46 protein-coding genes (1 of these 46 running past the window's edge) are annotated in these 57671 nt (G+C 60.5%); 21 read left to right on the top strand and 25 right to left on the bottom strand.

The annotated features are described in order from the left end of the window. Positions 1 to 1080: the 5' portion of a tetratricopeptide repeat protein gene (locus tag HYT87_00275; protein MBI2058182.1), read on the bottom strand. 621 nt of this gene lie to the left of the window's left edge; the window shows 1080 of its 1701 coding nt (coding positions 1-1080); it begins with the start codon at positions 1078 to 1080; its stop codon lies off the left edge, out of view. A gap of 282 nt (positions 1081 to 1362) precedes the next feature. Between HYT87_00275 and HYT87_00270 the strand changes: the two genes are divergently transcribed. Together HYT87_00270 and HYT87_00265 are read left to right on the top strand one after the other, a co-directional pair. Continuing rightward, positions 1363 to 1554, top strand: a complete 192-nt coding sequence (locus tag HYT87_00270) for a hypothetical protein (protein ID MBI2058181.1) — start codon at positions 1363 to 1365, stop codon at positions 1552 to 1554. A gap of 370 nt (positions 1555 to 1924) precedes the next feature. Beyond that, positions 1925 to 3244 carry a M23 family metallopeptidase gene (locus tag HYT87_00265; GenBank protein MBI2058180.1) on the top strand — a complete coding sequence of 440 codons (1320 nt, stop codon included), beginning with the start codon at positions 1925 to 1927 and terminating at the stop codon, positions 3242 to 3244. A gap of 120 nt (positions 3245 to 3364) precedes the next feature. On the opposite strand, the gene HYT87_00260 is transcribed toward HYT87_00265, so the two are convergent. Beyond that, the gene (locus tag HYT87_00260) at positions 3365 to 4564 is read right to left on the bottom strand and encodes a sodium:calcium antiporter (protein ID MBI2058179.1); all 1200 of its coding nucleotides are present in this window, start codon (positions 4562 to 4564) and stop codon (positions 3365 to 3367) included. A 39-nt stretch (positions 4565 to 4603) separates the two neighbouring features. Here HYT87_00260 and mtgA point away from each other — a divergent pair, with 39 nt between their 5' ends. Then, a complete protein-coding gene (gene mtgA / locus HYT87_00255; protein ID MBI2058178.1) occupies positions 4604 to 5566 on the top strand; it encodes a monofunctional biosynthetic peptidoglycan transglycosylase in 963 nt (320 codons plus the stop codon). Here the strand turns inward: mtgA and tgt are convergent. The 12 genes from tgt to HYT87_00195 all read right to left on the bottom strand — a co-directional run bounded on the left by tgt (position 5555) and on the right by HYT87_00195 (position 20843). Next, the gene (tgt, locus tag HYT87_00250; protein ID MBI2058177.1) at positions 5555 to 6775 is read right to left on the bottom strand and encodes a tRNA guanosine(34) transglycosylase Tgt; all 1221 of its coding nucleotides are present in this window, start codon (positions 6773 to 6775) and stop codon (positions 5555 to 5557) included. The two genes, mtgA and tgt, sit on opposite strands and share 12 nt — an antisense overlap. 48 nt (positions 6776 to 6823) lie before the next feature. After that, positions 6824 to 8230, bottom strand: a complete 1407-nt coding sequence (locus tag HYT87_00245) for an Nramp family divalent metal transporter (GenBank protein MBI2058176.1) — start codon at positions 8228 to 8230, stop codon at positions 6824 to 6826. Positions 8231 to 8383: 153 nt separating this feature from the next. Beyond that, entirely contained in the window at positions 8384 to 8704 is a 321-nt protein-coding gene (locus HYT87_00240; protein MBI2058175.1) for a hypothetical protein, read from the bottom strand. Between the two features lie 4 nt (positions 8705 to 8708). Further along, the gene (locus HYT87_00235) at positions 8709 to 10256 is read right to left on the bottom strand and encodes a 2-isopropylmalate synthase (protein MBI2058174.1); all 1548 of its coding nucleotides are present in this window, start codon (positions 10254 to 10256) and stop codon (positions 8709 to 8711) included. A gap of 82 nt (positions 10257 to 10338) precedes the next feature. Beyond that, a complete protein-coding gene (gene pssA, locus HYT87_00230) occupies positions 10339 to 11133 on the bottom strand; it encodes a CDP-diacylglycerol--serine O-phosphatidyltransferase (GenBank protein ID MBI2058173.1) in 795 nt (264 codons plus the stop codon). A 779-nt stretch (positions 11134 to 11912) separates the two neighbouring features. After that, entirely contained in the window at positions 11913 to 14837 is a 2925-nt protein-coding gene (locus HYT87_00225) for a hypothetical protein (GenBank protein ID MBI2058172.1), read from the bottom strand. Between the two features lie 7 nt (positions 14838 to 14844). Then, entirely contained in the window at positions 14845 to 15309 is a 465-nt protein-coding gene (locus tag HYT87_00220) for a hypothetical protein (protein MBI2058171.1), read from the bottom strand. A 1097-nt stretch (positions 15310 to 16406) separates the two neighbouring features. Then, positions 16407 to 17138: a phosphatidylserine decarboxylase family protein gene (locus tag HYT87_00215; GenBank protein MBI2058170.1), complete on the bottom strand. Its 732-nt coding sequence runs from the start codon at positions 17136 to 17138 to the stop codon at positions 16407 to 16409. A gap of 89 nt (positions 17139 to 17227) precedes the next feature. Next, complete coding sequence (gene ilvC / locus HYT87_00210; protein MBI2058169.1) at positions 17228 to 18244, bottom strand: ketol-acid reductoisomerase; 1017 nt, start codon at positions 18242 to 18244, stop codon at positions 17228 to 17230. Between the two features lie 23 nt (positions 18245 to 18267). Further along, on the bottom strand, positions 18268 to 18783 hold the full coding sequence (ilvN, locus tag HYT87_00205; GenBank protein ID MBI2058168.1) for an acetolactate synthase small subunit: 516 nt from the start codon (positions 18781 to 18783) through the stop codon (positions 18268 to 18270). A 12-nt stretch (positions 18784 to 18795) separates the two neighbouring features. Further along, positions 18796 to 20505, bottom strand: coding sequence for a biosynthetic-type acetolactate synthase large subunit (gene ilvB, locus HYT87_00200; protein MBI2058167.1), 1710 nt, complete (start codon positions 20503 to 20505; stop codon positions 18796 to 18798). A gap of 110 nt (positions 20506 to 20615) precedes the next feature. Continuing rightward, positions 20616 to 20843, bottom strand: coding sequence for a YdcH family protein (locus HYT87_00195; GenBank protein ID MBI2058166.1), 228 nt, complete (start codon positions 20841 to 20843; stop codon positions 20616 to 20618). A 75-nt stretch (positions 20844 to 20918) separates the two neighbouring features. Between HYT87_00195 and HYT87_00190 the strand changes: the two genes are divergently transcribed. Together HYT87_00190 and HYT87_00185 are read left to right on the top strand one after the other, a co-directional pair. Beyond that, entirely contained in the window at positions 20919 to 21599 is a 681-nt protein-coding gene (locus HYT87_00190; protein MBI2058165.1) for a MotA/TolQ/ExbB proton channel family protein, read from the top strand. A gap of 110 nt (positions 21600 to 21709) precedes the next feature. Then, positions 21710 to 22624 carry a hypothetical protein gene (locus HYT87_00185; GenBank protein ID MBI2058164.1) on the top strand — a complete coding sequence of 305 codons (915 nt, stop codon included), beginning with the start codon at positions 21710 to 21712 and terminating at the stop codon, positions 22622 to 22624. 15 nt (positions 22625 to 22639) lie between these two features. On the opposite strand, the gene HYT87_00180 is transcribed toward HYT87_00185, so the two are convergent. Both HYT87_00180 and HYT87_00175 read right to left on the bottom strand, forming a co-directional pair. Beyond that, positions 22640 to 22930 (bottom strand): heavy-metal-associated domain-containing protein, encoded by a 291-nt coding sequence (locus HYT87_00180; protein ID MBI2058163.1) that lies wholly within the window; start codon positions 22928 to 22930, stop codon positions 22640 to 22642. 26 nt (positions 22931 to 22956) lie between these two features. Next, entirely contained in the window at positions 22957 to 23316 is a 360-nt protein-coding gene (locus tag HYT87_00175) for a hypothetical protein (protein MBI2058162.1), read from the bottom strand. Between the two features lie 171 nt (positions 23317 to 23487). Between HYT87_00175 and HYT87_00170 the strand changes: the two genes are divergently transcribed. After that, entirely contained in the window at positions 23488 to 25278 is a 1791-nt protein-coding gene (locus tag HYT87_00170) for an EAL domain-containing protein (protein ID MBI2058161.1), read from the top strand. A gap of 72 nt (positions 25279 to 25350) precedes the next feature. Here the strand turns inward: HYT87_00170 and HYT87_00165 are convergent, their stop codons facing one another. Next, the gene (locus HYT87_00165; protein MBI2058160.1) at positions 25351 to 27726 is read right to left on the bottom strand and encodes a heavy metal translocating P-type ATPase; all 2376 of its coding nucleotides are present in this window, start codon (positions 27724 to 27726) and stop codon (positions 25351 to 25353) included. Positions 27727 to 27929: 203 nt separating this feature from the next. After that, on the bottom strand, positions 27930 to 28220 hold the full coding sequence (locus HYT87_00160; GenBank protein ID MBI2058159.1) for a hypothetical protein: 291 nt from the start codon (positions 28218 to 28220) through the stop codon (positions 27930 to 27932). A 183-nt stretch (positions 28221 to 28403) separates the two neighbouring features. Between HYT87_00160 and HYT87_00155 the strand changes: the two genes are divergently transcribed. Next, on the top strand, positions 28404 to 29363 hold the full coding sequence (locus HYT87_00155) for a hypothetical protein (GenBank protein MBI2058158.1): 960 nt from the start codon (positions 28404 to 28406) through the stop codon (positions 29361 to 29363). 534 nt (positions 29364 to 29897) lie between these two features. Beyond that, positions 29898 to 30269, top strand: a complete 372-nt coding sequence (locus tag HYT87_00150) for a hypothetical protein (protein MBI2058157.1) — start codon at positions 29898 to 29900, stop codon at positions 30267 to 30269. A 204-nt stretch (positions 30270 to 30473) separates the two neighbouring features. Here HYT87_00150 and HYT87_00145 read toward each other — a convergent pair whose 3' ends face one another. Beyond that, on the bottom strand, positions 30474 to 30719 hold the full coding sequence (locus HYT87_00145; protein ID MBI2058156.1) for a hypothetical protein: 246 nt from the start codon (positions 30717 to 30719) through the stop codon (positions 30474 to 30476). Continuing rightward, positions 30716 to 32122 (bottom strand): amidohydrolase family protein, encoded by a 1407-nt coding sequence (locus tag HYT87_00140; protein ID MBI2058155.1) that lies wholly within the window; start codon positions 32120 to 32122, stop codon positions 30716 to 30718. Before HYT87_00140 ends, HYT87_00145 begins: the two co-directional genes overlap by 4 nt. Positions 32123 to 32163: 41 nt before the next feature. Here HYT87_00140 and HYT87_00135 point away from each other — a divergent pair, with 41 nt between their 5' ends. The 6 genes from HYT87_00135 to HYT87_00110 all read left to right on the top strand — a co-directional run bounded on the left by HYT87_00135 (position 32164) and on the right by HYT87_00110 (position 38048). Continuing rightward, positions 32164 to 33429, top strand: a complete 1266-nt coding sequence (locus tag HYT87_00135) for a hypothetical protein (GenBank protein MBI2058154.1) — start codon at positions 32164 to 32166, stop codon at positions 33427 to 33429. A gap of 134 nt (positions 33430 to 33563) precedes the next feature. Continuing rightward, positions 33564 to 34364, top strand: a complete 801-nt coding sequence (locus tag HYT87_00130; GenBank protein MBI2058153.1) for a hypothetical protein — start codon at positions 33564 to 33566, stop codon at positions 34362 to 34364. Positions 34365 to 34401: 37 nt separating this feature from the next. Then, complete coding sequence (locus HYT87_00125; protein MBI2058152.1) at positions 34402 to 35409, top strand: membrane dipeptidase; 1008 nt, start codon at positions 34402 to 34404, stop codon at positions 35407 to 35409. Continuing rightward, a complete protein-coding gene (locus HYT87_00120; GenBank protein ID MBI2058151.1) occupies positions 35406 to 35900 on the top strand; it encodes a hypothetical protein in 495 nt (164 codons plus the stop codon). Before HYT87_00125 ends, HYT87_00120 begins: the two co-directional genes overlap by 4 nt. Positions 35901 to 35956: 56 nt before the next feature. Then, positions 35957 to 36847 carry a GGDEF domain-containing protein gene (locus HYT87_00115; protein MBI2058150.1) on the top strand — a complete coding sequence of 297 codons (891 nt, stop codon included), beginning with the start codon at positions 35957 to 35959 and terminating at the stop codon, positions 36845 to 36847. A gap of 112 nt (positions 36848 to 36959) precedes the next feature. Beyond that, on the top strand, positions 36960 to 38048 hold the full coding sequence (locus HYT87_00110) for an acyltransferase (protein ID MBI2058149.1): 1089 nt from the start codon (positions 36960 to 36962) through the stop codon (positions 38046 to 38048). Between the two features lie 43 nt (positions 38049 to 38091). Here HYT87_00110 and HYT87_00105 read toward each other — a convergent pair whose 3' ends face one another. After that, positions 38092 to 43422: a sigma 54-interacting transcriptional regulator gene (locus HYT87_00105; protein MBI2058148.1), complete on the bottom strand. Its 5331-nt coding sequence runs from the start codon at positions 43420 to 43422 to the stop codon at positions 38092 to 38094. 177 nt (positions 43423 to 43599) lie between these two features. On the opposite strand from HYT87_00105, the gene HYT87_00100 reads away from it, so the two are divergent. The 7 genes from HYT87_00100 (at position 43600) to HYT87_00070 (ending at position 52498) form a co-directional block, all read left to right on the top strand. Continuing rightward, complete coding sequence (locus HYT87_00100) at positions 43600 to 45015, top strand: response regulator (GenBank protein MBI2058147.1); 1416 nt, start codon at positions 43600 to 43602, stop codon at positions 45013 to 45015. 394 nt (positions 45016 to 45409) lie between these two features. Beyond that, positions 45410 to 45586, top strand: a complete 177-nt coding sequence (locus HYT87_00095; protein ID MBI2058146.1) for a hypothetical protein — start codon at positions 45410 to 45412, stop codon at positions 45584 to 45586. Between the two features lie 18 nt (positions 45587 to 45604). Beyond that, positions 45605 to 47302: a hypothetical protein gene (locus tag HYT87_00090; GenBank protein ID MBI2058145.1), complete on the top strand. Its 1698-nt coding sequence runs from the start codon at positions 45605 to 45607 to the stop codon at positions 47300 to 47302. Positions 47303 to 47305: 3 nt separating this feature from the next. Then, a complete protein-coding gene (locus HYT87_00085) occupies positions 47306 to 48691 on the top strand; it encodes a hypothetical protein (GenBank protein ID MBI2058144.1) in 1386 nt (461 codons plus the stop codon). A gap of 21 nt (positions 48692 to 48712) precedes the next feature. Continuing rightward, on the top strand, positions 48713 to 50458 hold the full coding sequence (locus tag HYT87_00080) for a hypothetical protein (protein ID MBI2058143.1): 1746 nt from the start codon (positions 48713 to 48715) through the stop codon (positions 50456 to 50458). A gap of 30 nt (positions 50459 to 50488) precedes the next feature. Beyond that, positions 50489 to 51061, top strand: a complete 573-nt coding sequence (locus HYT87_00075; GenBank protein ID MBI2058142.1) for an FHA domain-containing protein — start codon at positions 50489 to 50491, stop codon at positions 51059 to 51061. A gap of 24 nt (positions 51062 to 51085) precedes the next feature. Further along, positions 51086 to 52498, top strand: a complete 1413-nt coding sequence (locus HYT87_00070) for a glycosyltransferase (protein MBI2058141.1) — start codon at positions 51086 to 51088, stop codon at positions 52496 to 52498. A gap of 425 nt (positions 52499 to 52923) precedes the next feature. On the opposite strand, the gene HYT87_00065 is transcribed toward HYT87_00070, so the two are convergent. From HYT87_00065 to HYT87_00050, 4 genes are all read right to left on the bottom strand, one after another. Beyond that, positions 52924 to 55143, bottom strand: coding sequence for an SLC26A/SulP transporter family protein (locus HYT87_00065; GenBank protein MBI2058140.1), 2220 nt, complete (start codon positions 55141 to 55143; stop codon positions 52924 to 52926). 135 nt (positions 55144 to 55278) lie between these two features. Continuing rightward, entirely contained in the window at positions 55279 to 56040 is a 762-nt protein-coding gene (locus HYT87_00060) for a flagellar motor protein MotB (GenBank protein ID MBI2058139.1), read from the bottom strand. A gap of 24 nt (positions 56041 to 56064) precedes the next feature. Further along, entirely contained in the window at positions 56065 to 56889 is an 825-nt protein-coding gene (locus tag HYT87_00055; GenBank protein MBI2058138.1) for a MotA/TolQ/ExbB proton channel family protein, read from the bottom strand. Between the two features lie 44 nt (positions 56890 to 56933). Further along, positions 56934 to 57671, bottom strand: a 738-nt coding sequence (locus tag HYT87_00050) for a hypothetical protein (protein MBI2058137.1), incomplete at its 5' end; no start/stop codon positions are given.

Raw genomic sequence — 57671 nt, 5'->3', positions numbered from 1 at the left:
CACCTGCTGAAGTGCTGCGGAGAGTTCCTTTCCCTCGCCCAATGCCTTGAGGAGGCGACCCAGCCCCTTGCCCTCGGTGCGCGTCATCAAAAATTCCACGGCCACCTGAACTTGGGCGAACGCGAGGGCCACTTCCTCCCGCGTATCCAATTTCACGAGGGAGGGGTGCATCCGGGAATACGGGATCAGCGTGTTGTTCTGGACGGCGGTGGCGAGCAGGGTTTCGCTCGAAGGTTGCAATCGCGAGCGGAACGCATCCGGCCCGATGGCGCCCGGATTCTTCGATCCACGCTCGCGATCGAACAGGTCTTCGAGATACGAGGCGATGCCTTCGTGCAGCCAGACGGGCGCATTGTTGCGGGTGAGGTGATAGACGAGGAAATGCACGTACTCGTGCACGGCGGTGTTGAGGTATCGGTAGCCACGGAGGAGCAGCCGGGGACTCAGCACCATGAGCTTGTTGAATTTGCATACGCCAACCGCTCCCGAGACTTCGAGATCCTTTTCGGTCAGCGTGGTGGCGTGGCGGAAGGCGTCGTAGTCCGAGAACACCTCGACTCGGATCGGCGCGTCGGGACTGAAGCCGAGAAGTTTTTCAAAGAAGCGATAGGCGTCTTCCAACTCGGCGAAAAGATCGCCCACGAGAACGACGTCCACCCCCGGTTTGTATCGTGCCTCAAAGTGTCCGAATCGGGTCTGGGGCGATTCTCGAAAGGCCTCCTCCGTCTTGCGGATGACCTCGGCGAGGGAGAATCCTCCGTCCTTGATCTGCTCCGGGTCGCGCGCCTGATCGAGAAGGGAACGAGCCTGCCGGTAGTCGCCGGAATAGAACGCGAGGATGGACCTTAGACTTCGGAGTGAGGCCTGATGTTCCGGCGTCGCGGAAGCATCCAGAGTCTTGAGGGTGGACGATGCGGCCGCGACGTCCCAGGCATCGATCTGGGCCTCGAACTGCTGGACGAGTTCGTCCATGGTGGGAGCGGCTCCCGCTTCGCGATTCGAACCCGCGATGAGTAGAACCGCGGCGAGGAATGTAGCCTTGATCATGGCGTTCATGGGAAGCGCGATATTCGAAGACACGACCGCATTTTCGGCTGGTTTGGCGCATTGGTCAAATTCGCCGTCATTCATGAGGGGAGTACTTGACCGGGCGATCCATAGGGAGCGATGAACCTCGATGGGTCGTCTCCTCCAGATGACCCCCTGATTCCATGACCACATGATCACATATCCCGGACTTTCCTGACCCCCAAAACACCCTGATCAGTCGCACCTGTGAATTGTGATATACGTCGCTTGACAGATCACGCGTGATATGCAAATATGTCCGCATGGACATCCTAGATAAGAAAGGGGGCTCACATGTGGTCATGGGATAACATGGGTCTGATGTTCAGCGCCATGTTTGCCTACACCACTCTGTTGGTTGGGTATTTCTGGTGGGATTCAAGCCGGAAAAGGCGGATCCTTCCCAAGTGGTTCGTGCAGCGTTTTCGGTCTCGCAAAACCGTTCGAGAAGAAAGCAACGGCGAAAGCGAATCCCTGGCTGCCTGAGAGGGCAGTTGGAGCGATCGTCAGGCGGAGGGGAGAGGGGTTCGTGGAGATGGTTCTGGGTAGCCGCAGCCTTTAGGCTGCGTCCAGTGCGCGGGCTAAAGCCCCCGGCCATCTAGCAACGTGACACACTCAACGTAGACGGTCTGCCCGATCGAGGCAATCGCTGAGACCTAATCCCTTCACCACTGCGGTAAGTTCGTACGCGAATCCAATTCGTAAGAGCCCCTTGGGCATCGCTCTTTCCCTCCTTCGCTTGCATTCGTGCCGGAAACGGGTGCGCCACAAGTAGCCGCGAGGAGTGGACATCCCATGTGGCCAAAAAGGCATTTTTTACTTGACAGGTAAATACCTCGCAAGTCACAATATCATGGTGACGGAGAATCCGGCTGGGTTTCCTGAGAAAAAGACTGCCAAATTCGGGCAAGTCCGCACAAGCACCGTTCTGAAGCTTTTCATCGTCTTTCTTGCCGTCACTCTTTCCTATCTTTTCACGCAGAAGAAGTCGGAAACCCGCGCGGTCATGAGTCCGGCCACCAAAGGGCTGTCTACGAGAATCGATGTGGCGGGAATTCCCACAGCCACGGTAACCGGTCGAGTCAAGCCCGGCTCCACACTTTTCCAGGCGCTGGTGGACAAGGGTCTTCCCCGGCAGGAAGCGAACAATGTCGTCGGTGAGATCAACAAGAGCTACGACGTGCGCCGCGTAAAAGCCGGCGATGAATTCCGGCTGGTGCAGACGCAGGACAAGAGTCTCATCGCGTTCGATTATCTCGCGGATCCATTGAATGTCTTCTATGTCGAACGGCATGAGGACGGGTTGGTTTCGGGCAAGCGGGAGTTCCGGTTGGAATCCGTGGAATCTCTCATCTATGGAGAGGTGGACCAAACGGTTTACCAGACGATCCTGGCCATGGGCGAAAGCGCGCAGTTGGCAAGCCTCTTCGTGAATGTTTTCGCGTGGGACTTCGACTTCAGCACGGGCACGAGAAAGGGAGACCGATTCTCCGTGCTCGTCGAGAAGAAATACAAAGACGGCCGGTTCTTCGGCTACGGCAAGATTCTGAGCGGCAAGTATGAGAGCAGTTTCGGCACCCACACGGCCGTCTACTACCAGTCACCGGAGGGCATCGAGGGTTATTACTCGCCCGAAGGTCGCTCCATGAGGAAGGCGTTCCTTCGATCCCCGCTCCGGTACGACTACATCACGTCCGGATTTACGAGTTGGCGGTTCCATCCGGTACTGCGCCGCGGCCGGCCCCACTATGCCATCGACTACGGCGCGAGGCCGGGCACGCCCGTGTGGAGCGTGGCCGACGGCCAGGTGATCTACTCCGGGTGGAAGGGCCCCGCCGGGCGGACGGTGATCGTCCGTCACGCCAATCAATATGTGACATCGTACAGCCATCTTTCCCGGATGGCGCGGGGCATCCGAGTGGGAGCGCGCGTGAGACAGCAGCAGGTTATCGGTTACGTCGGATCGAGCGGCCTCACCACCGGGCCCCATCTGCATTACATGCTGAAAATTGCCGGGCGATACGTGAATCCGCAGCGCGTCAAGTTTCCGCCCGGAATCCCCGTCGCCCAGAAGTATCGCAGGGAGTTCGACCGGCAAAAGGAAGTTTATCTCGCGAGACTCGAGGACGCCCCGAAGGTCGCGACGATCGCCCGCCCCCCGGTTCCCTTCCAGTAGTTCCAGTAGGGGAGGGTCTTCAGACCCTCCCGGCAAAAGGGAGCATCTAAAGATGCTCCCCTACGCACAGGGCGTTCTTGGAAAACCCCATGTGGTCCCGGCGTTGGACGGCCCGCTATTCTACTTCAACCTCCACGTTTCACGCGCGTGGCTCCACATCGCCCGGATCCCCGCCCGGTTTTCCGATTTCGCGATGATCATGTTCATGCTGAAGAGCAAGTACGCGCCCGCGTAGATGTATCGGCCGGTCTCGCTGGTGAAGGGGAGGTGGCTGAGGAAAATGACCGCAACGAGGACGGCCTCCCATAACCCGAACGAGAGATCGGCGAGGATCGTCATCGCGAAGAAGGATTGGGCGGAGGTGACGGTCAGCTCGGCGATCTGCCGGTCGTCGAGGTGGAGGGCCGAGGGGGCGCCGATCGAGGCGCTGTACGCGATGGGGAGCATGCCGACGAGGAGCGTCCACTGATTGATCTTGGAGGAGATGAGGGCGCCGAGGCCGAGCTGAGGCTTGCCGCGCGCCGCGAAGAGGATCGCGACGATGAACTCCGGACTCTCGCTGGCCAAGGGAGCCAGCCATTGAACGAGGATGAATTCATCGATGCCCGCATGGCGGCCCATCTCCAGAAGTCCCTCTGCAAACGGCTCGGCGGAAAAGAGGATGACGAGGGCGGCAAACACGAATCCACCGTACGTAAAGAGTCTCCGCAATCCGCGCGGGAGCTGGGCGAGCATGGCGGCTGGACCGATAAGATCGGGCTCCTCGTGCTCCGCCTTCATGGCGAGGCGGACGTAGGCCGCGAACATCGCGATGAACACCGCGGAGTCCCACAGGGAGAGTGTGCGTTTGAGGGGGAGGATGAACGAGTAGACCGTGGCGGCAAGGAGAAAGAACATCTCCAGCCGATAGCCGGGCTCGACCCTGACGGCGCGGCGCCGGGTCTTGAGGCAGAAGAAGATCACGACAGACGTCCACCCGAGCCCGATCAGGAGTTGATTCCCGCCGCTCATGTTCGCTAGAGTGTAGGGCACGTATTGCGGGTTCTTTCCCGCCTGCCACGCAAAATAAATGTCCACCGCATATTCCGGAAGAACGGCCACCAGGGCGAGGAGGATCACTGCCACCGATCGGGGCAGGTCCAGCTCGGCCAGTTCGGTGCACCACGAAAGCATGAACGCCGCGCAAACAATGGCGGCTCCGGGAAAGAGGGCGTTCCACGGCGTGGGGAGGTGTATGCCCGCGAAGCGTACGCCCAACCATGCGACACTCACGGCTCCCAGGAAGAGCATGAGCAGGATGGTCGATCGATTGTTTTTCACCGCGGCCCTTCATATCACAGCTTGCGTGACCTTTCACGAATGATGCGGCGTTTTTGGGTTCGCCTCGGCTTGGCTGTTGCGCTCGTCGTTCTCGCGCTGGCAGCCGATACGTTCAGGCGCGCGCCGAGCCTGTCCGGTTTCAATTCGACGAACCCGAAAAGAACGCATTGGATGGCGGTGCGCGAGAAGCAGGCCCGGAAGGCCGGACGGACATGGAGGGTGACGCAATCCTGGGTTCCCTTGCGGCAGGTGTCGCGACCGGCGCGGCACGCCGTGCTCGCCGCGGAGGATGCCGCGTTCTACAGCCACGAGGGATTCGATTTTCACGAAATAAAGGAAGCGATGGAAAGGGATTGGAAAAAGAAGAAATGGGCGCGCGGGGCGAGCACGATCTCCCAACAACTGGCCAAGAATCTCTGGCTCAGCCCGCGGAAGTCCATCTGGCGCAAGGCCGAGGAGGCGATTCTCACTATTCGACTGGAGCGGTCGCTCACGAAAGATCGGATCCTGGAGTTGTACCTGAACGTGGCGGAGTGGGGGCCGGGAGTATTCGGGATAGAGGCCGCGTCGAAGCGCTACCTTGGGAAATCCAGTTCGGACCTGTCAGCGGAAGACGGCGCGCTGCTCGCCGCCATGCTGCCGAATCCCTTCCGGTTGCAGCCGGACAAAAATCCGCGGGGAGTGTCGAAGCGGCAGGAGATTATCCTCCAGCGGATGCGCCGCCTCCGCTGGCTGCCGGCGCCCAAACCATCGGAGGAGATGCCCGCGGTTGAAGAACCCGTTGCCGTGGAGCCGCCGGTGGTCGATACCGAAGCGGAGGAGGAGATCGATGCGGAGGTCGAGGAGGCGGAGGAGGTCCCGCCTGAAATTCCTGAGCTTGGAGTGCCAGGGAATGGGACTGAGGGCGCTGAGCCGCCGCAATCGGAAGCGAGTCCGCCGGAGCCGCCAACCTCTCCCGACCCAAAGGAAGAGGCCACCCAAGCTGAGGACTCAGCCCCCTGAGGGGTCGTAGGCGGCCAGAAAACGGGTGCGGAAGGCGGGCCATGCCCCTTGGCGGATGGCTTCCCTCGATTCGCGCAGGAGCGAAAAGTAGAAATGGAGGTTGTGGATTGTGCCGAGGCGGGCGGCGAGAATTTCCTTTGCGGCATGGAGGTGCCGGAGGTAGCTGCGCGAGAAGTGCCGGCAGGCGTAGCAGCCACACCCCGGGTCGATGGGGCTGGAATCCTCCCGGTATCGTTGGTGCATGATTTTCACGGGTCCGGTGTGGCCGTAGAGGATGCCGGTCCGGGCGTGCCGCGTCGGAATAATGCAATCGAAGATATCGATGCCACGATGAATCGATTCGATGATGTCTTCCGGGGCGCCGACGCCCATGAGGTAGCGTGGAGAGGGGATCGGGAGATGGGGGAGCGTCGCTTCCACCGTCTCCAGCATGGCCGTTTTGGGCTCGCCGACGGAGAGCCCGCCGAGCGCGTAGCCGTCAAACCCGATTTCAACCAGTGATTCGGCGGATGCCCGTCTGAGATCGGCGTCGATCCCGCCCTGAACGATTCCGAATAGCGCCTGATCGGTCTGCCGGGCGGCCCCCTCCACTCCGTTCCGGAGACGGCGAGTGGAATCGTCATGGGATCCCCGCGCCGACTTGCATCGGCGCGCCCATTCGGTGGTGCGCCGAACCGCCTCCCGCAGTTGTTCCGGGGAGCAGGGATAGGGCGGGCATTCATCGAGCACCATCATGACATCCGAGCCGAGCGCCTCCTGAACGCGCACGGCCAATTCCGGAGTGAAGGTGTGCCGGCTGCCATCGATGTGGGATTGGAATTCAACACCGTCGTCGCGCACTTTCTTCAAATTCGCGAGGCTGAAGACCTGATACCCGCCGCTGTCGGTAATGATGGCTCCAGACCAGTTCATGAAGGCGTGCAGGCCGCCATGTTTTCGGATCGTTTCCTGCCCGGGGCGGAGGTAGAGGTGGTACGTGTTCGAGAGGATCGCCTGTCCACCGAGGTCCTGGACCTCTTCGGGCGTCATCGCCTTGATCGTGCCTTGCGAGGCCACCGGGCAGAACACCGGCGTCTCCACGGTCCCGTGAGGCGTTTCCATCCGTCCCGTCCTCGCCCCCCCCCCACGGGGGTCAGGCCATGGTCCATGCCGCGCCGTCCCTGGCGCGGCAACATTGCATGGCCCCGTACCCTCCTGGGCACGGGGCATGGTAGTTGATAATTCAGCGGGCCGATCGAGTTCGAACCGGATCACGGCCTAGAAGAACTTCACCTTCAAATAGATGACCATCAGAGCCCCATACGCGGCCCACGCCACGCAAAGGGCGATCAGGCTTCCGTTCCCCGGCCGGATGTCTTCCAACATTTGATCCTTAAGGAATCGATGGTTGAGGAAGACGAGCCCCCCGGTGTACGTGACCGTCCCCACGAAGCCGATGAGGGCGCTGAGGAGAATCAATCGCCCGGGCTGGTCGAACAGCATCGTAATGCCGGTGATCAGGGTGAGGAGGGTGATCATCGTGTAGTACAGTTTCTGGGGTCCGAGGTTTTCCGCTTTCTTCCAGATCACGCTGAGCACATCCACGTGGATCCGGGCGACGGAATCGGCCGTGGCCAGCCACGTATCAGCCAGGAAGGCGCCGGCAACAAAGAGAAACAGGACGCGTCCGACCACCCCCCAGGAGGCTTCGAAGAATTCAGCCTGGACCACGGCAAGCTGGTATCCGTCCGGCAGGATGCCCTTGGGGTGCAGGAGGGCGTAGGCGAGGAGGCACGTCAGGACCGTGGTGATGAGGTTGCCGATGATTCCGACGAGGCTGTCGACGATTACGTAGTAGCTCCAACGGTCGGCGTTCTCGATCAGGTGGGAGTCCATGTCCGGAACTTGGCCTCCGCCGAGCGAAAGCGATTTTGCCCCAGCCCGCAACCCGAGAAGCTGAGTGCCATGTGCGGCCATGCCGACCTTCTTCTCCTTGATCCAGTAGGAATAGAACGTGGTCCAGAATCCCCCGAGGCCTGCGAACGTGATGGCCGTCAGCAACTTCTCCGCATCCGCAGGATCCCATGGGCGGGCGAGCGGTGAGGGGATGAAAAGCCCTTTGAAGACGTCGAGCCAGACCTTCACCACATCCGGGTGCATGCAGGCAATGACCATCCCGATCAGCGTGCCTATGGCCACGATTTTCATGACCCACTCGATGAGCCGATAGACAACCTTTGCGAAGAGGAGACCGGAGAAGAAAACAAGGATCGAGAATTCGCCCCAGAAGAGCGTTCGTCCTTTCGCGGACCATCCGGGTGGGAATTGGGTCAATTCGGCAATGGCGGTGCCGCCCGCGGAGGCGAAGGCCCCGAACCACAGGAAGGAAAGGATGAAGAGGACGTAGAGGATCAGGCCGAAGGTTCGGTTCATGCGGAGGAACCCACGGAAGAGACCCTCGCCGGTCATGACGGTATACCGCCCGATTTCGAAGTTCAGCGGAAGTTGAAGGAGGCAGGCGGGGATCAGGAGGAAGAGGAAACCGAGGCCGTACTTGGTTACGATGTAGGGCCACCAGACGAGTTCGCCGCTACCCTGGGCGAGTGCCATCCAGACGAGACCGGGACCGATGAGGTATCTCAGCCCTGGAAAGTCCGGAAGACGCGCCTTGCCAAGAGGGGTCACCCCACCACCTCCAACAGCCGCCGGAGGCGGCTCAGGATCTCGGACGCACAGCGTCCGGTTGCAGGTGGTGGGGTCATCTTGAGTTTCCTGCGCCCATGGTAGTGCCCGAGGGACGATTTTCAAGCACGAACTGATTGCGCCCGTTGGCGGTCGTCAGTTCTTGGAGAAGCCGAGAGGAAGTTTCTGCGTGAGTTCCTTGATCAGGAAGCGGACGGCCACCTTGCCCTTCGGAGTTTCGAGCTCGGCGTCGTAACGGCGCCCTCCGAAATTGCCGACCACGTCGTGTTCGTTGTTCGTGCGAATCCAGCCGCTGAAGGCCTGAAGGTCGAGGATCCTTTCCTTCTCGTCATTGAAGAACATCGTAGCGGCATGTTGCACGAGGGAGAGCCGTTCCTCACTGGAGAGGCGGGCATCCGCCATGAGGAAGCAGAATCCCCATCGGATTCCGTTCGCTTCAAAGGTTTCGGGAATCATGTGGTCATACCCCTTTGAGGAGTTCCCTGCGCTGTTGGACTCTCTTCTTGTGGTACTCCAGTTTGTTGAGGGCATGCACGTAGGCCTTGGCGCTGGCCAGGACGACATCCGTGTGCGTTCCGCGTCCCGTGACTTCGAATCCCTCGTCCTTGATCTTGACGATGACGTCGCCTTGCGCGTCCGTTCCGCCCGTCACGGCTTTCGTCTGAAACTCGGTCAGTTCCGACTTTGTTCCGGTCAGTTCGGCGATGGCCTTGAATGCCGCGTCGATCTGTCCGTCCCCGGTGGATTGGCGCTCGACCCGTTTCCCGCCGATTTCGAGTTCCACGGCTGCGGTCGGCGTGGAATCCGTGCCGCTGGACACATGGAGGGAGACCAGCGCATACGTCTCGCCGATGTCGAACACCCGGTCGTGCAGGAGGGCCTCGATGTCCTCATCGAAGACCTCCTTCTTCTTGTCGGCCAGCTCCTTGAATTCTTTGAATGCCCGCGCGAATTGTTCCTCGGTCATTTCGTATCCCAGTTCGGCCAGCCGCACCTTGAGCGCGTGCCGTCCGGAGTGCTTGCCGAGGACCAGCGAGTTGGAGGATAGGCCGATCGATTGGGGCGTCATGATTTCGTAGGTGAGCGGCTTCTTGAGGACGCCGTCCTGGTGGATGCCGGCCTCGTGCGCGAAGGCATTGCGGCCCACCACGGCCTTGTTGGGCTGGACGCCGATGCCCGTGATCTGGGTGAGCAGGCGGCTCGTGGGAAAGATCTGGGTCGTGTCGATGTTCGTATCGAGCCCGTAGATGTCCTTCCGGTTCGTCAGCGTCATGACGATTTCTTCCATGGCGGCGTTGCCGGCGCGTTCGCCGATGCCGTTGATGGTGCATTCCACCTGCCGGGCCCCGAGCGACACGGCCGTGAGGGAGTTGGCCACGCCGAGGCCCTGATCGTTGTGGCAGTGCACGGAGATGACGACTTTCCCGATGCCTTTTACGCCCTTTTGGAGTTTCTTAACGAGTGAGAAGTATTCCTCCGGCACCGTGTAGCCCACGGTATCGGGGATGTTGATCGTGGTCGCGCCCGCGGCGATGACCGCGGAGAAGATTTCGCAGAGGAAATCGGGGTCACTTCGCGTGGCGTCCTCGGCGGAGAACTCGACGTCGTCCGTGTGCTTTCGGGCGAGCTTCACGGCCCGGATGGCCGATTCCAGCACTTCGCGCTCCGATTTCTTGAGCTTGTACTTCATGTGGATCTCGCTCGTGGCGATGAAGGTGTGGATGCGGCGCCGCGGTGCGCCCTTCAGAGCTTCGGCGGCCCGTTCGATGTCCGCATCGTTCGTGCGGGCGAGGCCGCAAATGACGGGTCCCCTCACCTTCTGCGCGATTTCGCGGACCGATTCGAAGTCTCCATCCGACGAAATGGGAAAACCGGCCTCGATAATGTCCACCTTGAGCTTGGCGAGCTGTTTGGCCATCCGGAGTTTCTCGGTAATATTCATGGAGAAGCCTGGAGACTGCTCGCCGTCCCGGAGGGTGGTGTCGAAGATCAGAACCTTATTTGTCATTGGAGAATAGCTGTCAGGTGTCAGCTATCAGCCTTCAGCCCGCAGGAGCTGATTGCTGAGTGCTGATCGCTGAACGCTGTCCTCAAAACACATCGCCGGCGTCCTCGATCTCTTTGAGGTCTTCTTCCTGCGGTTCGCGCAGGCCCTTGACTTTGCGGATGATCGCGCCGACCGGTCCGGTGCAGACGTAGGTCAACATGCCGACGAAGAACGTCGGTTCGGGTTGCCACACCACGAACGTGATGGCGAGGACGAAGAGGGCCAGCCAGCGAATGGGTTTTTTCTGGATGAATTCCACTTCCTTGAAGCTCGGGTAGCGGATGGTGCTGACCATCAAGAGGGCGAGGAGGTAGGCCATCGCCAGGAAGACGAACTTCCGGCTGTCGAGTACCTCTTTCCCAAGGAAATTGTAGAGCAGGTAAGTCGAAGCGACCATGGCTGCCGCGCCGGGGATGGGCAGACCGGTGAACCACTTATGCTCCACCGAATCGAACTGGACGTTGAACCGCGCGAGGCGCAACGCGCCACAGGCCATGAAAAGGAACGCCGCCAGCCAGCCCAACCGTCCCCAGGGACCGAGCGCCCAGTGGTAAATCAGGAACGCCGGGGCGACACCGAAGGCGACGAGGTCGGCCAGGGAGTCGTATTCGACGCCGAATCGACTCGTGGTGTGCGTGAGGCGCGCCACCTTGCCGTCCGACGCGTCGAAGAAGGCCGACACGAGAATGGCGATGGCCGCGTTGAGATGATTTCCCTGGAACGTGGCCACGATCGAGTAGAAGCCTGAGAACAGGCTGAAGGTAGTCAACAGATTGGGCAGGAGGTAAATGCCCTTCCTCAACCCGTCCAGACGAACAATTCTTGCCGGTTCAACCATAAATGTCATTGTAAGCCACTTGGCGGAACTTTTGCAAAATGGCGAATCACGCCACCCCGCTCCGCTTCGCCTCGGGGACGGCGATCTGATTCGCCATGTGGATTCGCGCCGCCGGCCAGCGGCTACCGGCGCTCAGCACCCACAACGATCCGTCCCGACCCTCGCCAAGACCGCCATGGCCAGTGCAGAGTCGGAGGAGGGGGGGGCAGCACTGTCGAAATCATTGGAACCCACAAAGCACGCATCCGGAGAGCGGACGACCAAGGTTAAGGTGGGGCGGTCGGGACTTTGACCCGCGATGGAAATATCGAAATCAACGAACAAATCTTCAAAACGCAAGCGTGACATGTACTGGCGAAACTCTGAAATATCCTCCGTGCTGAACTTACCTTCACGTTTCTGGGTGACCCCCCCGGACCGGCGTTCCATGATGTAACCACCCTGAGAACGGATCTCAACCCGGGTGAGACAACCCGAGATGCACCCGCCAGCTTCAATGACTAGAAAGGGCGTCACCCCCGGCACAAACGAGGAAGAACAAGGAGAGAGCTTGGAATTCCCGCCTCCTTTCGGCGAAGGAGGTAGAGGGCTATCGCCGACGGCATCGTCTGCCCGAGCGGTACTCGCATAGGCAATGTCAGAGGGATTGGTCTGGACTGATTCCACCGCCGCGTTTGTGTTCCGAGGTGAGGCGTTGGCACACGAGGCGCATAGGTCGCCGGCCAGGACGGCGGCCAGACACACGGATGCAAGATGTGGAGAGATCGTTGATGCTGCCATCACTCTTCCCAAGGCAGCGGGGGAAGCTGGAGCGCGGCCCTGCACTCTGGCGTCGCGTACATGGCCTTCCTGCAATCAACATCTTTATACATGGCATCACACGACGGCTGAACCTCATTCATGCATGAATGGCAGAGCGAATCACCACGACACAGCAAGTCGATATCTGGTTCGGGCTCGGGGTCAAAGATACAAAGTCCACACGATATGCAGCCAATGCCCGTAAGGAGGCAAAAAGTGCAGGGTACGCTGCAGTCTTTCGGCGGAGGGGGAGGTCCAGGGGGTGGTACCGGGTCTGTTTCCTGGACCGGAAGCACAGTGCAGGTTACGTCGACCGGACACTGACCGTCTGTCACACCGACGCAGACCGTGTGGTTCGTCGTTCCATTCACCTCTGGAGTAACCCAATCTGTCGCGCATGTGTTGCCGTTGATGGTGCCCCCCGTCGCCGACCAAGTGCATGTGACGGGGTCTCCGTCTGGATCACGCACCACTTGACCGTCTGTGCCCTGAGCCACCAGGAGCAGGCAACACCATTTTTCGGGTGGTGTTCCGAAACCAGGGGCCGCGAAGAATACATCGGGACACCGGTTGGCTGCGGGGGGTGGCGGTGGGGGGGGTGGAGGAGGGGGAGGCGGCGGCGGGGGAGGCGGGCAGGCTCCACAATCTTGCGAACAGCTCAGGCAGCTTTCGTGGGAATCACAGATATTGTTAGGGCAGCAAGAGCCACAGTCAGCCGAACACACGAGGCAATCCTCTCCAGCCTCCGCAGAGCATGAAGCATCGCCACAGTACAGGGGCCTTACTATGAGGAATTGCGCCGGTGAGTCCGCATCCGAAACCCGAGTTGTCCCAGGCTGGTTCGGATCAAACGTACGAACCCGGAAAACCAGCTTTTCCGCGGTCTTTGGTTCCGTAGCAAAAACTCCGCTAAACCAATCGGTAAAACATTTTCGATAGACTTCCTCTGGCATCTCATACGTTCTGTGCCGATGGGCGACTCCGAAAGTGGAAAACGTATCAATCGTCTCGCTGTAGCAGATACCTCTGGAAGGAGTTTCGAATTCGACGGTCGCCCTCGGATTGCTCCCGCTGTACACCACGAACGAAGTTTCCTTGTCCAGCACGCTTGCCAAATCAATGGGAGAGCCGACAGGGAGTGTCTCAGGAATTACCACTGCAATGCGGTCCTCCAACTTGACGTGGTGCTTGGCAAACGCCGCCTTGACCTCGTTGTTAAGCGTTATCTCCTGTCCACCAATGGATTTTATGTAGATGCGAAAGGAGGCCTCCTTGGCCAGCAAGGCGGGGAGGATGACGGAGAAGCTTGGCGGTGCTTTTGGATTGACGACGACGAGATTCGCTGAGTCGAGCGCGAATCTTTCCACGCGTCGTCTAGCTGCCTCGAACGTTCCCAGGAATCCCAAGTACTTAGTGGTGAGCCGAAGTCGCAGATCCCACATGGCCCCGGAAAACACTGTACCAAATGCGTGTGCCTCGGTGGAGACTTCGCCTTCCTTCGCGAAATTATTGGCTGTACGGAAGTACAGGGGTTGCAACCATTCCCCGATACTAGGATCATTCGTCATGCTCGCTGGTAGGAAGTCGGAGAACCCTTCATGAAAAGCCAAATGAATTGTGGCCCACGGTGCGAGGATGCCTTTTGTAAACAGAATCCCGTGGGAGAATTCATGAAACAAGACATCGGGATTTCTCGTGATATCCCCGTTGATGTGAACGGCTTGAGGTGGGATCGTTGCCGTCTGGGTAGCGATGAGGACAGCAGGGCCCGATCCCATTTCCAAGCGAATATCTCGGAGGCCGGTTCCCTTGGCGCGGACGCCGCCTAGTCGCACCGGTACAGCCTCCGCGTTGAGATCATTGAACGCATTGACACATACGGTCACTTGATTTGCTTCAACTTTTGGAAGTTGAATTTGATAGCCGTGCTCGGTAAAAAGCCGGGTTGAGAACTCATCTGCTTGCCAGTAGGCCGAAGCCGCGTCGATGCGCCTGTCCTCAGGATCCAGAACCGCAGCCCCGGGACTAGCGCTTTGAAAGATGTTGAAGAAAAATTGACGGTCAGCACGGCAGACCGGATTGCCCGATAGGAATGTTCCCTTCGAATCTGTCACGCAACCGTCCCGCACATTCGCGAAAGTGCCGAACAGGCAACCTGCGGGATCGCTTGACATGTGATTCAAATCCCTTGCCGCATACACGCTCAACCCGCGTGGCCGGGGGTCAGTGAAGAAAGTAGCCCAGTCGTCTGTAATCGGCGCGTCCGTGAACACGTTGCCTCGTCCGGCGACAGCGGACTGGTTCACGGCGTTGTCGAAACTGTCTTCGATCTCACCTGTCAGGGCATTTACAAGCAACGTCTTGCTGAGGGCCGACGGTTGACCGTTCGCGGGAGGGAGAATGGAGGAAGGCTCGTCGCCTTGAAGGACCACCAGCCAAACGAGAGTGGGGATCTCTCCCGGAAGAATGGCGAGCTCTTCGAAACTGCCTTGCGGAGCCTCGCTCTGGGGTATCCCCACCGCATTGAGGGCCACAGCCTGAGCCAAATCACGAGGCACGCTCGGAGCAAGGGGAATTGCCTCTGCTTCCGGGAAGAAACTCCCCAGCACTGCTACTGGCTCGTCGTTAACGGCTACTTCCACTCGAATTCCGGCACCAATGACGGGGACACCGTTTGTCGCTTGTTCAAACGAAAACACTTTGGACTCCTCCCCCTCAACAAAACCATCCAACTGAAGAGATTCCATCCTATCCTCAAAGCCGAACAGCGGGGCGGATTCTTCCAAGATTGCGTTTACGCCGTCCAGCGTTTGTTGTTCTTCTTGAAGAAATATGGAGAAGCGGGATCCCATGTCAGCGGGATTTCCGGCGATGTCACGGAGAAACACGTAGACGGCGTGCACACCGCGTTCATACGGCTCGGGGGGGGACGAACGTAAATTCTCCATCGGACATGGCAAGACCCTTCAGTAGGTCCGCTCCATCCAACGTCAGCATCATGGACGACTGGTCGATGCCGGAAAGCGGGTCTGAAACGTTCACGGCTATGGGTAGGAACCGGTCGCTGGTGATCAAGTTGTTTTCCGGAAGGAGAGAGATGGCGGGTGGTACCGTATCGACTTTTACACTCGCAGAAACAGTAGAAAGGCTGTCCACCGTTTTGGCTTTCATCTCCCCGTTGCCCAGGATGTCTTCCCGGACGAAGACGGCGGAGACGACGGTTTCGTAATTCCCGTCTGTCATGACGGCGCCCGCATCGTCCGTTGCGTCCCACTCAGTCTGTGCTTTCAGTCTCACGAAGTGACACCCGCCTTCGTCCGTTCCATCGCTCTCGATGCCGCTCTGGCTCTCGTCTTTCTCCTGCTGTAGACCCACGACTGAGACACAATCAGAAAGAGGCGGCTGGACGGGGACCCGTGCCTGGAAAGTCCGCAGGGCGGCGCCGTTTTGCGACAGGGCTACCGTCCAATCCAGGAAAAACTTCTTCTCATCGGCTTTTGGAGAATGGTGATCCAGGGCATTCAGGCCATCGGTGGTTCTGAGCGCAAAGGCAAAGGATAAGTTGGTGCGGTCTTTTACTCCATCATTGTTCGGGGAGACCGCCGGCTCGGAAGCATCGAACGAGAGAAGAACTGCTTTTTGTTTGGGTCCCGAGGCAATGAAGCCGACCTGCTCGACCTCAACAGGCGGCTTGTCCCCACTGGCCTCAGAATCGGCCCCGCTTGATGCGTCGGCGGGCTGATCGGAGTTCGCTGAATCAGGCGGTTCGTCGGGTTTGCCCGAGGTGGACGAGCCAGAGCCGCCGCCGGCATTCGGAGGTCTGTTCCCCCCACCCTGTTCGTTGCCTTTATCATCCTTCTGCTTGTCTTTCTCTTGCCCGGGTGGAGGGTCCTTACCTTTGTCTGATGGAGGAGCCTTGGCCGGCCGAGAGCGTGAACGGAGATGCCTTCTCGGAGAGGAGGCACTCCGTTGAATTGTAAATCGTCCAGATTTCCTTCTCTTGTATCCCTCATGAGAGATCAGGGCGGTCAGATTCTCAGTAGATTTCGACCAAAGGGCCGTCCATGCGCCGGGATTTTCTTGTGTGAACTGCTGGTACTCGCGTGCCCGTTGCGGGTTGGGGGCTTCGGAAGTGAAGACAGTTGCTGGGGCGGCCTCTGAATTGGACTTATTCCTGTGCTTGCCCCCGCATCCATCGAGAAACGGAATAATCAGCGGGAGGGCAATAGCGAGCGCTGGAAGTAGCGAACGGGTCGCCTTCGCGGCTTCTCCCCTTGATACATCGGGCCTTCTGGCGTTGCCCATCAACCAACCTCACCTATCCCACACCCTTCCATGGGTTGATGGTGATCCCTCCTACTGATTTTTCCGAACTCTACATGCTGCGTGTTCTCCCGTCCAGCCCGAAATGACGTAAGTGGCTGGAATAATTGGAATGTGGCGTCACTGATGCGTTGCGTCACGGCCTCCGCCTACCGCCGGGAGGCCCCCTCCACTCCGTTCCGGGGACGACGAGATGAAGGGTCATTGGGTTCTTGCGTCGCCACAACGGTCGTACCGGCCGCTACTTTCTGGCCGACGGAGACGCAGGGTTCGAAATCGTCCGGCAGGTAGAGGTCCACGCGGGAGCCGAATCGGATGAGGCCGATGCGGTCGGCCGTCCGGGGCTGCTGGCCGGGGCGGACATCGCAGATGATTCGCCGCGCGAGGATGCCCGCGATCTGGACCAGCATGAATTCACTGCCGTCATCGCATCGGACGTGGATCGCGTTCTGCTCGTTGTCCTTCGAGGCGATCTCCTTGCTGGCCACGTGGAATCGCCCTTCGGAATATCGCACGTTCTTCACTTGGCCCGCGCGCGGCATCCGGTTCACATGCACGTTCATCGGCGACATGAAGATGCTGACGCGCGTGCAATTCCGCTTGAGAAAGAGCGGCTCGTGTATGGGCTGGATCAGGACGACCCGCCCATCCGCCGGGGAGACCAGGAGGGCGTCGCCTTCGGGGGGAATGCGGCGAGGATCGCGGAAGAACCAGATCGAGAAGAGGGCCGGGGCGAAGGCCAGGGCACCCCAAGGGGTCCACACCATGAGAATTCCGCCGAGCGCCACGAACGGGAGGATGAACGGCCATCCTTCCTTCGCGAGGGGAAGGCGGCGGGTCGGCAGGTGAACGGAGGCGACGACGCTGCTGTCTGATGCCATCAATGACACTTGGCTACGGGTGGCGTAGATCCTTCGCTTCGCTCAGGATGACCGCCCATGAGAGGAAGGACGTGGACCGACATGGCCGGTCAATTCTTCGTCTTGTCCACCTTCTTGCTCCGTTCGATCCACGGCATCATCTTACGGAGCGAGGCGCCGACCTGTTCAGCGGGGTGGGCCTCACCCTTCTTGAGAAGGGCGTTGTAAACGGGCCGGCCGGCGCGATTCTCGAGGATCCACTCCCGCGCGAACGAGGCGGACTGAATCTCGCCGAGGATTTTCTTCATTTCGGCTTTCGTCTCCTCGGTGACGATGCGGGGACCGCGCGTGACGTCGCCATACTTGGCCGTGGTGGAGACCGAATAACGCATGTTAGAGATCCCGCCTTCGTAGATGAGGTCCACAATCAGTTTCACCTCGTGGATGCACTCGAAGTAGGCCATTTCGGGAGGGTAGCCGGCCTCGACCAGCGTGTCGTATCCCGCCTGCATGAGGGCGGTGAGTCCGCCGCAGAGGACCACCTGTTCTCCAAAGAGGTCGGTTTCGGTCTCGTCGCGAAACGTGGTTTCGATTGCGCCGGCTCTCGTGCCCCCGATCGCTTTCGCGTACGCGAGGGCGACATTCTTCGTATCCTTCGACGGATCCTGATGAATGGCGACCAGCACCGGCACGCCGTTCCCGCTTTGGAATTCATGACGGACGAGGTGGCCCGGCCCTTTCGGCGCCACCATGAAGACGTTGATGTTCTCCGGCGGCGTAATCTGTCCGAAGTGGATGTTGAAGCCGTGGCCGAAAGCGAGGTAGTCGCCCGCTTCGAGGTTCGGGGCGATGTCTTCCGTGTAAATTGCCGCGCTCCGCTCATCGGGCGTGAGCATCATGACGATTTCCGCCTCCTTCGCCGCCTGCTTGTTGTCGGTAACGCGAAGGCCTGCTTTCTCGGCCTTCACACGGGAAGGGCTTCCGGCGGCGAGGCCGACGCGCACGTCGATCCCGCTGTCCTTCAGATTCAACGCGTGCGCATGGCCTTGGCTCCCATAGCCGATGATGGCCACTTTCTTGTTCTTCAGAAATTTCAGTTGAGCATCTTTTTCGTAGTGGATTTTCACGTCAATTCGGTCCTTTCAGATTATCACGCGGCTTCTTCGACGGGCTTGCGCGCCGCTTTGGTCTTCTGGGATCGCTGCATGGCCACCTTCCCGGTCCGGACGATTTCACGAATCCCCAGGTTCTTGAACAGCTCGATGACGGCGCGGAGCTTGTTTTCGTCGCCCGTGATCTCGATCATCAGACTGTCCGGAGACACGTCCACCACCTTCGCGCGGAAGATTTCCACCAACCGAAGGGCCTCCGCCCTCCGGTCGCCCTCCGCCGCCACTTTGATGAGGACCAGCTCCCGCTCCACGTGGTCCGTCTCCGTCACGTCCGAGACCTTAATGACGTTGATGAGCTTGTTAAGCTGCTTCAGGATCTGCTCGATGATCTTGTCGTCCCCGCTCGTCACAATGGTCATGTGGGACACGGTGGGGTCCAGCGTTTCGGCCACGGTCAGGCATTCGATGTTGTATCCCCGCGCGGCGAACATGTTGGCCACGCGGGCGAGGACGCCGAATTCATTCTCGACCAGCGCGGAAATGGTATGTTTCATCGTCGTTTCCTGTCAGGAGAGAGGCGATTCCGGAAGGATCATCTTATTCACCGCGCCGCCGGCCGGCACCATCGGAAAAACGTCCTCCTCCGGATCCACTTTCACGTCCAGGAGCACGGGTCCGCTCACCTTGAGCATTTCGCGGATCCCGGCCTCCATGTCCTCCGGTTTCTCCACCCGCAGTCCGCGGGCGCCGTAGGCGTCCGCCAGTTTCACCCAATCCGGCTGCATGAATTGAGAGGCAGAGTACCGCCGTTTGTAGAAAAACCGCTGCCATTGGGTGACCATCCCGTGCGCGCCATTGTTGATGAGCATGACCTTGATCGGGAGCTTGTGCTCCACGGCCACCACCAGCTCCTGGATGTTCATCTGCAGGCTGCCGTCGCCGGAAATGCAGACGACCAGTTTGTCCGGCTTGGCGAACTGCGCGCCGATGGCGGCCGGAAGGCCGAAGCCCATCGTGCCGAGTCCGCCGGAGGTGAGGAAATGTCTCGGATGGTTCACTCGGTAGTATTGCATCGCCCACATCTGGTGCTGGCCCACGTCCGTCGCCACCACCGCATCACCTTTCGTGACTTCCCAGAGCTTCTGGATGGCGAACTGGGGCTTCACCTTTCCGTTGGTGGATGCCTTGAAACAGAGAGGATTCTGCTTCTCCCACTGGGCGATCTGGTTCCACCACGGCTTGATGCGTTTCTTGAACGCCTCGATGACCTTCGGATCGGTCTTGGCCAGCTCTTCGTACATCTGTTCGATCACGCGCCCGATTTGGCCCACGATAGGGATCTGGGTGGGGACATTCTTGCTGATGGAGGTGGGGTCCACGTCGATGTGAATTTTCACGCTCTTGAGCGAAAATTCGTCCGTCTTGCCGGTCACGCGGTCGTCAAATCGCGGCCCGATGGCAAAGAGGCAGTCGCAATCCGAGATCGCCATGTTGCAATTGTAGTAGCCGTGCATGCCCAGCGGGCCGACGTAACAGGGGCCGGAGGCGGGATAGGCGCCGAGGCCCATGAGCGTCACGGTGACCGGAATGTTCAGCTTCTCCGCAAAACGGATCACGGCGTCCGACGCATCGGCGCTGATCGCCCCCCCCCCGACGTAGAGGAGCGGGCGGCTGGAGCCGAGGATCGCTTTCAGCGCCTGTCTCACCTGGCCGATATGGCCCTCGATGGTCGGCTTGTATCCACGGAGTCCCACGGTTTCGGGCCAGACGAATTCGGCATCCGCCCTCGATACGTCCTTGGGGATGTCCACCACCACGGGACCGGGCCGGCCCGTCCGGGCAATGTAAAACGCCTCGCGCACGATCCGGGGGAAATCCTTCACGTTCTTGATGAGATAGTTGTGCTTGGTGCAGGACCGGGTGATGCCGAGCGTGTCGGCCTCCTGGAAGGCGTCGTTCCCGATCATGTAGGTGTTCACCTGACCGGTGAAACAGACGAGTGGCACGGAGTCCATGTAGGCGTCGGCGATTCCGGTCACGGCGTTGGTGGCGCCGGGGCCCGACGTGACGAGGGCCACACCGACTTTGCCGGACGCCTTGGCGTAGCCTTCAGCCATGTGAACGGCGCCTTGCTCGTGCCGGGTCAGGATGTGCCGCAGGCCTTCGCAGTCGTAAAGGCTGTCGTAGATGTCGAGCGTGACTCCGCCGGGGAGGCCGAACAGGATGTCCACCCCCTCACGTTTGAGACACTCCAGGAAAATGTCCGCACCTTTCATGTCGACTCCGTGAGCTCGTGCTACGCAGCGCAGCATCTGAGCAAAATGATAAACGGGCACTCGGGGCGATCCCGTGCCCCCTTGATCTCAGCGCCTGATGCGAGTCCTTGCTAGCGGTAACGCGAGAGAATCGCCTCGATCTTATCCTTCTTAAGCAGTTTCTCCCGTTTCAAGGTCTTGACCTCAATTTCCTCCAAGGAAGTGAGGTAGGGTCGCTGGGCATACTGATCGAGCTTTCCGTCCAGCACCCGGTGTTCATCGAGCAACTGCCTAAGCTCCGGATTTTGGGCGGCGACGTCCTCTACGTTCCGGCTCCCAAGCACCGTGTTGTGCTCCACAAGGTACGGATCGTAGGTGAAAAGGGAAGGGTTGTCAATGCGTTGGACCGATGATAGATTGCGCGCACACTCAACATGTTGGGATTTATTGCTTCAGGCAGTCTGATCGTCAAGCTCGTCCTCCTCGTGCTGGTCCTGCTCTCCGTGGCGTCGTGGGCGATCATCGTGATGAAGCATCGGCAGTTCAACGAAATCAGCCGGGCGAACGCCGAATTCTGGAAGGCCATCGAACATGTCTCCGAGATCGATGCGCAGTATCGTGCGACGAGCAAACTCAAGACCTCGAATATCGCCGCGCTTTTGAAGGACGCGTGCACCTTCCTTGACCAGGAGAAATTCTTCGAACAAAAACATCCTCATCCCGAGGCCGAGTTTACCTACAAGGACCGGATGGAGGAGGAGGTGAACCGCCAGTCGCGTGAGTTTGTGGACCAGGAAGTGCGGCGCCTGGAAGAGAATCTGATTTATCTGGCCACGATCGGGAGCACGGCGCCGTTCATCGGGCTCTTTGGCACCGTTTGGGGGATCATGAATTCCTTCCGGGGCATCGCGCAGATGGGTTCCGCCAGCCTCGCCGCGGTGGCGCCCGGTATCGCAGAGTCGCTTGTCGCGACCGCCGTCGGACTGTTCGCCGCGATCCCGGCCGCCGCCAGCTACAACTTCTTCATTGCCCGAATCCGGCTGATCTCCGGCATGCTCCAGAAATACGCCCGCCAGTTGGACATGTCCGTGAAGCAGAAAAGCTGGACGGTGTGACGACAAGCGATCAGCACTCAGCCGTCAGCTTTCAGCCGTTTCAGCGCCCATTGTTCCTCGCATTGCCCACCCGAAGCTGACCGCTGAAAGCTGATTGCTGACCGCTACTCGTGATTCTCGTCGGCATCGACGAAAACGGATACGGACCGAAACTCGGTCCGCTGGTCGCCACCGCGGTCGCCGTGGAGGTTCCCGATCTGAAATCCGCCCGTCTCACTGGAAATGAATTGCTCGTGCGCGACAGCAAGAAAGTGTTCCACCGCCGGCCGGCGGCCTACGCGCGTGGCGAATCCGCGGCGCTCGAAATTCTGGCTGCGGCCGGCCATCGGCCGACATCCCTGCGCGGGCTCGTGGATCGGTTCGCCCTGCTGAAGTTTGAAGCCCTGTGCGAACGGGCCGGGCCGGAAGTAGCGGGCATGCTCGGAGACTGCGCAGAGGGCATGAAACTCTCACTCTGGTCGTCAAGGGGGGCTTTGCAAAGCAAGGGACTCGAAGAATTGAATCGCTGGAGAGTCCGGGGAATTGCCATCGCGATCCTTCCGCCTCGAACGTTCAACGAACTGATCCCGGCGCGGGGGAGCAAGGCCTACTGCGATTTCTCCCTCTTTATGGATTTGGTGATCTACGGACCACCGGGGGACAAGTACGTTTTCGGAAAAGTGGGGGGCACACGGAGATACACCCCGTTCCTGACGAAGTACCGGGCGGAGCGGTTGGCCCTGATTCCTCCGTGGGAATCGATGAAGGAGAAGCCGGAGGAATCCTCATACCGGTTTTCCGACGGCAGGGAATTTCGCTTCGTTCGAGATGCGGACGCCGGATATGCACCGGTCGCGATGGCCTCGATCGTTGGGAAGTACGTCCGAGAGCTGTTCATGCTGGCGGAGAACCGGCATTTCGGTTTGGAAGGGGGCATTCCTGTGGCATCGGGATACCCCGGGGATCCCCGGACGAAGGATCTCACCCGTCTGATCCGGTCGCGCTATGCCGCGGCTGCCGATTCGGATTGGATCCGGCAGCGGTGATGGGGAATCGACCGCCTATTTCTTGACTTTCGCTTCGTAGCCCGCTTTCGTCACGGCATCCGCCAGTTTCTCAGGCGAGGTCTTGTCGTCCAAGAAGACCACGCTCGCGGATTTTCCTTTGATATCAACGTTCGAGGTCTTGACTCCATCCACTTTCTTCAGCGCATCCTGCACGTGCTTCACGCAGGAGTCGCACGTCATTCCGGCGACTTCCAGTGTGCACGATTTTTCCGCGGCGAACGCGCCCTGGGCCGCCCCCGCGAAGACCGCGGCGATCAAAGCGAAAATGATGAGTCCCTGTTTCATATTCTTGCTCCTTTCTTTGAGTAAAATCAGCTCACCCACGTCAGCCAGTATGGGGCGGTGATCAATACGGCCACCACCAGCGTCAGAATGGACAGAAGGGTCTTGTTAACTGGATTTCGAGGCGTACATACGCCCTTATCACAATCCGCATCGGGCGGCGGCGTGGACCTGAAAACGTACCAATAGCCCAAACCCAGAAAGCCGAGCGAAATCGCGGTGAAGACCGGCCTCCACGCCTGGAACCATTCGAACACCCCGCCGAAGGCCGCTGTCACGATTCCTCCCGCGGCGATGACGAGCGTTGGCCCGAGGCAGCAGAGCGACGCCGCCACAGCCGCGCCGATCGAAGCGGCCAGTCCCGCCCCAAACCATTTTCCCTTCGCCATTCTGCTCACTGTAGCTCTGTGGGGCCCAAAGGCAAACCGTTACCAGCCATGGATGGTGCGGTCCTTGCCGCGGCCAGGGCCGCCCAAGGAAGGGCGGCGAAAGCACGGCAAGGGCAGAGTGAAATTCGATTGTATTCGACGGGTTCCCACTTTAGAATGCGGTTTGATTCCATGCAGGTTCAACGGAGCAGGAGGGCATCCCGAAAGCATGCCAGGCCATGGCCGGCGGCAACTCGTCGCAAGGCCCCTGCAACCGATCACCAACACCCTGCCCCGCCGCGCCCGAACGGCGAATACTTCCGCCAGGCGCTTTCGCATGCTCCCATCATACTTTTTGCGGTGGACCGCAAAGGTGTTTTCACACTTTCAGAGGGAAAGGGCCTCAGTGCCCTCGGGCTGGAGGCTGGGGAGGTAGTGGGGCACTCCGCCTACGAGGTTTACAAGGGCGATCCGAAAATTCAGGAGAACATCAAGAGGGCGCTTGCCGGCGAAGATTTTGAAGAGTCCGTGGAGGTCGGCGGCGGACCGGGCGCTGGACGCATTTTCGAAACCCGGTACATGCCGATCCGAAACGGATCGGGCGAGGTGACAGGCATGCTGGGGGTGGCTTCGGACGTCACCGCCCGGCGCCAGGCCGAAACGGAACTGCTCCACGTGGCGTACCACGATTCCCTGACGGGTCTCCCGAACCGGATGCTGTTCGAAGACCGATTGGAAGTAGCGCTGTCGCAGGCCGCCCGGAGCAAATTCATGCTTGCGCTCCTCTGTTTCGATCTGGACCGGTTCAAGAACATCAACGCCACGCTCGGCCATTCGGCGGGAGACAAGGTGCTCACCACCGTAGCCAGCCGCCTTCGAAAACAGATTTCCGAAGGTGACACGCTCGCCCGCCTCGGGGGCGACGAGTATGTTCTGCTGCTCCCCCAGGTTCCGGGAGCTCAATTTGTGGCTCAGTTGTCCGAGCGCGTGCTGAAATCGCTTCACCCGCCCATCAAGTTCCGCCGGCAGGAACTCCACATCACGACCAGCATCGGGATCGCCCTCTACCCGTCGGATGGGAAGAACGCACAGACACTTTTGAAGAATGCGGACACGGCTTTGCATCGGGCGAAGGAGCGTGGACGCAATATGTACCAGTTCTACGCCTCTTCGATGAATGTGGCGGCGTTTGAGCGGCTCCTCCTGGAAAATCAGCTCCGAAGGGCCTTGGAGCGAAACGAGTTTGCCGTGCACTACCAGCCGATGGTGGATCTTTCAACCGGCAGAATCGTGGGGGTCGAGGCGCTGGCCCGCTGGGAACATCCGGACTTGGGGCTCGTGTTCCCCATCGATTTCATTCCTGTGGCCGAGCAGACGGGGTTGATCATCCCCATCGGCGAGTGGGTTCTCCGAACCGCCTGCGCGCAGGTGCGCAAATGGCATGAGGCCGGCTGGCGTGATCTTCGTGTGTCGGTGAATCTGTCGGCCCGCCAGTTCCAGGATGTGAATGTCTCTGAACTCCTCTCCCGCACCCTCAAAGACACCGGCCTGCCCGCATCGAGCCTGGAAGTGGAAATCACGGAGAGCACCGCCATGCACAGGGTGCAGGACACCATCGTGCTTCTCAAGGAATTGAAGAAGACCGGCCTCCGAATCGCCATCGACGATTTCGGAACGGGCTATTCGTCGCTGGAGTATCTCAAGGATTTTCCGGCGGATGCCCTGAAACTGGACAAATCGTTTGTGGCGGACCTGGTGCGCGATGCCAGCGATGCGGCGATCGCGGCAACCGTGCTCTCGCTCACGCACAATCTGGGAATGAAAATGGTGGCCGAGGGCGTGGAAACGAAGGAACAGTTTGAATTCCTCCGCGCCAAAGGCTGCGAACTGGCCCAGGGCTATCTCTTCAGCCGCCCGCTCCCCGCCTCCGAACTCCAGTCCCTCCTCGCCCGCTCCCGCAAGAAGGGCCTCCTTCCGAAGTAGGCAGGCTTCAGCCTACTCGTTCAGGAATACTCGGTGACAGTATACTCTATTACGATGAAATAGAGTATACTGTCACCGAATATGCAGGCTTACCTTGCGGAGGCGGAGGGCGTTGGTGATCACGGAGACGGAGCTGAGGCTCATGGCAGCGCTGGCGATCATGGGAGATAGGAGCAGGCCGAAGACCGGGTAGAGGACGCCTGCGGCGAGTGGGACGCCGAGCGCGTTATAGGCGAACGCCCAGAACAGATTCTGCCGGATGTTTTTCATTGTAGCCCGGCTCAGTCGCCGGGCGCGCATGATCCCCCTCAGGTCTCCTTTGACGAGGGTCACCCCGGCGCTCTGAATCGCCACGTCCGTCCCCGTTCCCATGGCGATCCCCACGTGGGCCTGGGCCAGCGCCGGGGCATCGTTTATGCCATCGCCCGCCATGGCGACGACGCGCCCTTCCTCCTGCAACCGGTTCACGATCTGTCTCTTCGCCTCCGGCAGCACCTCGGCCTCCACGTGCGTGAGCCCCAGTTGAGCGGCCACGGTCTGGGCGGTGGACTGGGTGTCACCGGTCAGCATGACCACCTCGATGCCTTCTTCGCGTAGGGACCGGATCGCCTCGGGGGTCGATGCCTTGATGGGGTCCGCGACGCCCAGGAGTCCCGACGCCCGGCCGTCCACGGCGACAAACATGACCGTCTGGCCGGTCGCCCGCAATTTGTCGGCTTCCGACGACCACGGCGTAAGATCGATGCGGAGGTCTTCAAAGAGTCGCGCGTTTCCAAGCGCCACATGGCGGCCTCCAACCGTCCCGCTGACTCCCTTGCCGATGAAGGAGATGAAACCGGTGACCTCGCCGAGGGGAATCTTCCGAACTTCCGCGCCTGCGATGATCGCCGCGGCCAAAGGATGTTCGCTTCCGCGTTCGAGGCCGGCCGAGAGGCGAAGGAGTTCCGCCTCATCGAGCCCGGCGCGGGGGGAAATGGACATCAGCCGCGGTTTCCCCTCGGTGAGCGTGCCGGTCTTGTCCACAACGAGCGTGTCCACTTTTTCCAGGATCTCGAGGGCTTCGGCATTCTTGAAAAGCACGCCGGTGCCGGCGCCGCGCCCCGTGCCCACCATAATGGACATCGGTGTGGCGAGGCCCAGGGCGCAGGGGCAGGCAATGATCAAAACGGCGACGGCGTTGACGAGCGCGTAGGCGAGACGAGGTTCCGGGCCGATCATCGCCCACACGGCGAACGTGAGGGCGGAGGCGGCGACCACGGCCGGCACGAAATAGGAGGAAACCTGGTCCGCCAATTTCTGAATCGGCGCGCGGCTTCTCTGGGCGTCGGATACCATTCGCACGATTTGAGCGAGCAAGGTCTCCCTTCCCACGCGTTCGGCCGTCATCACGAACGATCCCGTTCCATTGATCGTGGCGCCGGTGACGCGATCGCCCGCTTTCTTTTCGACGGGAATCGGTTCGCCCGTCACCATCGATTCGTCCACCGAGCTGGTCCCTTCGACAACGGTCCCGTCCACGGGGACTTTTTCTCCGGGACGGACACGGAGTCGATCACCCCGCTGGATCTGTTCCAACGGGACGTCCTCTTCCCGGCCGTCCTCGCGAACGATCCGCGCGGTTTTGGGAGCGAGGGCCAACAGGGATCGAATGGCCTGACCGGTTCGGCTGCGGGCGCGGAGTTCCAGCACCTGGCCGAGGAGGACGAGCGTGACGATGACGGCCGCCGATTCGAAGTACACCGGCGTTTCCCCCATGTGGCCGCGGAAACTTACGGGAAGGGCCGAGGGGTAGGCGGAGGCGGCGACGCTGTACACGTAGGCGACGCCCGTGCCGGTGGCGATGAGCGTGAACATGTTGGGGCTTCGGCGGCGGATGGATGCCCAGCCGCGCGCGAAGAACGGCGCTCCACCCCACAGGACGACTGGTGTTGCCAGTCCCATCTGAATCCAAGCCAGGATTGAAGGAGCAACTCCATGCTGAACGGGTTGGCCGGGAATGAGGTCGGACATCGATAGGAGGAAAAGGGGAAGCGTGAAAGCCAGGCCGATCCAGAACCTCAGGGTCATGGTTTGAAGTTCGGGATTGGCTTCCTCTTCCGCCGCGATTTCCACCGGTTCAAGGGCCATCCCGCAGAGCGGGCACGATCCCGGCCCCTTCTGACGGACCTCCGGGTGCATGGGGCAGGTGTATTCCGTGGGGCGAGAGGCGTGAGGCGCGAGGCGAGAGACGGGGGGAGGGAGGTGTGACGCGGGGGATGGGGAATCCGGAGTGCGCTCAGTCGATGGCGCCGCAGAAATATATTTTTCGGGGTTGGAGCGGAATTGGTCGAGGCAGCGGGGGTTGCAGAAATAGTAGGTCGCCCCTTTGTGAACGTGCGACCCCGCCGCTGTAGCGGGCTCCACGATCATGCCGCAAACAGGGTCGGCAAGGGATTCGGGGTCAGACATTGAATTCTCTAGAATCCTTCTGCCGAAGAAGAAAACGGGCACGGCCTGAACGGCTCGTGCCCGCGCAATTCTTTCGTCGTGCGAACGACGATGTCGATCTTAGTGCGTCTAGCAGAATGCGTAGGGGAGGGTCTTCAGACCCTCCCGACAAGAGGGAGCATCTGAAGATGCTCCCCTACGAATCGGCATTCTGTTAGAGGCTCTTACTTCTTCTTGCCTTTCCCCTTCGAAGCGTGCGCCTGCATGTCTGCTGCCTGCTTCTGGAGAGTGTCCCGCTCCTGGGTAAGCGCGGTCACTTGATTCTGGAGCGAGTTGACTTGCTCGGTGAGTTGAGCCGCCTTGTTGCTCAAGTCGGTCTTTTCCTGCGCGAGCGTCTGCTTTTCCTGCTCGAGTCCCGAGATCTTCTGCTGAAGCTGCTTGGATTGGCACGCGGGCGTTGCCACGGCCAGCCCGGCCAGCAAAGTTGCCGCGCCGAGCGTTTTCAATATCTTCATCGATTCCTCCTTTTTGCGCGGTTGGTACCACAAACGATGGCGCATTTCAACAATCCGACCTCGGAAACGGGGACCTTCCACCTTTTCGCTCTCCGTTCGACCGGCTGCGTGGCAGAAACAAGAAAGTAGAATCTCCCGTTTTCAGCGCTTGACGGTGGGACCTTTGTGCGGCACTTTAGGGGCATGGGAAAACTACGTTCAATTCTTGTGGCGGCGGGAGCGAGTGCGCTTCTGACCTCCTGCTTCGACGTATTCGAAACGATATCCTTCGACACGAGCTGGCGGTCGAAATACTCGATGTACCTCCAGACCGATGTGTCCAGCTTGGTCGATCCGTTCGAGGCGGCCCTCCAGAGCGTTTCCATCGCCCCCGTGCGAGGGCAAAAAGGGCGACTGTACAACCTGGCCCACGATGGAACCTGGATGGCGGCGGGGGTGGCGCCGGGAGGGGGATTTCAGGTGTCGGCGGAGCCGGGGCGGACGGGCCGATCCTACAAGCTGAAACTTGCAAGAAGTTGGACGCCCGACCAGGTGGTGCACTGGACCGCCGGTCAGGATCTGCAGGTGTTGTCCGCCCAATCCTCCAAACCTGGAATGTACAAGTTGACATTGGAATTGCCGGGTCCGGCTCGCTCCGCCCGGATGTTGAAAAACGGGACGATGCCGTTCGGGCCGAAGCAGATCAAAGGCGGCAGGGTCTACTGGCTGCTCACGCCTCCCCAATTGGTCGGCATGACGTCCATGGACATCGAAGCCGAATTCACGGCGACGATGCTTGGCCCCACGCCTGCAGGTTCTGTCCCCGCGAAGGCCGCTTCGGGAGCTTCGGCTGGATGCGAGAATTCGCCGGAGACTCTCGGGCGCGTGGTCAAACTCGTGACCGAGGTGGGGCGCATCCAGACAGACTTGAACTCCACGATGGGCGAGAAGCAGTCGAAATATTCGTCTCTCCTCTCCGAAGTGACGACGCTGAGCGAGCGATGCGCGCAGGGCGCGTTGGGTCCGGCGCTGGGCGACTTGAAAAACTGGCTGGCCGGCCAGGCTCCCCCCCCCTCGGCGGTGAAACCGAAGGAGGAACCCAAGAAGCCGGCTCCGAGGGAGGAGGATGAGGAGGAGTTCGAGGAGGACGAGGAAGAGGAGTAGCCGTTGCGACGATCCCTTCCCGAACAGCCGCTTTTTCCTGGGAGACTGTTGGGATGGCCTCCGTTCGTCCTTCGACGGCGCTCAGGATAAACGGAGGGGTATTGGGTCTGGAGATTACTGATTTTCCGCGGCAAGGTCCCGGCAGACTCGCTCAAGTTCCGAGGCTAGGCCTCAATGGCGGCTATCGAGGCTTAGCCTCAATGAGGCGGTCGCGGTCCGAATGCTCACGCCCCGTTGGGCACGAGGGAAATTCAGTAACTCCAGACACACTCCCAGTTGATTTTCCGTTGCATTTCCTCTGACCGAAGCCGCCCCCGCATTCAGTGACGGGGTGATTTCCCCCCCTAATGGTAGGGAAAGTGCCCATTGCGGGCGAAAGGCGCCCATGGAACATTTCCCCTGCTTGGAATGATGGCGTATTGGGTCTCTGAAATGAGGAGGGGATAAGCGGCGCGAGACGAGTCGAAGCCCAAATCGCTTGCGTTTTTTTTGAAATTCTTGCGCGGAGTAACTAACGACCATGGGAGTGAGGGCGTGAAAGTAAGAATTCGAAGTGCTGCGGTTTTCTCCGGGGGGCGGCTGATCCGCCGAATCCGCGCTGTCGCCATGGCCCCGGCGCGATCCCATTTGAGGGTGCGGAAGAGCGGCGTCCGGAGAGAAAGAGCATGCAGCCGATGCCACATGCCCGTTTCACCCTTCCATTTCGGCTACACCTGCGCCTACTGCGGGAGGTTCTTTCCGGGCCTGAACCGGATCGATCTCCTGATCGCTTTCTTCGTGCTTGCTTTTACGGTCTGGATGCTTGCGTCGGTGAGGGACCCAGGTCCCGCCATGGGTTCGATGGGAATACTCAGCCCCGGCCCCGGCCAGATGGAGCGGGCCTCCGATCCGCCTCAAGCGGACTGAGGATGCGCAAGGCTGAGGCGGGTCAATTATGCCCGCATTGCCAATGCAGTCTCGTCCTTCGACACGCTCAGGACGAGCGGCAAGTTGTCCGCTCGTGGTGAGCCAGTCGAACCATGAGGGGAGACACAGGGGTCATGAAAAGAGACAGGACATAGGGGTCAGACATTGCTATCTTGACACTCTTTTCGAAGAGACCGGCCGGGGCTACATCCGCTCGAATTGGCGGAGAGCGTAGGCGAAGTTGAAAATGTCGATCAGCCGGTTGCCGCGCCCGACAGGGTAGGGCCCGTACGCCAGCTCCATTCGCCACCGAAGATACCCTCCGGGAGGAATCGGGAGAAACGGGAACCGTCGGAACCAATCGCGTCGCCGAATTCTCCACGCGAAGACCGCAAGCCAAAATATCAGCGCCGGAATCTGCCGCCATTTCCAGAGGCGAGTGACGCTCATGGCCGGGGGGAAGGGACACCCCGTGCGATTTCCCGACCGGCCGCCAGCACCGCGGCGATGCGGTGGACCGCTTCAATGTCTTGAGTGGGATCGCCCTCGACCAGCAGAAGGTCGGCGCGTTTTCCCGGCTCAATTGTGCCCCGATCCGTGAGGCCCATCGCACGCGCATTGTTCCGTGTGGCGGCGGTCAGCACTTCCGAGGGCGTGTATCCCGCCCGCACGAGGTAATCCATCTCCCGATGAATCGCGGCGCCGGCCGGCCACCCCATATTGGCCGAATCACTCCCGACCAGGAGTGTCACGCCGTGTTCGCGCAGCATCGCGGCATTGCGGAACCGTTGTTCGCGATTGGCGTGCACGGCCGCGAGCCATGGCCGGATCTCCTTCAGTTCCCATTCCTTCGGCCGGTTTCGGAGCGCCTCAAGAACTTCCGGCTCGACCATTTGAATCATCAGGGGCCATGTGTCCGGTCCTTCGTACGCGAGAAGATCGATGGAATGGAACACTCCGATGGTGGGAGCGACCGCCACGCCGGCCTGGCGAATCCGCTCCGCCGTGTCCGGCATCAGAACCTCACGATAGACATTGTGGACGAGCATGTCCACGCCGGCGTCCACGGCCGCAAGGGCGTTGGCGTTGCTGCCGATGTGCGCGGCGACCTTGAAACCCATCTCGTGGGCCTGGCGAACAGCATGTGCGAGAAGTGCCGGCGGGAGCATGGGCGCACCCAGTGGAATTTCATCCTCGGTCACCTTCACCAAATATCCACCCAGCTTTCGAATTTCCGCCAGCGCCGCATCAATGTCCTTCTCCGATTCGACTTCGAAGGAGACGTGTGGACGGACCATGCGGTCGAACGGGCCGGGCACGATCATCGAGACCATCGCCGCCGGATGGCCGTTCTTGATGGCAACGTGGGGACCCGAGTAATACAGGTCCGGACCCGGCAGACTTCCCTTTTCGATATCGGCACGAAGTTTTCCAAGGAGTTTGAGCGGACCGCCCAAATCGAAGGCGGTGGTAACGCCGGCGTATAGGAGTTGCCGAACGTTCGTCCGAGGATTCGGGAGGCCCATATCCCATGCGGGCCGAGGGCTTCCCTCGACATGAACGTGCACGTCGATCAGCCCCGGCAGCAGAGTCTTGCCCGTCCCGTCCACGATTTGTGCTCCCACGGGCGGCGGAGTGCGTCCGGTGGGCAGGACGACTTCGATGACGCCGTTGACCACCCACACATCGTGTCCGGGCAGGGCATCGGCGCCGGTGGCGGGGAAGACCCGGACATTCCGAACAACGGTCAGTCCGCCTTCCGAATCGGAATAGCGGACGAGGGTCGCCCGCTTCGCGCACGAAGCGAGACACAGGATCAGGATGAATGAGAGGAGGACTTTGGATTTTCGCATGCGCTGTCTGTTTTCCCGTCCGCGGCGTATCATACTGCATCGTGCGCCGAACGGTAGCGATTCTCCTTGCGGGGGTGATGAGCCTGGACCCATCGGGCCTCAGAGCGGAGAGCGAGGAGCCTCCCGACGTGCTTGTTCTCGATGGATCCGGCGGAGACCGCCTTCCTTGGATCGCCAGGATTCTGAAGGAAAATGGGTTGAAGAAATACCGCGTGGGCACGCCGAAGAAGCCCATTGCGGGAGACAAACTTTTCTGCAAGGATCCCGCGGGGGCCGAATGTGTGGCGCTCGCGCGAGCACTGAAACTGACCGAGGATCCCGCCACACTGGATGAAGCCCATTCCGCCTACATCCTTGTGGTCGTCGGCACCACCGGATCAGGTGCGGGCGCCTCCACGACTTCCAAAAGGCGGCGGGTCTCGCTGTGGGATCGGGCCCTACCCATCGTCTTGCCCAGAAAGGGCTTCGAGTTGGCGGTGGACTACAGTCGGGTTCTGAATCCCGTCTTGCCGGAAATCATCACGGAGGGTGACGTGCAGGACCCGAAGGGTGATTGGACCAGCGGCCTGCGGCTGGCCGTGGGGTTCGGTCCGGCGGATGTTTTCTTCTGGACGCCGCTGCAACAGGGCGGGATCGAGCGTCAGGGATTGCTCGAAGAAGGCACCGACCCCAACGGCTTCGCAGGCGGCGGGACCTTTGCCTTCGGATTCGATGCCGGCCTCACGGGATGGGGAGAGGGGAGAAGCCGCCGAACGCCGGACCACGCCTTCCGGGGAGGTTTCGTCTACAAGCTGGGTGAGAAAGACGCGATGGGTTCTCTTTCGCTCTCGCATTTCAAGGTTCTTCGGGGTGGGTCGCCGGCTTTCTTCATGGAGAAAAAAGGGGTTTTCGGCGGGTTTGTCGGGAAGACGACCGTTGCGGCAGGAGGGCCCAAGGGCGGCTTCTTCTATGGCCTGGGCTACGGGTATGATTTTTCGGACAAAGACGTGAAGCCTCAGCTCTTCCGCGCAGGCGGCGGGATGATGATCTCCATCGCGGACGTGGTGGCCCCGATTTTGGAAGTGGGACTCGACGGCATCCTGATGTCCTCCGAATTCGAAGGGGTCAGGACGAAAAGCACGATCCTCGATTTTCAAGCGATGGTGGGCCTGCGTGCATTTCCCATCAAGAACCTTTTTGTGTATGCGGCAACGCCGCTCTTTGAGTTCATCAGCTTCGATTTCAAGGTGGAGGGCAGCGGCTCCATCGCGTCCGAAGACAAGGGTTCGTTCAGCACCCTTCTGGCCGGGATGGGATTGAGGTTTTGACAGAGAGGCGTACGATGAAAAGGATGGGTTGGAGGGCTCTGATCTCCGGGGGTGTGCTTCCTGCGCTGATCTTCTCCGCTTCGTGTGAACCAACGGTACGGAACATCCGTCGAGTCGCTTTGGTCCCACCGGCCGTGCTCCCACTGGATTCGGGGCACGCCGGGCACAAGAGGGCCGTCGGAGTTCGGGCGGCGGCCTCCCCCGGCCTGGCCGACTTGCAGACGGCGGGCGTGGGGCGCCCGGGTGATGCCGGGGTGCGCGTGGCCGCGCGCATGGGCGAGGTTTCTCCTTACGCCATGCCGCTCGAGTGGCTGTCGATCGGCGTGAGCTACATATTCGGAAGCCGTGCCGGCGCGGTTCGTAACTATGACGATGTTCCCGCGGTGGCAAGTCGCGACAAGCCGCACGGATTCGGCCCCTTCCTGCACCTGAGGAAAGAGATGAAAAGCGTTGGGGGATCGGTGGGGGTGGGCTTCGATTGGCAGGCGATCCCCTATTCCGTCTACGAGTTGAAGACTTCGGAGTGGAGCTTGGTGGGCAATGGTGTGGATACCGAAATCTTGGGCCACATCGAGTTCATCCTCCACGGGCATCTCGGAAAGTTCCTCCCCTTTGGAGGGGCCGGAGTGCGGGGCGTGGTCCGAAATCTTGGGTTCGAGCCGAACTGCGTTGACACTGCCGGCGAGTGCTATGCGCCCAAGCTGAGGGAACAATCGCTCCCGTTGGCCCTTGCGGGAGTGGAGGCCCGCCCGGCGCCGTGGCTGGGTGTCGTGGCCGCCGCGATGGTCCCGTTTGATGATGTCTATGTTCATCAGGGCCTCACGGTCAGCGTGGGAATCCGCTTGGAAGCAGGGCTGGAGGAAGAAGGCGATGGCAAGAAACCTCCTGAGAAGAAAGACAGCGGCTCGCTCGACGACTTTGACGCGCACCGGTAGGGGCAGCGGGTTGAGATTCTGACGAGACTGACTAGTATTGGACCACACCATGGATCTCCTCCCGATGGCCGATCTGCACACGCACGCGCTGATCCCGATGTACTACTACCGGAAGAAATTGGCGACGCCGCAGCCGCATCCCTTGTTTCTCCCCTGGGGCCCCATCGGCACGCACATCGACATCCCGGGAATCAAGGCGAGCGGGGTGAAGCTCATCACCTTCTGTGTGTACGCCTTCAATCGATTGCCCCGTTCGAACTGCTTCGAGAATGCCAAGGCGCAAATCAGGGTCTTCGAAACCTGGGTGTCCGCTCACTCGGATGTCCTCGCTCACGCGAAGACTCCATCGGAAATCCAGCCGATCATTCAATCGGGACGCACCGCGGCAATCCTGGCCCTTGAAGGCGGCCACCACATTGGGAACGATCTGGAGAACGTCGCCTATTTCAAGTCAAAGGGCATCTTCTACGTCACCATGGTTCATTTCATCAATACGCCCGTGGGGGACACGTTTCTCACCGGTGCCTTCTCCTCGAATCGCGGCCTTCGCCCGTTCGGTCGGGAACTCCTGAGAACATTGGAGGATCAGGGGATGATCGTCGATGTCGCCCACGCCTCCGAGACGGGATTTTGGGACATGCTTGAGCAGGCGAGAAAACCTCCCATCTTTTCCCATGGGGCCTGCCGCACGGTCTGCGGCCACTCACGGAATCTGTCGGACGAGCAGAGTCGCGAGATGATCAAGAAGGGGGGTCTGATGGGAATCATACTTTACCCCCACTATCTTCGCCGGACCGCCGTGTGGGGCCGGATGGAGGATGTGACCGGACACATCGACCACTGGCTGTCCCTGGGCGGTGAGAATACGGTGAGCATTGGCAGTGACATGAGCGGGACGATGACCCTTCGTGAAATTGGCGACATCTCCGGCATGCCGCGGCTCCACGACGCTCTTGTGAAGCGCTACGGCGAGTCGGTCGCAAGGAAGATTCTCTTCGACAACGCGATGGGCTACCTGGAACGCCACTGGCCGGGAGCGACATGAAACTCAATCTCTCGATTGCCAGACATCCGCGAAGAGGAGCGGGACTGCTTCTCGCCTTCTTTTTCCTGGCCTCGCCTTCGTGCAGCGATTCGGACAAGGAGTCCGGGGCCGCACCACCACCCCCCCCGACCCCATCTGCTTGTGCAGACCCGGCCCTCCCAACCACGGTACCCGGCCTTGCCGAATCGGCTGCGACCCCGTCGGCCATTTCGCTCCAGCCGGCCTCGGCCGGACCGGGCCAGCCGGTGTACGTCACGATCGAGGGAAGCCTTCCCACTCCTTGCTACAAGCTCTCGCGCATGGAGGAGAAACGTGACGGATGCTCCATCTTCCTGAACCCCGTGATGATCGACAAGGGTGAAATCTGTATCCAGGTGATCGGCAGTTTCAAGGAAACGTACACGCTCACAGCTCCGGATTTGCCGGGGAGATACTGGATCATCGCGGGGAAGTCCTCCGCGATCTCATCGCTTCTCGAAGTCACCCTATAAGCTCCAGGCGCCTACTTGAAGTCGGCCGGGGGCGGCGGTAACGTAGCTCTCGATTCATGACCGAGCGAACGACGCAACGAACCACCCGGCGCGCCACGTCGCCCGCGGGCGCCGGTGAGGCGAAGAAGGCGTGCTTGTTCGTTCTCACCGGCGAGCTTCGAGGGACGCGGCTGGACATCGCCGCCGGCCGAACAAGACTGGGCCGCGGCACGGACATGGAGATCCGGTTTCCGACGGATGATAGTGTGTCACGCCACCACGCGGAGATCATCATGGAAACGGGCGGAGTCCGCGTGCGGGACGTGGGGAGCACGAACGGAACGTATGTGAACGGGGCGAGGGTGGACGAGATGGCCCTGAAGGATGGGGACCGGATCCACATCGGCGCCACCGCCGTGAAGTTCTTTCTCGCCGACGACGTGGAGGCCTCCTGCGTGGACGAAATGTACCGGATGGCCACGCGCGATGGCCTCACGGACGTCTTCAACAAGCGGTTTTTTCTCGACCAATTGGAAGTGAAGCTCAGCGAAACGAAACGGACCAAACAACCGCTGGCACTGCTCATGATGGACGTGGATCATTTCAAGAAGGTCAACGATCAATTCGGCCACGTGGCAGGGGATCAAGTCCTTCAGGGCGTGGCGTCCGTCGCCCGCTCGTGCGTGCGCAAAGAGGACCTCTTTGCGCGGTACGGGGGAGAGGAGTTCAGTGTGCTGGCGGCCCGGTTGGACTCCCAGCATGCCTGGTCCATGGCGGAAAAAATCCGCGAAAGCGTGATGAACCATCTCTTCATCTTCGAGCCGCACCGGATTCCCGTGACCATGAGCGTGGGCGGATACGTCATCGATGCGGAAACCCTGCTTCCCTCCGAGGAGTTCATCAAGAAGGCGGACGGCGCCCTCTACCAGGCCAAGAACTCCGGCCGCAATCGCACCGTCATTTCATAATCGGTGACAGTATACTCTATTACACCCCGTCGAGCCTGCGGTCACTGTGGTTCCAAGCCCATCCATCGGAGCAATGTGCGGGGAACAAACGGGAGCTGAATCGAAAACATCAGTGAACACCATCCCTTCCTTGAACGGCCTGCGTGCCGTATCCATCCTCCTCGTTATCGCCTTGCATCTGGCCCATGCCAACGGCACCCCGGAGTGGGCCGGCCGCATTCTTCGCTTTGTTTCGGGGGGCAACCTGGGCGTGATGATCTTCTTTGTCATCAGTGGGTTTCTGATCACAACCCTGCTTCTCAGGGAGAAATCGGGGGGAAGGGGTCGGGCCAGCATCCCCAGGTTTTACGTGCGCCGCTTCCTCCGCATTTTTCCCGTCCATTACCTTTATGTTGCCGTCATCTTCTTGCTCAATACCCACATCGGCACCCCCATCCCGGGAACACTATTCATACACGCGCTGACCTATACGGTGAACTTCGTCGGTGGCACATGGCTGGTGGGTCATCTCTGGTCGCTGGGCGTGGAGGAGCAATTCTACCTCTTTTGGCCCTGGGTCTTGGGAGGTTCGGAAAAAGCCATTATGCGAATCAGCGCCCTTCTTATTCTTTGGGCTCCCCTCTCACGCGTACTGACGTACAAGATCCCATCTCTCAACGTGTACCTTCTGGGCGGTTTCTTGGGCCAGGCCGATGCGCTGATGATCGGCGCCGTGTTCGCCGTCAAATTGCACCGCAACCCAGAGTGGCTCCACCATGCTCTGTTCAAGCACCCGGCGCTCCGAATCACGGCGGTGTGCCTGATGTGGGGAGTCTCAACGCTGTCCTACAACGGAAAGCTGGGCATTATCGTGTTGCCTTTCGGCGGCACTCTGATCGCTCTGAGTGCAGCCTATCTCATGCTGAGCGTCGTGTCCGTCAGAGACGACTTGACCTATCGTTTTCTGAACCACAGGGTGATGGTTTACATTGGCGTCCTTTCATACAGTCTCTACATCTGGCAGCAGATTTTTCTCTACGACAAACAGTGGTTTCTCGGAACCGAAGGGTGGCGGAGGTTCCCCGTAAACCTGGGGTTGGCCTTCCTCACCGCAGCGGCCTCCTACCACGTTTGGGAGAAACCTTTCTTGAAACTGAAAGACCGCTTCAGCGGCAATGGGCGGAGATCGGATCGGGCCCAATCCACGGCCCAGATGCTCTGACATCGGAACACGCTGCTTGCTTCAAGTTGAGCAGGCTGTCACCCTAGTTGCTTTTGTCAGCCAGTTTGAACTTGCGGATCCAGTGGGAGAGCTGGGAGCGGTCGACCTGGAGTTCCTTGGCGGCCTCGGTGACGCTTCCATCGTGTCGCCGAAGCGCATTCTCAATCCTGTTCTTCTGAAATTCGAGGAGGGCTTCGCGAAGGCCGAGCCCTTCCCGAACGGGCGCCGGGCCTCCCTCGCCGAAAAGCTCCTCCATCTGGCGAAGATCCTCGACCTGTATCTCCCTGTTCTTGCTCAGGACGAAGGCGCTTCGCAGTGTGTTCTCCAATTCTCGAACATTCCCCGGCCAGTCGTAACCGACCAGCAAGCGCAGCGCCGCTTTCGACAGCGTTTTGGCCGGCACGCGGTACTGGCGGGCGATTTCCTTCAAGAAATATTCGGTGAGGCCCTGAATGTCCTCCCGCCTTTCGCGCAGCGGAGGGATGCTGATGCGGAACACTCGGAGTCGGTAGTACAAATCCTCGCGGAACTTCTTCTGAGCGACCAGATCTTTGAGGTCGACATTCGTGGCGGCGATGACGCGCACATCCACCTTCTTCTCGGTGTTGCCACCGACCCGTCTGACTGTGCTTTCTTGGAGCACACGCAAGAGTTTTGCCTGAATCGCGAGAGGGACATCGCCGATCTCATCCAGAAACAGGGCGCCGCCCTCAGCCGTTTCGAACAACCCCGGCTTGTCGCGGTCGGCTCCCGTAAAGGCGCCCCGGACGTGGCCGAAGAGTTCGGATTCCACAAGCTCCTGCGGAATCGCCGTGCAATTGACCGCCACGAAAGGCTGGTCCTTCGACGGCGAATTGTAATGGATGGCGCGGGCCATGAGTTCCTTCCCTGTGCCGCTCTTTCCGACGAGGAGCACGGGAACGCGCATCTCCACGGCCCGGTCGAGCTGAAGCAGAACCTGCCGCATGCCCGGACTGTTCCCCACGATGCGCTCGTACTTGTATTTTGGCTGTTCATCGTGAACGAGGTCCTGGAGACGGCGTTGGGCGCTGGTCAGTTCCTCCTCCTGGTGCTGGACCGTCTCCTGAAGCTTCCTGTTCGAATTCTCCAACTCAGTATTCAACTGATCGACTTTTTGCTTCGTCTCCTTGGTCTCTTTCAAACTTCGGCGGAGTTCGCGCTGGTCGCGCACGTTCTGAGCAATGAGCTGGGCGCGGAAGATCGCCAGGGCGGCCAGCTCCGCAAGGGCGGAGAGCATCGGCACGTCCTGCTCCGTGAACCGGCCGGTCTTGAGCCGAGTGTCGAGATAAATCGCTCCAAGCGCCTCGCCTTTCATGAAGAGGGGCACCGAGACCGCCGACTTGAGCTGGAGCTGACCGACGCTGGCGGCTTCCTTGAAGCGTGGGTCTTTGGCCGCATCGAGGGTGATAATGGGCTTGGCCTGATCCAAAGATTCCTGCGCGATGCTGAGGCTGAAACTTTCGGCCGGATCGCGAACGTCTTTCTTCTCCTTCGACCGGGCGACCCGCACAGCAAGCTTGTCTTCCTCCACGAGGAGCAGAAATCCCCGTTCCGCATCCATGAAGCCGACGAGGGAATCGACGATCTCAACGAGGACGTCTTGCACATCCAGCGGCGAATTGATCTTCCGCACGACCTCCAGCAGCGACAAGCTTTCGATATCGCTTCGCCGCCGGAGCGGGGCGGCCGGGCGCGGGAGATCGGATGCGGCAGGGGTGGCTGCAACGACGGTCGCCGGGTAGTCGCGTGGGGGCGGAGCGGATGCGACCGGCAGTGTTTGTGTCCTCTCGGGCATTTCGCGTTCCTCCTTCATGGGTTCGATCGGCCGATGTTCCTCCGCGGGAGATTCCGATCCCGGCGTGGCGTGGCGGAACGCATCGCTGATCCGCTGCTTGAGCTCTGGGTCCGGTCCGGGCATGGCCTCCAACTTGGTCATGGCTTGTTCGAGAAGTTTGCGGGCCTGGGCGGGGCTTCTTTTGGAAACCAGGCGTCCCTTGACGTAGAGCGCCTTGATGTCGAGGATCGGCGACTCGTGCAGGAGAGGGTCCTTCTCGCATTCAGCCAACTCGGTTGACGCGGCGGATTCCGCGCCCGGTTCCCCGGCATCGATCGTGATCTCGATGCGCTTGAGTCGCGCGGCCAGAATTTCCGCCGGGATATTGAGATCCCGGAAGATCGTTTCGGCCGACGCGCATTCCTCGGCGGCCCGAGCGAACAGGCCGCGGGCGCGGAAACAATCCGATCTCTCCAGCCGGATTTTGGCCTGGATGTGGGCCATGTGGAGCTCCTGGGTCAGCCGCGTGGCATCCGCCAGCACGTCTTCCGCGGCCTCAAAATCGCCGGCCTCCCGCCGGAGTTGACCCAGGTTGTACAGGAGCCGGGCCTCGTAGGACCGGTCGGAAATCCGTCGGAACATCGCGGCGGCCTTCTCGTGGTACTTGATCGACGCTTCGAGATCGCCGGTTTCGTGGTAGCACATCCCGAGGTTGACGCACGCCAGCGCCATCGTTCGGAGATCGCCGATTTCGGCGCTAATGGCGGAGCAGGAGTGGAAGAGAGGCGTGGCCTCGGCGATGTTTCCCTGTTTGAGATAGGCCGCGCCCAGCATGTTGAGGGCGAGGGCATGCCGGCTGGGCCGTCCCGAACGCTGACTTTCCGTCACGTTCAGCTTCGAGAGTTCGATCGCCTCCTCTATGCGGCCATGATAGAAATGGACCTTGGCCACGGCATGTCGGAAGGCGAGGGCTTCCTCGACGTGACAGGGGCGCCCGCCCGTGAGGTACGGCTGGGCAATACCGGCCGCCTCGTCATAACGGGCGTGCTCCACGAGGATGTCAGCCAGCAGAGAGTCCAGGTTGGGTACAAAGGGGGAAGTCTCATCCATCTGCGCCCGCGCCTGGCGGATCGTCTCCGCCGCTTCCTTAAGCTGTCCGCCGTACCGGTGAGCCCGCGCCAAGGCGACGGCCAGCTCCGCCCGCTCCCTCGGCTCCTGCGACTCGGAAAGCAGCTCGCCGTACCCTTCGGTGGCTCCCGGGAAGTTCGCGGTTTGCAGGAAGGCCTGCGCGAGGAATTTCCGATACTGGCGGCGGGGTTCTTCCGGCAACGCCTGGGCTGGGATGTCGTGTGAACTCAGGAATTGCACGACGGGTTCGGGCCGGTTGAGCTTGAGCATGAGTTGGATCTCGGGCTTGGCGAGAGCGAAGGCCCGGGCGGAGTCGCCGCCCAGGAAGAACTGGTGCGCCCGTTCGAGCCCGACGCCCTCCGACTCGCCCTGTCTGTCGAACCGGGACAACGAGAGGTCCTCCCATTTCTCTCCAAGGAGGAGACGCATTCGAAATTCGTCGGCGGGTGGAATCTCCCGATACGAGGCCTCCCGTCTCAGTTCGCTCGAAAGTTGGTAGCCGCTGGGTCCCTGCCGGACCCAGCCAAGATCCTGGAGCTTCCGAATGGCGGCTGCGGCCTGTCCCACGAGGGGAGGATCCAGAAGTTCAAGGTCTTCGGCGGCCAATTCCAATGAAGTGAGACTCAGCCAGCGGAGGATCGATCTTTCCTGGTTGTCGAGTCGTTCGACGTCTCCCTGATACCACGCCGCCAGGTCGAGGCTGGCGTCGAGATTCCGCCAATCGAGGGCATCGAGCTGGCCCTCGATGTCTTCCCCCGGCTTCAGGACCTCATTCACGAGGAGCCGGACGTATTCCACGAGGAGCCCGGGCATTCCCTCGGTCTTCTCCATTAATTTCTGAAGGAGCTTTTCCGGCACATGCTCAACCGCCAGGAGAGTGTTCAGCACCGCCAATGCCGTAGGCTTCGACCAGTTTTTCAGCGTCAGGGTGTGCGAAGGCTTCGGATCGACCATCAAACCCTCGGAGGCGGAAGCGGTCATCAGAAGGAACGTTTTCATCTTGCCCGGGGGTGCCGATGCGGTTGCGGCCTCGTGGAGCACCCGTCCGAGGAACGTCAGAAGTTCCGCCAGATCCTTCTTCTGATCCACGTCGTCCACGAGCAGAATGACCGGTCGTTTCTTCAGGAGCAGAGCGAGAGCCTCGGCATGCTTCTCCAATACCCTCGCTTTGAGGAGCTCGGGGCGGGTTTCCAGTTCCGGAGGATCTTCCGCGCTCCCGAAACGGGCCGGGAGAAGGGCCTTGAGGAATGGGGCAAGAGGTTCGAGGTCCTTGACGTCCGAATCGTGCATCAGTCTCATGAAAAGTTCGGCAGGTCCCTCGGAGGGTCCGCGAAGGCTTACGACGAATCGATCGGCGAGTTCCGCCCAGCGACGAACCTCCTCGAGGACGGCCGACTTGCCGCTCTGAGCGCGGCCCTCGATGACCCCCAAGAATAGTGTGGCGTCCGTCTTCTGGAACTGCTCCATCCAACCGACGACCTCCTTGAATTCCTCCGCTCGTCCGGAGAGCACGGCCGTGGCCTTGTCCGGAATGCGGAGACGTCCCGGTTCGAGGAGGAAGCGGCGTCCCACCCGCGCGTTAAGGCGGCGGATGACATCGTTGGCGGACCAGAACCGGCGCCGCGGGTTGGGATCGAGTAGGGTGATCAGGACTTCTCGAAAGCTTTCGGGTACGTCGTCTTGGAAATCCGTCCGAAGCGGTGCGGTTCGGTTAAGCGTCTCCTGAATGAGAGCTTCCGTGCTTGGGGCGATATCGCTCGCGTCCGCGGCCACCGTCCCTCCCGCTTCGCCGCCGCCGGGCCATTCGCCGGCCGGGCCATCGGGCAAAGGAGAAGGCCTTTTGAAGACTTCGAAGAACATCATGCCGAGTGAGTAGAGATCGGCCCGCCCGTCGATGTGATCACCGCGGACCACTTCGGGCGCCATGTACGGAAACGTCCCGGCGATCAGTCCCTTCTTGTCGAACTTTCCGATTTCGTCGGCGACCCCGAAGTCGAGGATTCGGGCCTGGGGAATGCCTCCTTCGTGCGCGGGGGCACTGACGAGCACGTTGGGCGGCTTGATATCGAGATGAATGATTCCGCGCTGATGAAGGTATTCGAGACCCTGGAGGAGCTGGGCGAAGAGCTGCCATCGAATTTCCCAATCGGCCTCCTTGAGAACCTTCGACGCATCTCGCCCGGCGATCAGTTCTTCCGTGAGGAAGTGCGAACCGGTCGTATCGTCCACCAGCAGGTCGTACACCTTGAGCAGGGCGGGATGGTGGAGGTGGGCGAGAACCTTCATCTCTGTTTGGAAGGAGGTGTCGGCCTTCTCCAGGTCCATTCTGAAGAACTCCTTCACGGCGACTTCCTTGTTCAGTACGTGATCGAACGCCCTGTGAACGCGGCCGAACTGGCCCTCACCCAGAGTCTGGAGGATTTCAAGCCTTCCCAGGATTTTGTCGGGCACGCGCAGGAGTATATCGGAATTCATGCACGGTGCAAATCGCCACGTGACGTGACAAACAACCACGCGTAACGCGGAAACCGGTGGTCGCCGTGTTCGTATAAGTATAATACATAACTATATTATCCATGCAGTTCGCAGGTCGGGAGCGTTTGGCCTGACGCTTGCTCTTGAGGGGGTATGGCCACGTTCAGAAACACGGAAACGTCGAAAGGTGATTTCACCCGCAAGTCCGCCGCGGCGGACAAGGGTGGAAGCATGGGATCGAAACTGGAGGAGAGGAGACGTCCCGCTCCGCTCCGCTGCGGGGACGGTGAAAGGAACGTGCGTGAAGAGCGGCACCGCCCCGCGCCGCGTTGCTCTGGGGACGGCGAGAAGAATCAATATGAGAAACGACGCCGGCAATCCCAAAAGATGGAGGCGATCGGGCGGCTGGCGGGCGGGATCGCACACGACTTCAACAATCTCCTGACGGTCATCCTAGGACACGGCCAGTTCGTCATGCGCCGTCTACCGTCGGACGATCCGGTTCGGCTTGAAGTTCAGCAGATCGTCCGATCTGCCGAACGCGCTGCGGCCCTCACGCGCCAGCTTCTCACCTTCAGCCGCCAACAGTCGGTCCACGCCGAGGTCATCGATCTCAACGTCATCGTCGAGAACATGAGCAAACTTCTCCGGAGCCTTGTAGGGGAGGACATCGCCATTGAGGTCGGCTTGGGGGCCGGCATCGGAAAGATCCATGCAGACCCCAGCCAGGTGGAGCAGGTTCTCATGAACCTCGCGGTGAATGCGCGCGATGCGATGCCGATGGGAGGCCGCATCTCGATCGAGACCCAGAACGTCGAGTTCGACTCAGCCTACGTGTCTCAGCATCCCGAGGCGAAGCCGGGACTCCATGTCATGCTGGCGGTGAGCGATACGGGGCATGGGATGGATGGTGAGACCCTCTCGCGGGTGTTCGAACCGTTCTTCACCACCAAGGCGAAGGGGGAGGGCACCGGTTTGGGACTGGCCACCGTGTATGGAATTGCAAAGCAGTGCGGCGGGCACGTGTCCGTTTACAGTGAGCCGGATCGCGGGGCGACCTTCAAAGTGTTTTTCCCTCGCGCGTCGGCGGGGGGCGCGCCGTGCGGGGTGGAGGCGAAACAGAAGCCGGCAGAATCGGCCACGGAAACCATCCTCCTCGTGGAGGACGAACGAATGGTCCGAGATCTCGCGGCGCGATTCCTCACGGCCACCGGCTACACCGTTATCGAGGCGGCCGACGGAATCGAGGCCTTCAGGGCGCTGGAATCGCACAACGGGCCGGTCCATCTCTTGATCACGGACATGGTCATGCCCCGCATGGGCGGCATCGAAGTGGTTCAGCGATTGCGCGAAAAACTTCCGGAGATCCGGGTGCTCTACATGTCTGGCTACACGGAGCGCCGTATGGCCTCGAACGGCAACCGCACCCCAGGTGCCGATTTCATCCAGAAACCTTTCACACTCGACGGCTTGGCGCTGAAGGTCCGAGAAGCTCTTGATGCCCGAACGCGAGCGAATGGCGCAGGTTCCGCCGAGAAGACCCGCGAGCGCGATGGGATGGCGTGCTGAGGTGAAAACCATGCGTCCCGCCACGTGGATCTCGGCGTTCCTGCTCGTGCTCATGGGATTGCTCACCGCCTTCTCAACCGGATGTGCAGCGGCGAGCGGCAACCGATCAGGCGGGGTCGTCCAAACGTCCCCTTCTCCGGTCGGGATTCGAAGGGCGTTCCTGCCGGCGGAACCCTCTTGGCGGCAGGACGCATCACGTGGCCGGGGAACAGACCCCGTTCTCGGGGCAGGATCAAATGCTGAGCGCCATCATCCATTGAAGCCGGAGTGAAAGGTGGGTACCATGCGCGTCAAGCTCGGACGGAATGTGGAGGGCAAACCGGCTGTAGCCTCAATTCGGACGAGATCCATCAGCCCCAGAGTTCAGGTGTCACAATGTGCTCAGGAGGGAGACATGAGAACTAATATTGGAATCGGTCGAAGGGTTTCCCGGCTGTTGCGGCCTCCGGCGCTGGCGCTGCTTGTCTTCGCTTGCGGCGGGGTCAAGGGGCTGGCATACGACGGCGCCAACGGCCGCCTTTACGCCGCTGACAATACCGCCAATCGCATCCTCATCTTCAACATTCCATAACGGGATCGGAGCACTATGATGAAGAACCAAAAGCACCTCATGGTCACGGCCGGGCTGGCCCTCACGCTGGCCTTCGGCGCGTCCGCCTCCCCCGGCGGCTGCGGCGGTGGAGAGAAAGAGAGCACGCCCGCCACGGCGACTCAGCCCACCACCCAACCGACGGATCCAACGAAGCCCGGGCAATTGCCGGGTGGGACATCCGACTCCACCACGGACCAGCCGCCTGCAATCTCAGCCAAGAAGGCGACACTGACGCTTAATGTTCGGAATGCCACGCTGGAGCCGCTTCCCGGAGCGCCACCCCGAACGATCCTATTCGGTACCGGTGACGCCGGAGGCTCGTTTCGGGCTTCCGAAAGACTCTCGAAACTGCCGGGGTTCTTTCTTGAGAGCCCGATTCGGCTCCAGATGACTTCAGCCCAGATCGTCGGTCAGTCCACGGCGTCCCAACTGAAATCTTTCAAGGTTTATCTCCTTCGCGTCGCCATTTGCAATGAGCAGGGCTACCAACTCAACGGCCCCGGAGGCGGAGGGAATTTGTTTCAGGAAAGCACGAATTGTTTCCAACTCTACAAGGCCCCGGAACCCGGCGGTTCACTCGCCGCAAGCAGCTCCTACACGGTCGATCAGGCAAAGGCCGACTCGGGGAATTTTGTCAACCTCATGGATGCGAAGGATCTCGCCGCCAAGTTGCAGAACATCCCGGTGGACCTAAACAGTGGGCTGAACATGGGGACATTGATCAGTGGACCTCAGCCGGGCCCCTGCAATCTCAACCGCACATGCGAAGCGCCACTCGGGGAAAATGAAGCCAACTGTCCCCAGGATTGTTCAGTGGGAGGGACGACATCGGCGGCGGGTGCGGCGGCCAAGTCGTATGTGTACGGTGTGTTCCAGGTAGCCCCGTTCGTAAAGGTCAACGGGGAGTTGATCCTGAATGATGGGCGCACACTGGTGAGCAGGGAAGGCCCGGTAACGCTTCGTGAAGCTGGAGCAGGAACTCCATGGACGATCGTTACGGTGGAGAACCTTGAAGGAACCTCCGGGTCCTCACAGGAAGTCGCCGTGTCCTCCTACGTGGGAGGCATCTTCAAATTCCAGTCGCCGTTCACGATTTCACAGGCGGACCTAGACAGCCAAGCCCAGTTTACACTCGACATTATATTCAACCCCGCCGGCCTTCTCCAAGGCTACCGCAACCCCCCCTTCGGTTTGGCCCAGATGCAAGACCTGAGCGGCAACAGCATTTTTGTCTCGAACCTACGTGTGGGCCCGGTGCCGCGCCGAGGTAGCTCAAACACTGTTCTTGAGAGCTATCTGTTCACGCTACCGACCTACAATGCCAGGTTGGATTTGTACTCTGTCAAGGATGACCCGGCGAAGACCATCTATGCCGTGGATCTTCGAGTGATCGCCACAAAGGATACCACCGCCGCACTGGCCGACACGGCCATCTCCTATGTGGTGCCGAACGCGGATGATAAGATCGATTTCCAGAACCCTCTGAAAACCCCGATCATCTCCGGATTCACGAGGCTGGCAGCCGAAGGGGCGACAGGGAAGGCCAAAGTTATTTGTAGTGACTTGACCGCCTCCGGAGAAGGTACAGGATGGAATCTGGCCGGTGTCGGCGGCACTCCCGCGGCCGGTTGCGCTTCACTGGCGTCAACGATAGATACCAGCTACACATTGGTTACCATGAAGGAGATCAAATAGGTTATGCGAAAAACTTTCACAACAGGCCTTCTCCTGTCCGGCGTTTTCGCCATTGGGGTTGCAGCAGGACCCGGCGGATGCGGGGGAAGCGAGAAGGAGAGCTCGCCCGCCACGGCGACCGGCACGTCCACGGCGACCACCGGCAGCGATCAAGCCGCTATTCCCGAAGCGACGACTCCAACGACCCCGACTACCGGGACGACCTCCGTAGCGCCCCCAAAGCCCTCGAAGGCGAGCGACGTGCTCTTGAAAGTGACGAACGCGGTGACGACCTCCATGACCGCCGGCGGGTCGAGTCTGATCGGAGGAAGCACCGCGCGTGGCGCCTCGCTGGAGCCCCTCCCGGGCGCGCCCCCTCGCGCCTCGTTGCCCGGCATGTTCCGATATCCGGTCCAACTCGAACCGACGTGCACGGATGGCGCATCGCCGCTGGATGCTTCGGGAATTCCGCTCCCGGACCTTGACCCGAAATACGCGCCGGCGCTGTTTTATTGCGTTCTAAAGCAACCCGGCACGGGGCCGGAAAGTCCCCTGGGCCGGATGCTCCTAACCCGCGGCTTCGTGTGCCTTGCGGAAAAGGCCGTGCCCGACCTGACCTACAATGGCTCATCGCGAACGGCCACCGTCAACCCCGCCGACTCCGAATGCTTCCCGGATAATTTTGTCCCCAATTTTCCCGCCCAGCCGATCCAGGTCACCATCACCGCCTCCTCACCCTCTGCGTTTGGCAAGACGGGAGCCTGGGATCGAAGCCTTCAGATTGTTACCGTCATCCAGGGCGAATCACTGAACCTTCAGCTCCTGCTCAAAGACGGAGAAGGGCTTGCAGTGGGTGCGGGTAGATTCATCAAGGAGAGCGACAAGAATGACGCCTACACGTTTCATCTTGATACCCAGATGGGCGTTCTTCGATATGAACAGAAGAATCAGGACTACGACAATCCCCAACCGGACGAAAACGTCCAAACCGCCTACAACCGACATGCGAGGGTTCGGATTGCCGGAACCGTCAATTCAGATGGAGTCTTCAGTCAGGTGACGGATTACCAAGGCGCGGTGGGGAATCTGTACAAGCACAAGATCGGAGATTCCACTCTCCTTCACACCATCCGGGGAAATCCGGCGGCCGGCTTCAAGGGTATCGGGTACAAGGACATCAATTCGGGTACTGCCGACTTGCTCCTCAACCCTTCGAACTATTCCGCCGTCGCCTCCTGCTCCGGCTCAGGGGACTGCTCCGGCAATTCCGGCCTTCGCGTCATGAAAGCAGAGGATCTGGACTTTCTCATGCATCCGGCCGGACCGCGCTTCACCGCAGGGGATGTCTGGTTTGAAAGTCTTTCTCCACTGACCTTCAACGAAGTCTCGCTGGCTGACAGCCAGCCTTAGCCGACCGAAAGGAAGGACACCATGAGCACCAAGCGTTGGATTGCTCCCATCGGAATATTGGTTACCTTGTTTGTCTTCAATGTGGCTGCATCGCCCGGCGGTTGTGGAGGAAGCGAGCCGAAAACGACGCAGACCACAACGCCAAGCGCGCCAGCTGAGGAGCCGGCCGCGCCGACTACGCAACCGACCTCAACGACCACGCAAACCGATACAACCAAGACCGAGCCGCCTCCCGTCGTGAAGCCGCCTGAACCGCCGGTGACGAAACCGCCCGAACCGGTCGTCATCCCGACCAAGGCCCTCATCACAACCAATGTCCGTAACGCGACTCTCGAGCCTCTTCCCGGCGCGCCCCCCCGCTTCTGGGATTGGGTCGGGTCTGGAGCCTTCGAAGAGGCGTTGCCGCGGCGGCAATCCTCAAGTTCCAAGGTGCAGGGCCAGTCCCTCGGAGCCCAGATCAAATCCCTGCGGGCCTACGTTCTGCGCATTCTGATCTGCAAGGAGGAGGGGGCCACGGTGGGAGGGTCGGGGCACCAAATCAACAACGCATTCAGGAACTGCATCATCCTGCATATGGATCCCGAACAAACCTCCAAGGGCCTGAGTTACTGGGAGAACTACAACGGTGACAACGCCAAGGCGGACGACGCGAAGTTCGTGAGCGTCATCGACCCCAATGATCTAAATAGGCTTCAGAACATCAAGACCGAGCTGGCGCCCTGCACCACAACTGCGGCCCCCGAAAGGCAGACTCAGAGCGGATACTGCAACAACAACGGGGTGTGCGAGAAGGACAAAGGCGAGTACCCTTTCGTCTGCCCCGGCGACTGCCCGAAGGAGACAACGGGATCAACGGAAGGAACTCGGGACGATGGTCGAACAGAAGGTTCCGGGACCGGCTCATCCTGTGTGGCCGGCGACTACGTCTGGGCGATCGTCGAAGACGCGCCCGCCGCCAAGATCAACGCCGAACTCACCATGAACGATGGTCGAACGCTGGTGACCAAGGATGGCCCGGTGATCCTCCAGAGCGGCACGGGGACGAGTTCGGTTTTCTTTACGCAGCCGGACAATCTGGCGGGCACACCGGGATCTTCCCAGGAGATGATCGTTCGACAGAGCCTCACCAAGGGTGTCTTCAGATTCCAGAAGGCATTCACGATCACCCAGGCCGATTTGGAAAACAAAGTGCAGTTTGTCTTGGACCTGGTCTTGAACCCCGAGGGCTTTCTGTATGGGCAGACTCCGGCCGATGGCCAGGAGCCGGTCAGGGACGAGAACGGAAACGCGATCACGCCCACGCCCGCCCGCCTCGCGCCGGTGCCCCACAAAGTGAGCGAGACGGTCCTGCGGGAAACCTACGTCCTCAACCTCCCCAAGATGGATTTCCGCCTCGAGCTCTACTCCATCAAAGAGGACGCCGCCAAAACGATCTACGCGGTGGATGCAAGGCCGATGGTGACCAAGGCGACAGACGTCAATGTGTCCACCAACAACAACATTCAATTCTTTTACATCGGGGCGGATCCGGACGGAAAGCTCAATTTTCAGGCGTACAACAAAGTCGCCATCATCTCGGGGTTCAGTAGACTGAGCGCCGTGGGAACCGCCGGCACGGCAAAAGTGCTCTGTGCCGATGCAGGTGGAGCCAGTGGATCGGGATGGTCCCTCTCAGGAAATCCTGGCAGCCTCGAGTCCGGATGCGCGTCTGCCTCATCCACGTTGAGCGTCGGCTACACCCTCGTGGGCTTGAAGGAGGTCAAGTAGTCTGGTAACGGAACACGGATCGGGAGGCCCATGGATACACTGGCAACCTACAAACAAGCGCTGACGGGAAAGTCCGAGGAGCAGGTGCTTGCCGAGTTCAAGCACCCGTTTCTTGTGAGAGTGCCGCGCGAAGTGGTGGCTTCGAAGTTGGCCGCCCGCACCGCATACCAAGAGCGGGCGAGCTTGGGCGTATCTCGTTCGACCTTCCGTCCCGATCCGAAATGCGAAGTCTTCAAGGTGGTTCGCAAGGAAACCGGGGCGTTCATTGCGGGCGACCGCGTGTTTGTGGGACGGGGAGAGGATTGCGACCTCCCGATTGCGGCCAGTACGATTTCCAAACATCACGCGTATCTCCTGGCGGGTCCTGCGGCGGGGACGGCCAATCTCGTCGAGATGACCTCAACCAATGGAACGTTCTTGAACGGGAAGCGGCTCGCCCCTCGGGAACAGAAGCCCCTGACGGACGGCGACATGGTGTCACTCGGCCCCGATACCCATTTTGCTTTCTTCACCCCGAAGGGTCTATTCCAAGCCTGCCAGGAGACGAAGGCCCCTCCGGCCGGTCCGCCCGCCCGCCTGATGGACGTGGACCCGGTCGTGTAGGGCTTGGGGGTCAATGGGAACGACTTGACCTCGTCAGCCGCCCACAGGCCCGCTTCCAAGCCCGTACTCCTTTGGGCTTTCTGGCCGGACGATCTTTCCCGCGCGCTGGAAAAGTTCTATCGAATCGCCTACCTCCAGATTCAGGCCGCCCCGGCCACCCTGGCCAACTATCATCTGCCCTCCATCCTGGAGTCCGTGGGGAAGGGGCAGGATCGCCCCGTGGCTTTCTTCCTCCACGGGTGGGCCCTCTGCGATTCGCTCCTTGATCTCGACCACTTGGGGATCCCCTCCGTGGCCTATTTCCACGACACGCATTTCCATCTCAATTCCTGGGCATGGGACTTCTCGCACGTGTTCGACCGTGTCTACTTGGATACCCAGGGCTCCGTGGAATATTTCATTCGGAGGGGATCGACGAACGATGTCGCCTATTGTCCCTTGTACTACAAAGGCGCCCGCGAGCGGGTCTCCTCGTTTGATCCGGGGCGTGAACGCCCCATCGACGTCGCATTCGTCGGGAATTGGGACGTCCGCCTGCACCCGGAGCGCCACCGGTTCTTCCAAGAGCTGCTCTCGAAGGTGGGTACCCGGTATCGCCTGCATGTGGGCGCGGGGGAGTTCGAATCCGTCTATCCTTCTTCGAAAATCGTGATCAATGAAACTGCGCCTCCGCCGGCGCAGAGGCAGAGCTCTGAATCCGTCGTCGATGCCCCCAATTTCCGGGTCTTCGAGGCCATGGGGTGCGGCGCGATGCTGCTGTGCGATTCGCCGGCACCCTCCGTCCGCGCGTTGTTTGAAGAAGGAGAGGATTTCGTCGCCTACCGGCATGCCGACGCGGCCGACGCCATGGATCGGATTGAACGGTATCTCCGGCACGGAGAGGAACGATTGGCGATTGCCTATCGCGGATGGCGGCGCGTGGTTGAACAGCACACACCCGAGGCGCGTGCGGAGATGATTGCCCCGGCCCTTCAGGATCTGATTGAGCGAAGGGGGTTGCCGGTGAGAAACCGCCCGGAGCACAAATTCCTTCTAGGCCGCGGCCTGTTGCGGCAGGCCCTTGTGTGGCGGTGGCAGGCTCCCTCGATGGGGGACCCGGCCTTCGGACGGCGCATCGCCACGGCGTGCCGATTGCTTTCGGAAGGGACCCGATCGGAGAAATACGGGCCCTTGGCTGCGGCCCTCCTTCCGCTGCTACCCTATCTGGTCGGAAAGGTGGATGAAGCGATCGAGGGATGGCGGAAGCTCAGGGGGACGGCCTCGCATTCCTACGCGGCACCGTTCCTGGCCGCCTGTGCCACGCTGATGGATGGAATGCGTGCGGAGGTGGAGGCCTTTGGGGAAGGGCCGGAAGCGATCCTTCTGAAAAACGCCGCCGAAGTCGAAGTGTACAGGGAAATTCTCGGCGGCTCTGTGTTTCAGAAACCGAAGTCCTGAGCGCGCCGGCCCTGCTACCCCCGGAGCCCGGTAGGGCCGGTGGTTGGGAGGAGCCTCGCCGACCTCATCGGGGAAGAAGCGAAGACGATTCCGCGCTCGGCCGCTTCGCTCAAACTCACACCGACCGTGCGGAGCGCAACGACCAGACCGATGAGGCCGAGCAAATAGAACCACGGAGGACGGCGCCAGGATGGCAAAGCCGCCCCGCGACTGGCTGGATGCCAGCCATGGAAGGTGCGGTACCCCGACCTCCGGGCCGGCCACGATGATAGGCCACTGAAGGCGGGGCGCTACACATGACAATCCCGAATCTTTGGAAATATATGTAATATTAACGTGTTGCCAATGTAATCAAATTACCATGGGAAAGAAGACGAAATTCGTGGTAAATAACCACGCGAATGGGTCAAAGCCCCACGAAGGGTTCAGGCTTCTTCGAGGGCGCGGAGTTCGGTGTCCGTCTGCCGGAGGCGGATGGACAGGGCGCGCGCGAGCCGGGCAATCACTCGCTTGGCCACCAGCGGGTGGCGGAGGGCAAAGGCATCGAACTGGGCCCGGGACAAGACATAAAGTTCGGTGGCAGAGCTGGTGACGGCGTCGGCCGATCGGTCTGCATGGTCGAGGAAAGACATATCGCCGAAGAAATCGCCGCGCGCAAATGTCGCCAGGTGATGGTGTTCGCCGCCTTCGAGCGGGAGGTTGATCCGCACCTCACCGGATCGGATCAGGAAGACCTCATCCCCTTTGTCCCCCCGGCTGAAAATCTTGCTCCTTGGGACGAACGACTTTGTCGCCGCCAATGCCTCGACTTCTTTGACGTCGGCCGCATCAAGGCCGTGCAGCAGGTCGAACTGGCCGAGCGTCAACGGGGGCTCCGTCGTCGCCTTTCGAACGCCTTCCTCTTCCAGGATACGATCCTCCACCCATTCCAACGCCTCGCTCAATTCTTCGAACATTTTCACGTTCCGCGAAGGTTTGTTGAGACCGACTTCGGCGAAAAATGCCTGGAGGTTCTGCTCTGTCGGAAGATGATGTGACAGCCCGGCAAAGACCAGGAAGGCCCCGCGCTCGGTGAGCTGGGCCTCGATTTGGTCCAGCTTGTGAGCGGCCGTCACGTCGACCGATCGGACCGAGCGCATGTCGAGGATCACGAATGTCTTCGTTCGGAGATCCGATTCCAACTCGGTGTAGAGATGGTCCGTGGTTCCGAAGAAGAGGCTTCCCACAAGTTCGTAAATGGCGGTTTGTTCCCCCTTCTTCTCAAGGATGGCCGCTTCGGAAGGGACGCGGCGTTTTTTTGAAAACGTGTGATCCCCGGTCGTCTTCCGGCGGACGATGGGCTCGCGGATTTGTTCCCGGAGAAAGAGCAGAATTGCAATGCCGAGTCCGACCGCCTCGGCGGTGACCAGATCCACGCTTACGGTCACGACGGCCACCACCGCCACGACAACGAAGTCGAGACGGGTGGACTTGTTTTTCAGCAGGTGGAAGCTGTCGCGATCGACCATGCGATAGGCGACCACGAGGAGGATGCCTGCGAGGGCGGCGAGGGGAATCCACGACACCCAGCGAGCGAACAGCAGGAAGACTACGAGGACGAGTACTCCCTCCACCAGTCCGGAGAAACGGGTTTTTGCCCCGCTGCTGAGGTTGATGAGCGTGGCCCCCATCGTTCCGGAGCCGGGCGCGCCCCCGATCAGTCCGGAGGCCACGTTGCCGATCCCCTGGCCGATCAGCTCCCGGTTCGCATTGCTTCGGGATCGGGTCAGCGCGTCGACGATGACGCAGGTCTTCAGCGTGTCGAGGGAGAGCAGGATGGCCATTGTGAGTGCCGGAAGAAAGACAAGCTTGAGTTGGGGAAGAGCGAGCTGTGTAACGGCGCTCCATCGGCCGACGAGGCTGGAGACGGAGAGGGCCTCGCGGCCGCCGACGGGTCCGATGACCAAGTGATTGTCGGTCAGGCTCAACAGGGTCGGATCGACGAGGAATGCGATCGCGAAATAGGCGCCTATTCCGCCGAGAAGGGCGATAATGACAGCCGGGAGTCGACGGGTAATCTTGGGGGCCACGACCATCCCACCGATGGTGATGAGTCCCACGACGATTCCCGGCCAGCGCCAGAGGTCCGGCTGGGTGAGGCCGCCCCACAACCCAGCCGATTTGGGAAATCCGAAGAACTTGGGGATTTGCCCCGTGAATATGACGATGGCGACCCCGCTCAGGAACCCGGCCACCACGGGGTAGGGGATGTACTTCATCAGTTTCCCGCCGCCCACGGCCCCGATGGCGAGCTGAAGGATTCCCGTAGCAACCCCCGTGATGGCGAGGAGGAGCAGGACGGCGGATATACCGGCGGGATCGGTCCCCGGCGAGAGGGCCTGATAAAACTCGGCGGCGGTGGCGGCGACCACGGCGGCGGCAGGCGCCGAAGGTGAAGTGATGAGCCGGGGCGTGCCGCCGAAGAGCGGCGCGAGGATGCCGAGCGCGATGGCACCGATCACCCCCGCCAGCGCGCCCTGCGCGGCGAAGGCGGCGCCTATCGCCGAGAACATGACCACGCCGTAGGCGATGGAGGAAGGAAGCGCCACGAGCGTGGCGGCCACGCCGCCCCAGACGTCTCCCGCGCGATTTTCGGACTTGCTCATGCGGGTGTCTTGGTAGGCGCATCCTTTAGGGTGCGTCTTGGACGCAGGCTAAAGCCTGCGGCTACCAGGTTTGAGGGGGAGCGACGAATACCCGGGATCAACACATGATGCTGAACGGGGCGAATGGTTGGCAGCCTATTCCTCAGCCGGTGCCTCTTCCGCCGCGGGTTCTCCCTCAGAAGTGGGTTCTTCCTCGGAGGCCTCCCCGGCCGGAGCCGTCGGTTTGGATTCCGCCGGCTCCTTGGTGGAGAAAATCATGATGTCGATGCGGCGATTCTTTGCCTGGTTATCCGGAAGAGGCGTTCCATCTTCCTTGTAGTCCGGGGCTACCGGACGCGTATCCGCGGCGGCGATTCCCCGGATTCGATTTGGGGCGAATCCTTTTTCGATGAAGTATCGAACCAGATTCGTGGCGCGGGCCCCCGAGAGCTCCCAGTTGGAGGGGAACTGCTCCGTGTGGATGGGAACGGTATCGGAGTGCCCGATCACTTCGATGTGGTATGGAATTTTGACCAGTCCCTCCACAATGACGGTGAATTTCTCCCGGGCTTCAGGAAGGAGGTCCGCGCTGCCGGGGGCGAAGAAGGCCGATCCCTTGGCGGAGAGGAGGATGCCGTCCGGCGTCACGGTCACGGTGATGACGTCCTCCAAGTGGGAGAGAGAGATGAGCCGGTTGACGTCTTCAATGAGATCCTCGGTAATGGCCCGCTCGGGGATTTCGATCCCCCCGATTTCATCCTGGATGGCGCCGGCGATGGCCTTCAGTTTCTTCTCGTCGATCGTGGAAATGGAGATGAGCATGACGAAGAACACCATGAGATTGGTGACGAGGTCGCCGAAGCTGGCGAGCCAGCCGGCGCCTTCGTCACCTCCACCGGCCTTTCGTGGGAGCGGCATGGTGGCCTCCGCCGAGGCGGAAGATCAGGCCTTTTCCTTTGTCTCGCTGCCGGCGGGCTTCTGGCCGGCCGCCGACTTCACGCCGCCCCACTTGCCCATCGGCAGGTAGGCTTTGAGCCGGTCGCGCACCAAATCCGGCGGTTGCCGGGTTGCAAGGAGCGTCAATCCTTCCATGATGACATTCATGAGGACCGTGCGCTGTTCGATACGCTTGTCGTATTTCGTGGCGATCGGGAGGAAAATCATGTTGGCAAGCATGACGCCGTAAAAGGTTGTGATCAGCGAGACGGCCATGCCCGTTCCGATTGTGCCCAGCCCGCCTCCCTCGGCGCCCAACCCCTGGAGCATGGCGATGAGGCCGATCAGCGTTCCGAGGAGGCCGAACGCCGGAGCATAGTTCGCCAACGATTTGAATATCGCGGCCTCGCCCTTCCCCTGGTCGTACATGGTTTGCATCGATGCCTGCATGTATTCCCGGATCTTGTCGATGGGCCGCTGGTCCACGAGCATTTGAAGTCCGTCCTTCAAGAACTCGTTTTCCTGCCCTTCCAAAGCGGAGCCCATCTTCATCGTGCCCTTCGCAAATACCTGCTTGGAGAGTTCCACAATCTGGTCGATGTACGTGCCGATCGGCAGATCCTCCTGCCTGAATACAGCGCCCGCCACTTTCAAACTTCGGACCACGTCCGCCATGGGAAAGGAAACGAACATGGCGCCGATCGTGCCGCCCAGAACGATACCGATGCTGGGGATGTTAAAGAAGACGCCGACCTGTGGGGTGGACGCGAAGAGCGACCAGACCAGGATGCCCATTCCGGCCCCCATCCCGAGAAGAGTGGCAATGTTCACGGGCGAGCCTTATCTCAGACGGACGGACAACGGGGCGCCGTTTCTCAAGCCGCCGGCGGAGGTGCGCCCGCCACAGACGCTTTCTTCATTGCCTTGATCTGCCCGATGATGTTCTCCTCGATGTCGGCGATCTCGACCTCGTCCACCTCTTCGATGTTCGGCATCTGCTCATTTACCATCTTGGACATGCGGTCCGAGAGGTTGGTGAGGAGCTTCTTCTTCGCGTCTTCCTCCGCGTGCTTGATGACCTTGCAGAGCTTGATGATGTCCGTTGAGCCGAGCACCTGCCGCAGGGTCTCATTGTCCACGTAGATCACGTCGTTGATGCCCTCAAGCTCCTCGATCTTTTTCAGCCTCTTTGTCGTCTTGTCGAAAAAGTCCTTGCCCTTTTCCTGCGCCCAGCGAAGGGCCTCGCTCCGGCGGAAGAAAAAGATGGTTTCGGGCACGTCCTTCGACATGATCTTCTTGTAGACTTTCTCGGCCTCGGTGCCGACGAGTTGAGAGAAGGTCTGGATGTCGATGAGCTCCTGCTCCTGTTTGAACCCTTGGGTCACCGAGGAATCCATTTCCTTGACGATGCCCTTCACATTCTCAAGGAATTTCTCCGGGTTCTCGATGGTGATCATCCGGTCGGTGGTTTTTGACGGCGCCTCGACGGTCAATTGTCGCATCCCGGCCATTTTCTTGAGGACGTTTTCCACATCCGCGCCGGTCATGGAAAGCGCCTCACGCAACTTCGCGAGAACGTCGCGGTAGGCGAGGGTCACCTTTGGGGTGCCCTC

This window comes from Nitrospirota bacterium (assembly GCA_016180645.1).
Classification (GTDB): Bacteria; JACPQY01; JACPQY01; order JACPQY01; family JACPQY01; genus JACPAV01.
This window is presented reverse-complemented; position numbering and strand designations above follow the sequence as displayed.

Bases quoted from the DNA above. Each gene is read 5' to 3' on its own strand.
- HYT87_00270 (MBI2058181.1), top strand. From the start codon at position 1,363: ATGTGGTCATGGGATAACATGGGTCTGATGTTCAGCGCCATGTTTGCC.
- mtgA (MBI2058178.1), top strand. From the start codon at position 4,604: ATGATGCGGCGTTTTTGGGTTCGCCTCGGCTTGGCTGTTGCGCTCGTC.
- tgt (MBI2058177.1), bottom strand. From the start codon at position 6,775: ATGCCCCGTGCCCAGGAGGGTACGGGGCCATGCAATGTTGCCGCGCCA.
- HYT87_00240 (MBI2058175.1), bottom strand. From the start codon at position 8,704: ATGATTCCCGAAACCTTTGAAGCGAACGGAATCCGATGGGGATTCTGC.
- HYT87_00235 (MBI2058174.1), bottom strand. From the start codon at position 10,256: ATGACAAATAAGGTTCTGATCTTCGACACCACCCTCCGGGACGGCGAG.
- pssA (MBI2058173.1), bottom strand. From the start codon at position 11,133: ATGGTTGAACCGGCAAGAATTGTTCGTCTGGACGGGTTGAGGAAGGGC.
- HYT87_00215 (MBI2058170.1), bottom strand. From the start codon at position 17,138: ATGGCATCAGACAGCAGCGTCGTCGCCTCCGTTCACCTGCCGACCCGC.
- ilvN (MBI2058168.1), bottom strand. From the start codon at position 18,783: ATGAAACATACCATTTCCGCGCTGGTCGAGAATGAATTCGGCGTCCTC.
- ilvB (MBI2058167.1), bottom strand. From the start codon at position 20,505: ATGAAAGGTGCGGACATTTTCCTGGAGTGTCTCAAACGTGAGGGGGTG.
- HYT87_00190 (MBI2058165.1), top strand. From the start codon at position 20,919: ATGTTGGGATTTATTGCTTCAGGCAGTCTGATCGTCAAGCTCGTCCTC.
- HYT87_00180 (MBI2058163.1), bottom strand. From the start codon at position 22,930: ATGAAACAGGGACTCATCATTTTCGCTTTGATCGCCGCGGTCTTCGCG.
- HYT87_00175 (MBI2058162.1), bottom strand. From the start codon at position 23,316: ATGGCGAAGGGAAAATGGTTTGGGGCGGGACTGGCCGCTTCGATCGGC.
- HYT87_00170 (MBI2058161.1), top strand. From the start codon at position 23,488: ATGCAGGTTCAACGGAGCAGGAGGGCATCCCGAAAGCATGCCAGGCCA.
- HYT87_00165 (MBI2058160.1), bottom strand. From the start codon at position 27,726: ATGTCTGACCCCGAATCCCTTGCCGACCCTGTTTGCGGCATGATCGTG.
- HYT87_00160 (MBI2058159.1), bottom strand. From the start codon at position 28,220: ATGAAGATATTGAAAACGCTCGGCGCGGCAACTTTGCTGGCCGGGCTG.
- HYT87_00155 (MBI2058158.1), top strand. From the start codon at position 28,404: ATGGGAAAACTACGTTCAATTCTTGTGGCGGCGGGAGCGAGTGCGCTT.
- HYT87_00145 (MBI2058156.1), bottom strand. From the start codon at position 30,719: ATGAGCGTCACTCGCCTCTGGAAATGGCGGCAGATTCCGGCGCTGATA.
- HYT87_00140 (MBI2058155.1), bottom strand. From the start codon at position 32,122: ATGCGAAAATCCAAAGTCCTCCTCTCATTCATCCTGATCCTGTGTCTC.
- HYT87_00120 (MBI2058151.1), top strand. From the start codon at position 35,406: ATGAAACTCAATCTCTCGATTGCCAGACATCCGCGAAGAGGAGCGGGA.
- HYT87_00115 (MBI2058150.1), top strand. From the start codon at position 35,957: ATGACCGAGCGAACGACGCAACGAACCACCCGGCGCGCCACGTCGCCC.
- HYT87_00100 (MBI2058147.1), top strand. From the start codon at position 43,600: ATGGCCACGTTCAGAAACACGGAAACGTCGAAAGGTGATTTCACCCGC.
- HYT87_00095 (MBI2058146.1), top strand. From the start codon at position 45,410: ATGAGAACTAATATTGGAATCGGTCGAAGGGTTTCCCGGCTGTTGCGG.
- HYT87_00090 (MBI2058145.1), top strand. From the start codon at position 45,605: ATGAAGAACCAAAAGCACCTCATGGTCACGGCCGGGCTGGCCCTCACG.
- HYT87_00085 (MBI2058144.1), top strand. From the start codon at position 47,306: ATGCGAAAAACTTTCACAACAGGCCTTCTCCTGTCCGGCGTTTTCGCC.
- HYT87_00080 (MBI2058143.1), top strand. From the start codon at position 48,713: ATGAGCACCAAGCGTTGGATTGCTCCCATCGGAATATTGGTTACCTTG.
- HYT87_00075 (MBI2058142.1), top strand. From the start codon at position 50,489: ATGGATACACTGGCAACCTACAAACAAGCGCTGACGGGAAAGTCCGAG.
- HYT87_00065 (MBI2058140.1), bottom strand. From the start codon at position 55,143: ATGAGCAAGTCCGAAAATCGCGCGGGAGACGTCTGGGGCGGCGTGGCC.
- HYT87_00060 (MBI2058139.1), bottom strand. From the start codon at position 56,040: ATGCCGCTCCCACGAAAGGCCGGTGGAGGTGACGAAGGCGCCGGCTGG.